49 protein-coding genes and 3 pseudogenes (2 of these 52 only partly in view) are annotated in these 56,141 nt (G+C 69.5%); 30 read left to right on the forward strand and 22 right to left on the reverse strand.

What is annotated here, in order from left to right; all coding sequences use genetic code 11:
• Positions 1–5 carry the beginning of a PHB depolymerase family esterase gene (locus ACIBEF_RS10385; RefSeq protein WP_396792900.1) on the reverse strand. 1,315 nt of this gene lie to the left of the window's left edge, so the window shows 5 of its 1,320 coding nt (coding positions 1–5); it begins with the start codon at positions 3–5; its stop codon lies beyond the left edge, outside the window.
• A gap of 250 nt (positions 6–255) precedes the next feature.
• Here ACIBEF_RS10385 and ACIBEF_RS10390 point away from each other — a divergent pair, with 250 nt between their 5' ends.
• The 3 genes and pseudogenes from ACIBEF_RS10390 to ACIBEF_RS10400 all read left to right on the forward strand — a co-directional run.
• Positions 256–1,263: a PaaX family transcriptional regulator C-terminal domain-containing protein gene (locus tag ACIBEF_RS10390; protein ID WP_396792901.1), complete on the forward strand. Its 1,008-nt coding sequence runs from the start codon at positions 256–258 to the stop codon at positions 1,261–1,263.
• A gap of 451 nt (positions 1,264–1,714) precedes the next feature.
• A complete protein-coding gene (locus tag ACIBEF_RS10395; RefSeq protein ID WP_396792903.1) occupies positions 1,715–3,181 on the forward strand; it encodes an endo-1,4-beta-xylanase in 1,467 nt (488 codons plus the stop codon).
• A gap of 187 nt (positions 3,182–3,368) precedes the next feature.
• Positions 3,369–3,599, forward strand: a pseudogene (locus ACIBEF_RS10400) (glycosyl hydrolase); the annotation flags it as partial.
• A gap of 79 nt (positions 3,600–3,678) precedes the next feature.
• On the opposite strand, the gene ACIBEF_RS10405 reads toward ACIBEF_RS10400, so the two are convergent.
• Positions 3,679–4,449 carry a FadR/GntR family transcriptional regulator gene (locus tag ACIBEF_RS10405; protein WP_396792904.1) on the reverse strand — a complete coding sequence of 257 codons (771 nt, stop codon included), beginning with the start codon at positions 4,447–4,449 and terminating at the stop codon, positions 3,679–3,681.
• A gap of 146 nt (positions 4,450–4,595) precedes the next feature.
• Here ACIBEF_RS10405 and ACIBEF_RS10410 point away from each other — a divergent pair, with 146 nt between their 5' ends.
• The 8 genes from ACIBEF_RS10410 to ACIBEF_RS10445 all read left to right on the forward strand — a co-directional run bounded on the left by ACIBEF_RS10410 (position 4,596) and on the right by ACIBEF_RS10445 (position 12,649).
• Positions 4,596–5,858: an ABC transporter substrate-binding protein gene (locus ACIBEF_RS10410; protein WP_396792905.1), complete on the forward strand. Its 1,263-nt coding sequence runs from the start codon at positions 4,596–4,598 to the stop codon at positions 5,856–5,858.
• Positions 5,859–5,862: 4 nt separating this feature from the next.
• A complete protein-coding gene (locus ACIBEF_RS10415) occupies positions 5,863–6,843 on the forward strand; it encodes a carbohydrate ABC transporter permease (RefSeq protein ID WP_396792906.1) in 981 nt (326 codons plus the stop codon).
• Positions 6,843–7,670, forward strand: a complete 828-nt coding sequence (locus ACIBEF_RS10420) for a carbohydrate ABC transporter permease (RefSeq protein WP_396792908.1) — start codon at positions 6,843–6,845, stop codon at positions 7,668–7,670. The genes ACIBEF_RS10415 and ACIBEF_RS10420 overlap by 1 nt, the downstream gene beginning before the upstream one ends.
• A 1-nt stretch (position 7,671) precedes the next feature.
• Positions 7,672–8,895, forward strand: coding sequence for a mandelate racemase/muconate lactonizing enzyme family protein (locus tag ACIBEF_RS10425; RefSeq protein ID WP_396792910.1), 1,224 nt, complete (start codon positions 7,672–7,674; stop codon positions 8,893–8,895).
• A 106-nt stretch (positions 8,896–9,001) separates the two neighbouring features.
• Positions 9,002–10,027 (forward strand): zinc-binding dehydrogenase, encoded by a 1,026-nt coding sequence (locus tag ACIBEF_RS10430; RefSeq protein ID WP_396792911.1) that lies wholly within the window; start codon positions 9,002–9,004, stop codon positions 10,025–10,027.
• Positions 10,024–10,785: an SDR family NAD(P)-dependent oxidoreductase gene (locus tag ACIBEF_RS10435; protein ID WP_396792913.1), complete on the forward strand. Its 762-nt coding sequence runs from the start codon at positions 10,024–10,026 to the stop codon at positions 10,783–10,785. The genes ACIBEF_RS10430 and ACIBEF_RS10435 overlap by 4 nt, the downstream gene beginning before the upstream one ends.
• Positions 10,782–11,660 (forward strand): amidohydrolase family protein, encoded by an 879-nt coding sequence (locus ACIBEF_RS10440; RefSeq protein ID WP_396792916.1) that lies wholly within the window; start codon positions 10,782–10,784, stop codon positions 11,658–11,660. Before ACIBEF_RS10435 ends, ACIBEF_RS10440 begins: the two co-directional genes overlap by 4 nt.
• The gene (locus ACIBEF_RS10445) at positions 11,660–12,649 is read left to right on the forward strand and encodes an aldo/keto reductase (RefSeq protein WP_396792918.1); all 990 of its coding nucleotides are present in this window, start codon (positions 11,660–11,662) and stop codon (positions 12,647–12,649) included. Before ACIBEF_RS10440 ends, ACIBEF_RS10445 begins: the two co-directional genes overlap by 1 nt.
• An 89-nt stretch (positions 12,650–12,738) precedes the next feature.
• On the opposite strand, the gene ACIBEF_RS10450 is transcribed toward ACIBEF_RS10445, so the two are convergent.
• A complete protein-coding gene (locus tag ACIBEF_RS10450; RefSeq protein ID WP_396793115.1) occupies positions 12,739–14,196 on the reverse strand; it encodes an RICIN domain-containing protein in 1,458 nt (485 codons plus the stop codon).
• Positions 14,121–16,286, reverse strand: coding sequence for a ThuA domain-containing protein (locus tag ACIBEF_RS10455; protein WP_396792920.1), 2,166 nt, complete (start codon positions 16,284–16,286; stop codon positions 14,121–14,123). Before ACIBEF_RS10455 ends, ACIBEF_RS10450 begins: the two co-directional genes overlap by 76 nt.
• Before the next feature lie 521 nt (positions 16,287–16,807).
• Between ACIBEF_RS10455 and ACIBEF_RS10460 the strand changes: the two genes are divergently transcribed.
• From ACIBEF_RS10460 to ACIBEF_RS10485, 6 genes are all read left to right on the forward strand, one after another.
• Positions 16,808–18,319, forward strand: a complete 1,512-nt coding sequence (locus tag ACIBEF_RS10460) for a sugar ABC transporter ATP-binding protein (protein WP_396792922.1) — start codon at positions 16,808–16,810, stop codon at positions 18,317–18,319.
• Entirely contained in the window at positions 18,316–19,287 is a 972-nt protein-coding gene (locus ACIBEF_RS10465; protein ID WP_112585260.1) for an ABC transporter permease, read from the forward strand. The genes ACIBEF_RS10460 and ACIBEF_RS10465 overlap by 4 nt, the downstream gene beginning before the upstream one ends.
• 2 nt (positions 19,288–19,289) lie before the next feature.
• On the forward strand, positions 19,290–20,273 hold the full coding sequence (locus ACIBEF_RS10470) for an ABC transporter permease (protein WP_357222388.1): 984 nt from the start codon (positions 19,290–19,292) through the stop codon (positions 20,271–20,273).
• Between the two features lie 13 nt (positions 20,274–20,286).
• A complete protein-coding gene (locus ACIBEF_RS10475; RefSeq protein ID WP_396792925.1) occupies positions 20,287–21,471 on the forward strand; it encodes an ABC transporter substrate-binding protein in 1,185 nt (394 codons plus the stop codon).
• Positions 21,472–21,477: 6 nt separating this feature from the next.
• Positions 21,478–22,329, forward strand: coding sequence for a sugar phosphate isomerase/epimerase family protein (locus ACIBEF_RS10480; RefSeq protein WP_396792926.1), 852 nt, complete (start codon positions 21,478–21,480; stop codon positions 22,327–22,329).
• A gap of 79 nt (positions 22,330–22,408) precedes the next feature.
• Positions 22,409–24,802, forward strand: coding sequence for an RICIN domain-containing protein (locus tag ACIBEF_RS10485; RefSeq protein WP_396792928.1), 2,394 nt, complete (start codon positions 22,409–22,411; stop codon positions 24,800–24,802).
• Positions 24,803–24,865: 63 nt separating this feature from the next.
• On the opposite strand, the pseudogene ACIBEF_RS10490 reads toward ACIBEF_RS10485, so the two are convergent.
• A pseudogene (locus ACIBEF_RS10490) lies at positions 24,866–25,840 on the reverse strand (family 43 glycosylhydrolase); the annotation flags it as partial.
• A gap of 54 nt (positions 25,841–25,894) precedes the next feature.
• Positions 25,895–26,920, reverse strand: a complete 1,026-nt coding sequence (locus ACIBEF_RS10495; RefSeq protein ID WP_396792930.1) for a LacI family DNA-binding transcriptional regulator — start codon at positions 26,918–26,920, stop codon at positions 25,895–25,897.
• A 374-nt stretch (positions 26,921–27,294) separates the two neighbouring features.
• On the opposite strand from ACIBEF_RS10495, the gene ACIBEF_RS10500 reads away from it, so the two are divergent.
• Genes ACIBEF_RS10500 through ACIBEF_RS10515 form a run of 4 tightly spaced genes read left to right on the forward strand, consistent with a single transcriptional unit; the run spans position 27,295 to position 31,579 of the window.
• On the forward strand, positions 27,295–28,650 hold the full coding sequence (locus ACIBEF_RS10500; RefSeq protein WP_396792932.1) for an ABC transporter substrate-binding protein: 1,356 nt from the start codon (positions 27,295–27,297) through the stop codon (positions 28,648–28,650).
• On the forward strand, positions 28,647–29,600 hold the full coding sequence (locus ACIBEF_RS10505; protein WP_393221110.1) for a carbohydrate ABC transporter permease: 954 nt from the start codon (positions 28,647–28,649) through the stop codon (positions 29,598–29,600). Before ACIBEF_RS10500 ends, ACIBEF_RS10505 begins: the two co-directional genes overlap by 4 nt.
• A gap of 2 nt (positions 29,601–29,602) precedes the next feature.
• Positions 29,603–30,421 carry a carbohydrate ABC transporter permease gene (locus ACIBEF_RS10510; protein ID WP_396792934.1) on the forward strand — a complete coding sequence of 273 codons (819 nt, stop codon included), beginning with the start codon at positions 29,603–29,605 and terminating at the stop codon, positions 30,419–30,421.
• Between the two features lie 3 nt (positions 30,422–30,424).
• Positions 30,425–31,579, forward strand: coding sequence for a serine hydrolase domain-containing protein (locus tag ACIBEF_RS10515; protein ID WP_396792935.1), 1,155 nt, complete (start codon positions 30,425–30,427; stop codon positions 31,577–31,579).
• Positions 31,580–31,718: 139 nt separating this feature from the next.
• Here ACIBEF_RS10515 and ACIBEF_RS10520 read toward each other — a convergent pair whose 3' ends face one another.
• The 6 genes and pseudogenes from ACIBEF_RS10520 to ACIBEF_RS10545 all read right to left on the reverse strand — a co-directional run bounded on the left by ACIBEF_RS10520 (position 31,719) and on the right by ACIBEF_RS10545 (position 35,728).
• Entirely contained in the window at positions 31,719–31,988 is a 270-nt protein-coding gene (locus ACIBEF_RS10520) for a hypothetical protein (protein WP_396792937.1), read from the reverse strand.
• 76 nt (positions 31,989–32,064) lie between these two features.
• Complete coding sequence (locus tag ACIBEF_RS10525; RefSeq protein WP_396792939.1) at positions 32,065–32,991, reverse strand: radical SAM protein; 927 nt, start codon at positions 32,989–32,991, stop codon at positions 32,065–32,067.
• A gap of 447 nt (positions 32,992–33,438) precedes the next feature.
• Positions 33,439–33,843, reverse strand: coding sequence for a superoxide dismutase, Ni (sodN, locus tag ACIBEF_RS10530; RefSeq protein ID WP_396793116.1), 405 nt, complete (start codon positions 33,841–33,843; stop codon positions 33,439–33,441).
• A 99-nt stretch (positions 33,844–33,942) separates the two neighbouring features.
• A pseudogene (locus ACIBEF_RS10535) lies at positions 33,943–34,613 on the reverse strand (inositol monophosphatase family protein); the annotation flags it as partial.
• 32 nt (positions 34,614–34,645) lie between these two features.
• The gene (locus ACIBEF_RS10540) at positions 34,646–35,161 is read right to left on the reverse strand and encodes a hypothetical protein (RefSeq protein WP_396792941.1); all 516 of its coding nucleotides are present in this window, start codon (positions 35,159–35,161) and stop codon (positions 34,646–34,648) included.
• A gap of 117 nt (positions 35,162–35,278) precedes the next feature.
• Positions 35,279–35,728 (reverse strand): iron chaperone, encoded by a 450-nt coding sequence (locus ACIBEF_RS10545; protein WP_396792943.1) that lies wholly within the window; start codon positions 35,726–35,728, stop codon positions 35,279–35,281.
• 226 nt (positions 35,729–35,954) lie between these two features.
• Here ACIBEF_RS10545 and ACIBEF_RS10550 point away from each other — a divergent pair, with 226 nt between their 5' ends.
• The 3 genes from ACIBEF_RS10550 (at position 35,955) to ACIBEF_RS10560 (ending at position 40,061) form a co-directional block, all read left to right on the forward strand.
• Positions 35,955–36,716: a GNAT family N-acetyltransferase gene (locus tag ACIBEF_RS10550; RefSeq protein ID WP_396792945.1), complete on the forward strand. Its 762-nt coding sequence runs from the start codon at positions 35,955–35,957 to the stop codon at positions 36,714–36,716.
• A 31-nt stretch (positions 36,717–36,747) separates the two neighbouring features.
• A complete protein-coding gene (locus ACIBEF_RS10555) occupies positions 36,748–37,470 on the forward strand; it encodes a tetratricopeptide repeat protein (RefSeq protein WP_396792947.1) in 723 nt (240 codons plus the stop codon).
• 104 nt (positions 37,471–37,574) lie between these two features.
• Entirely contained in the window at positions 37,575–40,061 is a 2,487-nt protein-coding gene (locus ACIBEF_RS10560; RefSeq protein ID WP_396792949.1) for an ATP-binding protein, read from the forward strand.
• Here ACIBEF_RS10560 and ACIBEF_RS10565 read toward each other — a convergent pair.
• The 3 genes from ACIBEF_RS10565 to ACIBEF_RS10575 are packed head-to-tail and all read right to left on the reverse strand — an operon-like array spanning position 40,058 to position 42,873.
• Complete coding sequence (locus tag ACIBEF_RS10565) at positions 40,058–40,774, reverse strand: NADPH-dependent F420 reductase (protein ID WP_396792951.1); 717 nt, start codon at positions 40,772–40,774, stop codon at positions 40,058–40,060. The genes ACIBEF_RS10560 and ACIBEF_RS10565 overlap by 4 nt on opposite strands.
• 27 nt (positions 40,775–40,801) lie before the next feature.
• Positions 40,802–41,830, reverse strand: coding sequence for an LLM class flavin-dependent oxidoreductase (locus ACIBEF_RS10570; RefSeq protein ID WP_238686411.1), 1,029 nt, complete (start codon positions 41,828–41,830; stop codon positions 40,802–40,804).
• A 44-nt stretch (positions 41,831–41,874) separates the two neighbouring features.
• Positions 41,875–42,873 (reverse strand): LLM class flavin-dependent oxidoreductase, encoded by a 999-nt coding sequence (locus tag ACIBEF_RS10575; RefSeq protein ID WP_396792953.1) that lies wholly within the window; start codon positions 42,871–42,873, stop codon positions 41,875–41,877.
• Positions 42,874–42,982: 109 nt separating this feature from the next.
• Here ACIBEF_RS10575 and ACIBEF_RS10580 point away from each other — a divergent pair, with 109 nt between their 5' ends.
• A complete protein-coding gene (locus ACIBEF_RS10580; protein ID WP_396792955.1) occupies positions 42,983–43,474 on the forward strand; it encodes a MarR family winged helix-turn-helix transcriptional regulator in 492 nt (163 codons plus the stop codon).
• A gap of 16 nt (positions 43,475–43,490) precedes the next feature.
• Here ACIBEF_RS10580 and ACIBEF_RS10585 read toward each other — a convergent pair whose 3' ends face one another.
• Both ACIBEF_RS10585 and ACIBEF_RS10590 read right to left on the reverse strand, forming a co-directional pair.
• Positions 43,491–45,923, reverse strand: coding sequence for a DUF4132 domain-containing protein (locus tag ACIBEF_RS10585; RefSeq protein WP_396792956.1), 2,433 nt, complete (start codon positions 45,921–45,923; stop codon positions 43,491–43,493).
• Position 45,924: 1 nt separating this feature from the next.
• A complete protein-coding gene (locus ACIBEF_RS10590) occupies positions 45,925–46,317 on the reverse strand; it encodes a hypothetical protein (protein WP_396792957.1) in 393 nt (130 codons plus the stop codon).
• 305 nt (positions 46,318–46,622) lie between these two features.
• Between ACIBEF_RS10590 and ACIBEF_RS10595 the strand changes: the two genes are divergently transcribed.
• The 3 genes from ACIBEF_RS10595 to ACIBEF_RS10605 are packed head-to-tail and all read left to right on the forward strand — an operon-like array spanning position 46,623 to position 50,340.
• Positions 46,623–48,494: an ABC transporter ATP-binding protein gene (locus ACIBEF_RS10595; protein WP_396793118.1), complete on the forward strand. Its 1,872-nt coding sequence runs from the start codon at positions 46,623–46,625 to the stop codon at positions 48,492–48,494.
• A 53-nt stretch (positions 48,495–48,547) separates the two neighbouring features.
• On the forward strand, positions 48,548–49,681 hold the full coding sequence (locus ACIBEF_RS10600; RefSeq protein ID WP_396792959.1) for a sensor histidine kinase: 1,134 nt from the start codon (positions 48,548–48,550) through the stop codon (positions 49,679–49,681).
• Entirely contained in the window at positions 49,678–50,340 is a 663-nt protein-coding gene (locus tag ACIBEF_RS10605) for a response regulator (RefSeq protein WP_396792960.1), read from the forward strand. Before ACIBEF_RS10600 ends, ACIBEF_RS10605 begins: the two co-directional genes overlap by 4 nt.
• Before the next feature lie 81 nt (positions 50,341–50,421).
• Here the strand turns inward: ACIBEF_RS10605 and ACIBEF_RS10610 are convergent, their stop codons facing one another.
• Positions 50,422–50,847 (reverse strand): DUF6223 family protein, encoded by a 426-nt coding sequence (locus ACIBEF_RS10610; protein ID WP_396792962.1) that lies wholly within the window; start codon positions 50,845–50,847, stop codon positions 50,422–50,424.
• A gap of 349 nt (positions 50,848–51,196) precedes the next feature.
• On the opposite strand from ACIBEF_RS10610, the gene ACIBEF_RS10615 reads away from it, so the two are divergent.
• On the forward strand, positions 51,197–51,580 hold the full coding sequence (locus tag ACIBEF_RS10615; protein ID WP_396792963.1) for a hypothetical protein: 384 nt from the start codon (positions 51,197–51,199) through the stop codon (positions 51,578–51,580).
• Here ACIBEF_RS10615 and ACIBEF_RS10620 read toward each other — a convergent pair.
• A complete protein-coding gene (locus ACIBEF_RS10620) occupies positions 51,559–52,068 on the reverse strand; it encodes a nitroreductase family deazaflavin-dependent oxidoreductase (protein WP_396792964.1) in 510 nt (169 codons plus the stop codon). The genes ACIBEF_RS10615 and ACIBEF_RS10620 overlap by 22 nt on opposite strands.
• Positions 52,069–52,244: 176 nt before the next feature.
• A complete protein-coding gene (locus ACIBEF_RS10625; protein WP_396792966.1) occupies positions 52,245–53,000 on the reverse strand; it encodes a hypothetical protein in 756 nt (251 codons plus the stop codon).
• Between the two features lie 346 nt (positions 53,001–53,346).
• Between ACIBEF_RS10625 and argS the strand changes: the two genes are divergently transcribed.
• On the forward strand, positions 53,347–55,065 hold the full coding sequence (gene argS / locus ACIBEF_RS10630; protein ID WP_396792967.1) for an arginine--tRNA ligase: 1,719 nt from the start codon (positions 53,347–53,349) through the stop codon (positions 55,063–55,065).
• Between the two features lie 13 nt (positions 55,066–55,078).
• On the opposite strand, the gene ACIBEF_RS10635 is transcribed toward argS, so the two are convergent.
• Both ACIBEF_RS10635 and ACIBEF_RS10640 read right to left on the reverse strand, forming a co-directional pair.
• On the reverse strand, positions 55,079–55,420 hold the full coding sequence (locus ACIBEF_RS10635) for a helix-turn-helix transcriptional regulator (RefSeq protein WP_238686609.1): 342 nt from the start codon (positions 55,418–55,420) through the stop codon (positions 55,079–55,081).
• 189 nt (positions 55,421–55,609) lie between these two features.
• Positions 55,610–56,141 carry the 3' portion of an endo-1,4-beta-xylanase gene (locus ACIBEF_RS10640; protein WP_396792969.1) on the reverse strand. It continues 662 nt past the right edge of the window, so the window shows 532 of its 1,194 coding nt (coding positions 663–1,194); the start codon falls outside the window, past its right edge — the gene reads right to left on this strand; its stop codon occupies positions 55,610–55,612.

Consider the following 56,141-nt stretch of genomic DNA (forward strand, 5'->3'; position numbering starts at 1 on the left):
TTCACCGCACGACTCCTTCGATTGCCTGTGCAGGCTGGATTGGTCGTGCGATCCCGTTGCGGGTCTGCCCGACTCCCGCGGTGATCGCACGTTGCCCGCTACCTGTGGCTCGCCCAGCCCGGCTTCGGATGGCATCGCGTGGCAATTAGTGTTCCCCTCGGACCAACAAGTGTCAATCGAGGGATCTCTATTTGCGACGGGTCGTGCCCGTCCGTCTACAGTCGTCCTACCGTCCCCGAGGAGCACGGAGCGCCTGTGGCAAGCCTCTTCGACATCGACGAGATCTATCCGGACGACGGCGACCACCCACTCCGGCTGCCCCGCCGGCAGGTCGGCAACTCACCCCAGGGTGTCGCGGTGACCCTGTTGGCCGACTACACGCTGCGGACCCGGGTCGCCCTCCCGTCCGCCGCCATCGTCGCGTTGCTCGCGGAGACCGGCGTGACGACGGCCGGAGCGCGGACCGCGATCAGCCGGTTGGCCCGCCGTGGCGTGTTGGAGGGCAGTCGACTGGGGCGACGCAGCTCCTACCGGCTCAGCCGCGCCGCCGCCGCGAATCTCTCCGCCGGGGGGCACTGGATTCTCGCCTCCACCACCTCGACGGGCCGGTGGGACGGTAGCTGGACGATCGTCGCCTTCTCGCTGCCGCAGGACCGCAGTACGCAGCGCCGGGCGCTGCGGGCGCAACTTCGGTGGCTCGGTTACGCGCCGCTGTACGACGGGCTGTGGATCTCGCCGCAGACGTTGACCCCCGCGGCTCGGGCCCAGCTCGACCAGCTCACCCTCGGCGCGGTCACGGTGTTTCGGGGGCGGCAGACCGCGCTCGCCTCGACCATTCACCGTGCGCCGATCGAGGCCTGGGACATCGAGGCGATCAGCCGGAGCTACGACGCGTTCCTGCGTCGTTGGACGCCACTGTTGCCCGCCGTGGCGTCCGGGCAGGTCGAGGGTGCCGCGGCGGTGCGGGCCCGGACCGAGGTCATGGACACCTTCCGACGTTTTCCGGTCCTCGACCCGCAGCTGCCGGTGGAACTCCTTCCACGGGAGTGGCTCAGGCAGCCGGCGCGGGAGCTGTTCGCGGCCGTCTACGACGGCCTCGCCGTACCCGCCGAACGGCACGTCCGGGCGGTCGTCGAGCGGTTCGCCGACGCCGCGCAGCCCGGCATCGAGGCGCACACCACCGCCGACCTCGTCGCCGGCATACGCGCCGATGCCGAACCGGCGCAGCCGTCCGCGAGTGGCACGGCCACCGGGTGTTCGTGAGCCGCTGGGCAGTTGCTGTCGGGTGACGACTGTGAGCGATAACAGGATTGCCCTCTGAAGCGGTCCCGGTGGCGCGGTGGTAAGACTCGTCCGCTGGTCGCGCGGCGGTTGAGCACTGTCGCCCTGGGCGTTTGGTACCGGGCGAAACGCGGCGTTCCGGGAGATCGGCGTGAACGGCCCGTTACGTCTTGACGAACGGCATGTTATCGCTCACTCTCGATATAGAGGACGATCGCTGTCTCGGCTCACCGGGCGAGCCGTACCGATCGGCCCACTGATCACGACGTCCGCAAGGGCATGCGGACGTCATCTCGGGACCCGGCAGGCGCCGGCGACAGCCCTCTCGGACTGTGCGTGCTGATGCCGGGCGGCCAGAAGGACCGCCCCGATCAGCTGTTCCGAGCGAAGTGGCACATCACCACCACCGATGCAACCACTGAAAAGGAACGCCATGAAACCCATGAGAACGATGCTGGCGGCGGCGACCATGGCCGTCGCCCTCACCACCGGTATGACGGTGGCGCTGACCCCCGCATCCGGTGCCGGCACGACCCTGAAGGCTGCCGCCGCCGAGAAGGGCCGCTACTTCGGCGCCGCTGTCGCCGTCGGCAAGCTGTCGACCAGCGCCTACACGACGATTTTGAACCGTGAGTTCAACAGTGTCGTGGCCGAGAACGAGATGAAGTGGAGCTCGACCGAGCCGCAGCAGGGCACCTTCACCTACTCCAGTGGTGACCGCCTGGTCAGTCACGCGCAGGCCAACGGCATGAGCGTGCGGGGTCACACCCTGTTGTGGCACGCGCAGCAGCCGGGCTGGGCGCAGGGTATGTCGGGCAGCGCGTTGCGCAACGCGATGATCAACCACGTCACCCAGGTCGCCACGCACTACCGGGGGAAGATCTACGCCTGGGACGTGGTGAACGAGGCCTTCGCCGACGGTGGTTCGGGTGGGCGGCGTGACTCGAACATGCAGCGCACCGGCAACGACTGGATCGAGGCGGCGTTCCGGGCCGCGCGGGCGGCGGATCCGGGTGCGAAGTTGTGTTACAACGACTACAACACCGACGGGGTCAACGCGAAGTCGACCGGGATCTACAACATGGTGCGGGACTTCAAGTCCCGTGGCGTGCCGATCGACTGCGTGGGTTTCCAGTCGCACCTGGGCACCTCGCTGGCCAGTGACTACCAGGCCAACCTGCAGCGCTTCGCCGACCTCGGCGTCGACGTCCAGATCACCGAGCTGGACGTGATGACCGGCGGCAACCAGGCCAACATCTACGGCGCCGTCACCCGCGCCTGCCTGGCCGTCTCCCGCTGCACCGGCATCACCACCTGGGGTGTGCGGGACTGTGACTCGTGGCGTGGCTCGGACAACGCGCTGCTGTTCGACTGCAACGGCAACAAGAAGGCCGCGTACACCGCCGTCCTGGACGCCCTCAACGGCGGCTCGACCCCGCCCACGACGCCCCCGCCGGGCTCCGGCGTGGACACCAGCGCCTGGTACGTGTTGTTGAACCGCAACAGCGGCAAGGCGCTGGACGTGTACGCCTCGGCCACGAACGACGGGGCGCGGATCAGCCAGTGGACGCGCAACAACGGCGTCAACCAGCAGTGGCAGTTCGTCGACTCGGGGAGTGGCTACTACCGGGTGAAGTCCCGCAACTCCAGCAAGGTGCTCGACGTCAGCGGCTTCTCCACCGCTGATGGCGGCGCGATCGTGCAGTGGTCCGACCTCAACGGCACGAACCAGCAGTTCCGACTCGCGAACTCGGCCGACGGCTACGTACGTCTGATCAACCGCAACAGCAACAAGGCGGTCGAGGTGCAGGGCGCGTCCACCGCCGACGGCGGAAACATCGTCCAGTACGCCGACTGGGGCGGCACCAACCAGCAGTGGCAACTGGTCCGGATCGGCTGACGACCGGCGCCATCGACCGGGGGAGCGGGAGCTGCCGGCTGCTCGGGATCCGGCCGGCGCCCGCCCCCGGCGAGGTGTGACGAGTGGCGGCCCGCCCCATCAGGGGCGGGCCGCCGTGACCGTCAGGTCGCCGCTTGGCGTGATCGGGCAGATCGATGGCGTCGTTTGACGCATGACGTATTACCCGCGCGCCACCGTCGTCCGCAACAACGGTTGCACCGCGCAGAGCCCGCGCGAGCCGGCCGGCGGCAGCCGCACCCACATCACCACGGTCTACTCCGGCTGCAGGTCCGGGTAGCCGGTGCAGTGGGCCGCGTACGACAACGGCCACATGCCCGGCCCAGTGGACGGCACCTACGCCGAGAGCGGCATCACGACCTGGACCAAGGGTGAGATCTGGAGGTTCTTCGCGCAGTTCTCGTGACTCTTGTCGGCCTCGGCTGGCGGCGCCTGCTCCCGTTGCTCGGGGGGCGGGCGACGTCCGTTACCCGTGGCGATCAGCGTTCGAGGCGGTCGGAAATCCCCGAGCCACTGCGGCGAACCAGCCAGGCCTCCGTGATGTGGGTGAACATCGCCTCGGCGGCGCCGTTCGAGTCGTGGGCGGCGATGCGCTCGTAGATGCGTCGGTGACCCTGGTTGGACGCGACGCACAGCGCCCGCTCGGTCCGGCCCATGTAGCGGGCGGTGTTGATGACCTGGCTTTCCAACGCCCGTACGACGCCCCGAGCGATGCGGTTGCCGGATGCCTGCATGATCGTGTCGTGGAAGGCCCGGTCGTGGTCGTGGTAGGTGACGTGGTCGTCGACGAGTTCGTCCATCCGGTCCACCATGGCCCGCAGCCGATCGACGGTCTCGGCGTCGGCGTGGCGGGCGGCGACGTTCGCCATGTCGGACTCCAGCACCCGCCGGGTGACGACCAGGTCGTCGAGGATGGCGAGGCTGTCGTCCACCGCGATGGTCGCCGCGAGGACCAGTTCGTCGAGCATGTCCCAGTGCGCCGGTGGGGTCACCATGGTGCCGGCGCCCTGGCGAACCTGCACCAGCCCCTTCTCCTGGAGGATCTTCACTGCTTCCCGGACGACGGTCCGGCTCACGCCGAAGGTCTCGCAGAGGATCGGCTCGGGGGGTAGGGACGACCCGGACGGGTGTGCGCCGCGGACAATGCGCTCCACCAGTTCGGCGGTGACCGCCCTGGCGAGGTTGGTCGGCCGACGCACCCATGCCGGGGTCCCCGGGCTGTTCAGGGCTGTTTCCTGCGGTGGCGTCATGTCCCCCTCCGATGGCTCGCCGTGGCACGACGTCCGGATCAGTGTACGGCCGACCGTTGACGTAACACGTCATACGAGTTACCTTCCGGTCAACATTTGGCTAGCGGGGCGCCCGCCGGCCACCCCCCATATAGAGGTGACAACTGATGAGACAGCGCGCGATGTGGTCGGCCGTCCTCGTTGTGGGCCTGGCCCTGGCCGGTTGTGGAAGTGCTAGCGATTCGGGCAAATCGACCAGCTCCGATGGCAAGCTGGTCGTGTGGGACTGGAAATCCGGCGAGCCATTCGCCAAATCCTATCTGGACAAGGCCAAGGCCGACTTCAAGAAGAAGCACGCCGACGTCGAGGTCGAGTTCGTCGCGCAGCCGTTCGACCAGTACTACACCCTGCTCGGCGCGGCAATTCAGTCCGGCAAAGGCCCCGACGTCATGATGTTCAACGGCGGTGGACAGATCCGCGACCGGGTGGACGCGTTGGTGCCGATCACCGACTACGTGGCCGAGGACAAGCAGCGGCTGGCCGGATGGGACGCCTTCACCAAGGACGGCAAGGTCTACGGCAGCCCGGTGACGCTGCAGGGCTACCCGATCTACTACAACAAGGAGATCTACCGGAAGGCCGGCCTCGACCCGGCCAGCCCGGCCACCACCTGGGACAAGTTCGTCGCGGACTGCGCCGCCATCGCCAAGGCCAACTCCAAGTGCTTCGCCCTCGGCAACAAGGAAGGCGTCGGCATCCAGTTCTGGCTCTCCAGCATGGGGTCGGTGACCCTCACCGCCGCGGAGTACGACGCCTGGATCACCGGCAAGCGCGACTGGACCTCACCCAACGTGAAGCGGATCTTCGAGCTGTGGAAGGAGACCGGAGTCAAGAAGATGAACACGGACGGGGCCAACTCGACCGCGATGTTCAACGACTCCTTCGCAGCCTTCCAGTCCGGCAAGGCCGCCCACGTCATGGGCCTCATGTCCGACGTCGGGCACTGGAAGGCCTTCAACGAGTTCCTCACCGCGGAGAAGCTCGGCGTCATGAAGGCCCCGGTCGTCACCGCCGGCACCACCCCGAGCCTGCCGTACGACGGTGGCATCGGCTACGCCGTGGCCAAGTGGACGAAAGACCCGAAGGTAGCCGCCGACCTGGTGCGCTCCCTGACCGCGGCCGACGCGTTGAAGGCGTTCTACGCCGACGCCGGCGCGATCGCCGCCGACATCACGATCGACGTCTCGCAGGCCGGCCCGGCCGCCTCCACGATCGTCGCCGAGCTGAAGACCGGCAAGCCGGCTCTGCACGTCGCGCTCTCCTCGAAGACGATCGACCTGATGGGGCGCCTCTCCCAGCAGCTGCTCAGCGGTTCGATCACCGTCGACGAGGTGGTGAAGCAGTTGGCCGCTTCCGACCAGGCGGGCTGACCTCGTGCCGATCGGAAACACGCAACCGTCGGTCCGCCTGGCTTCGGCCGGGCGGGCCGGCGGCCCGGCGGCCACCTCCCCCGCGCACCGCGATGGCATCCGTCCCCGTCGCACCGGTGGCGGCCTGGGGGCCGAGCGGTACGCCCCCTACATACTGGTCGCCCCGGCCGTCCTGATCATCGTGGCGCTGCGGCTCTACCCGCTGATCCTCGGGGTCAACTTCTCCTTCACCGGCGACGGTGACCGGAACGGAGAAGCGGTCGGGTTCGGCAACTACCAGGAACTGTTCGCTGATCCGCTGTTCCGCACCGCGCTGGGCAACGTCGGCCTGCTGGTGTTGCTGCTTCCGGTGGCGGTGGCGATCCCCGGTCTCCTCGCCACGTTCATCTTCCTCCGCGTGCCGGGCCACCGCTTCTACCGCAGCGTCTACTTCTTTCCGGCGGTGCTCTCGCCGGTCATCGTCGGAGCGATCTTCAACCTGCTGCTCGCCTTCGACGGCCCCCTCAACGCCGTGCTCGGGTCGATCGGTGTCGGTCCGGTGGACTGGCTCGGGGACCCGGACGTCGCGATGTTCATGGTGGTGGGCGTGCACATCTGGGCCACCTTCGGGATGGCGCTGGTGGTGTTCCTCGCCGGCTTCGCCACGCTGGACGCCGCGCTGCTGGACGCCGCCCGGGTGGACGGCGCGTCGCTGCGACAGGTCGTCTGGCACGTGATCATCCCGAGCCTCGCCCGGACCATCCAGTTCGTCTTCGTGACCACGATGATCGGGATGCTCACCTCGATGTTCGGGCTGCTCTTCGTGATGACCAGCGGCGGCCCGGAGGGCTCGACGTACCTGCCGGAGTACTACATCTGGATCCAGCAGGGCCAGATGAACCGCCCGGCTCTCGCGTCCGCCGCGTCCACGATCCTCTTCGCGATCATGCTCGTGGTGGGAATGTTGCAGATCAAACTGCTCGAACGATCGGGAAAGGTGGACTGATGTCCCGCGTCCGACTGGGACGGTGGATGATCGCCATCCCGATGTCACTGCTCGCGGTGGCGACGATCTACCCCCTGCTCTTCACCGCGAACGTCGCGTTCAAGACCCGCCGGGACTACATCCTGGACCGGTTCGGCCTGTCCAGCACTCTGCAATGGGAGAACATCAGCACGGCGTGGACCAGCGTCGGAATGGGCCGCTACTTCGTCAACTCGCTGGTCGTGGTGACGTCGTCGGTGCTGCTGCTGCTCCTGCTCGGGTCGATGGCAGGCTTCGCGCTGAGCCAGTTGCGGTTCCGTGGCTCGTCGGCGTTGTTCCTGGGCTGCCTCGCGGGGCTCTTCATCCCGTTCCAGGTCATCATGGTGCCGCTCGCCCGGATCATGGCCGACACCGCGCTGATCGACACGTACCCGGGTCTGATCCTCGTCTACGTGGCCCAGTTCCTGCCCTTCACCGTCTTCCTGATGACGAGTTACTACAAGGGCATCCCACCGGAGATCGTCGATGCCGCCCGGATCGACGGCAACACCGTGTACGGCGTGTATCGCCGGATCATGCTGCCACTGGGCACCCCGGCGCTGCTGTCGGTCGGCATCCTCAACGCCCTGTTCTGCTGGAACGACGTCCTCATGGCGTTGGTGATGATGCCCTCGGCCGAGAACCGGACGCTCATGATCGGGGTGACCTCGTTGCGAGGGCAGTACAGCGACAACATCCCCACCTTCGCGTCCGGGGTGCTGATCGCCGCGATACCCGTCCTGTTGGTCTACCTGTTCCTCCAGCGCCAAATTGCCGACGGCGTGGCCGCCGGTTCCACGAAGGGTTGACATGCGGATCACGGGATATCGGACGCTCTCCACGGTCCAGGAATGGGGCCGACCAGTCGGCGACGCCAACGGCGTGTTCGCCGACGGGGTGGTCCCGGTCTCGATCGTCCTCGTCGACACTGACGAGGGCATCACGGGCGTCGGCCTCGGGCCGCACGTCGAGATCGAGCGGATCTTCCCAGCCATCGAGGGCGAAGACCCGCGGGCCGTGACGTCCCTGTACGACCGCATGTTGCGGCACACCTTCAAGGCCGGCCACGCCGGCCCGGTGTTCGGCACCATCGGCGCTCTGGACACCGCGCTGTGGGACATCAAGGCGCAGGCCGCCGGCGAGCCGCTGTGGCGACTGTTGGGCGGACGGGACCGGCGGGTCACCGCCTACGCCTCCGGCCTGGACATCGGGCTCACCGACGACGAACTCGTGGCCGAGTACGAGGTCTACGCGAGCCACGGCCTCCGGGCGGCAAAGCTCAAGGGCGGCCTCGACATCGAGCGCGATCGGCACCGCCTCAGCCTGGTCAGAGAGGTTCTGACCGAGGCCGGGCACGGTCGGCGGCCCGGCCTGATGCTCGACGTCAACGAGGCGTGGACCCGCAAGCAGGCCGTCCGACACGTCTGCGAGCTGGAACGCACCCTGGACCTCATCTGGATCGAGGAGCCGGTCCGGCGCTGGGACGCCGAAGGCCTCGCCGCGGTCAGCCGAGGCGTCTCCGCGTCGGTCGCCACCGGTGAGAACCTGACCGGGCTCGAACAGTACCGTCCGCTGATCGCCGCGGGTGCTGTCGACATCGTCCAGATGGCGGCCGTCTGGGGGGTCACCCACTTCCTGCGGGCGTCCGCCCTGGCCCATGCCCACGACCTGCCGGTCAGCCCGATCGGCAACAGCCCCGTCGGGCTGCTGCACGCCGCGACCTCGGTGCCGAACCACCTGACCAGCGAGTTGCAGGACCTGCACACACCCGTTGGTGTCTCCATCGACCTGCACGTCGAGGATGGCGCCTACATCCTCGGCGACGCACCCGGGCTCGGGGTCCGGGTGGACGAGGAGCGGATCCGGGCGGTCAACCGCGGCCCGCAGGCGCCGACGGCCGACAGCCCCAACGTCCGGCCGGAGCGGGCCGGACGACGGCTGCTGGCCGGAGTCGACGGGGTGATCCCCGCCCGCCAGGTGCCCGTCGTGTCGCTGAACTCCCGCAACGAGGTGTCGCCGACCGTACGGCACTGAACTGAGCACCAGGGAAGGAAGGGCGTGGGTGCATCGCGACGGCGATGCACCCACGACCATGCCCGGTCGGCACGACCGACGTACCGACCGTCGAGACGGAGGAACGATGAAGGCAGTCGTCTACCGGGGAGCGCGACACCTCGGGATCGAGAACCGCGACCCGGAGCCACCAGGCCCCGGCCAGGTACGGATCGAGGTGGCCTACACCGGCATCTGCGGTACGGATCTGCACATCTACCACGGGGACATGGACGCCCGGGTTGGTGACTCGGCGATCATCGGGCACGAGATGTCCGGCCGGATCGCGGCCGTCGGCGACGGCGTGACCGGCTGGGACATCGGGCAGGCCGTCACCGTGATGCCGACCAGGCCCTGCGGACGCTGCGCCGCCTGCCAGCGGGGCAACTCACACGTCTGCCACGCGATGAACTTCCTCGGCATCGACTCACCGGGTGCCATGCAGTCCTCCTGGACGGTGCCGGCGGAACTGGTCCTGCCGCTTCCCGAGGAGTTGCCCCTCGACCACGCGGCGCTCGTCGAGCCGGTGGCGGTCGCCGTGCACGACGTACGCCGGGGGAGCGTGACCGCCGACGACCAGGTCGTCGTGGTCGGTGGTGGGCCGGTCGGCGTCCTCATCGCCACCGTCGCGCGGGGCCGTGGTGCGCGGGTGCTCCTCGTCGAGCCGGACCCGTTCCGGCGCGAGGTGGCGGAGGGCGTCGGAATCGAGGCCGTCGACCCGCGAGCGACCGACGTCGTGGCGCTGGTCAACGACCGTACCGATGGCGCGGGCGCCGACATCGCCTTCGAGGTGTCCGGCGCACCGGCCGGCGTCACCACTGCCGTCGACGTCCTCACCACCCGTGGGCGGCTGGTCATGGTGGCGATCCATCCTCAGCCCCGCGAGGTCAACCTGCACCGGTTCTTCTGGCGTGAGCTGGAGCTCCTGGGTGCCCGGCTGTATCAGCGCGACGACATGGTGGAGGCGATCCGGTTGGTCGCCTCGGGTGCCATCCCGGCACAGCGGCTGATCTCCCGGGTCGAGCCGGTCGAGGCGGCCAGCGCGGCCTTCGAGGCGCTGGAGGGTGGCGGCGTCATGAAGGTGCTGCTCGATGTGCGGGAGGGGAACCAGTGACGGCGTTGTTCGACCTGTCCGGTCAGACCGCCGTCGTGACCGGGGCGCGGCGCGGTATCGGCCTCGCCATGGCCGAGGCGCTGGCCCTGGCCGGCGCCGACATCGTGGGGGTCTCCGCCCAGCTCGAAGCGGCGGGCAGCGAGGTCGAACGCCGGGTGCGCGCCACCGGCCGCCGGTTCACCGGGCTGCGGGCGGACCTCGGCGACCGGGCGGCCGTGCATCGTTTGGCGAGCGACATCACCGCGCTCGGGCCGGTCGACATCCTGGTGAACAACGGTGGCACGATCGCCCGGACCCCGGCGGCCGAGCACCCGGACGAGATGTGGGACCAGGTGATCGAGGTCAACCTCAGCAGCCAGTTCATCCTCAGCCGGGAGATCGGCCGGACGATGATCGAGCGCGGCCGAGGAAAGATCATCTTCACCGCGTCGCTGTTGAGTTTCCAGGGCGGCATCACCGTCCCCGGTTACGCCGCGTCGAAGTCGGGCGTGGCTGGCCTCACCAAGGCGCTGGCGAACGAGTGGGCTGCTCACGGGGTGAACGTCAACGCCATCGCGCCCGGCTACATCGCCACCGACAACACCCAGGCGCTGCGTGACGACCCCGACCGCAACCAGGCGATCCTCGGCCGGATCCCGGCCGGGCGGTGGGGTCGGGCCGACGATCTCGGCGGTGCCACAGTGTTCCTGGCGTCGACAGCCTCGGACTACGTCAACGGCGTGGTGCTGCCCGTCGACGGCGGCTGGTTGGGCCGATGACGGGCGCGCAGGAGCACGGGCGGGCCGGGATCGTCGACGCACACCACCACCTCTGGGTCCGGGCACGGCACCCGCAGCCGTGGATCGATCCGGTGACCATGGCGGCCATCGACGCCGACTTCGAACCCGCCGATCTCGCGCCGCCGGCCCGGGCGGCCGGGGTCACAGCGACAGTGGTGGTGCAGTCCATCGCCTCCGACACGGAGACGGTCGACCTGCTGGGAGTCGCCGCCGAGGACACAGTGGTCCGTGGGGTCGTCGGCTGGGTGGACCTGACCGCCGCCGACGTCGCGGAGCACCTCGACGGTCTGCGGGCAGCCCGAGGCGGGGAACGCCTCGTCGGCATCCGCCACCTCGTGCAGTCCGAGACCGACCCGGCCTACCTGGACCGTCCCGACGTCCGTCGGGGGATCGCGGCGGTGGGCGCCGCCGGCCTCGTCTTCGACCTGCTGGTACGCCAGCACCAACTCCCCATGGCCGCGCGTCTCACGCGCGACCTGCCCGAGGTCAGCTTCGTCCTCGACCACCTGGGCAAGCCCGCGCTCGGCAGTCCGGAGATGGCCGAGTGGAGTCGGGACCTGCGGTCGTTGGCGGCCTCGCCCAACACGACGGCGAAGCTCTCCGGGCTGGTGACCGAGGTGCCGCACTCGCACTGGACGCCGGCTGACCTTCGACCCGCGGTCGAGGACGCCCTCGACGCGTTCGGGCCGGAGCGACTGATGTTCGGCTCGGACTGGCCGGTCTGCCTGCTCGCCAGTTCGTACCAGCGGTGGGTCGATACCCTGGCCGAGTTGCTGGAGGGCCGGGACGGGGCCGACCAGGCGTCGGTCTGGGGCGGGACGGCACGCCGCGTCTACGGGTTGGAGGCGTCATGATGGCCCGCTCACTGCCGCGCCGCCCGCAGCTTCGGCTCAGCGAGCTGGGCTTCGGCGCGGCCCAGGGGGGCAACCTCTATCGGACGACGACGGACGAGGAGTTCGCCTCGGCGGTCGACGCCGCGTGGGAGGCGGGCGTCCGGTACTTCGACACCGCGCCGCACTACGGTCTCGGGCTGTCCGAACGCCGCCTCGGCGTCGCGTTGCGCCAACGGCCGCGCGACGAGTACGTGGTGTCGACGAAGGTCGGGCGACTTCTGGTGCCGTCGCCCGAGGATGCGCACCTGCGGGACTCCGACGGGTTCGACGTGCCCGCCACCCACCGGCGGGTGTGGGACTTCAGCCGCGACGGCGTGCTGCGCTCCATTGAGGCCAGCCTGGACCGGACCGGGCTGGACCGGATCGACGTCGTCTACCTGCACGACCCGGACGACCACTGGGAGCAGGCCGCGCACGAGGCCGTACCCGCCCTGATCGACCTGCGCGACCAGGGCGTCGTGGGCGCGATCGGCGCCGGGATGAACCAGTCGGCGATGCTGGCCCGGTTCGTCCGGGAGACCGACGTCGACGTGATGATGTGCGCCGGGCGGTACACCCTGCTCGAACAGGGCGCCGCCGCCGACCTGCTGCCGGCCGCCGAGAGCCGGGGGGTGGGCGTCGTCATCGCCGGTGTCTACAACTCGGGCCTGCTCTCGCGGGACCGGCCGCCGGCTGACGCCGTCTACAACTACGAGCAGGCCCCGGCGGAGGTGATCGAGCGGGCGCGGCGGATCGCCACTGTCTGCGAGACGTACGGGGTGACCCTGCCGCAGGCGGCGCTCGCCTTCGTCCGCCAGCACCCGGCCGTGGTGTCGACGGTGGTCGGCGTCCGCACCGAGGCGCAGGTGACCGAGACGGTACGACGCTTCGATGTCGCCGTACCCGAGGAGCTGTGGGGCGCCCTGGCGGCGGCCGGGCTGCTCGCCGTGACGCCCGGTCTGCCTGCCTGATCGACAACGACGTCCCGGCCGGGACCGGCTCCGACTCTCGGATACCGGTCCCGACCGGGACGTCATCTGTTACCGCGACAGCCGCAGGGTCAGAGCGCGGTGAAGCGCCACTGCTGGTTCGTCGCGTTGCTGCAGGTCCACTGCAACACCCGGGCGCCGTCGGCCGTGGAAGCGCCGTTGACGTCCAGGCAGAGCCCGCTCAGCACACTCTTCACCGCGTAAACGCCGGAGGTTCCGGTCGCGGTGGCGGTGAACTTCTGCTGGTTGCCGTTGTTGCAGGTGGCCTGCTGGAGGAAGGCACCCGCCGCGGTGGAACTGCCGGTCACCTCGACGCACTTGCCGCTGTGCACCGCCTTGAGGTAGAGCGCGCCGTTTCCGGCGTCGACGGCCTGCCACCTCTGGTTGTTGCCACCGGTGGACGCCCACTGGGTGATCTGGGCGCCGTCGGCGGTGGAGACACCGCTGACGTCCAGCAGCTTGTTGCTGTGCTGTGCCGTGACCGTGTAGGTCTTGCCCGCCAGACCGCCGCCGGTGCCGGTGCCGGGTGTCCCGACGCCGTTTCCGCCGAAGGTGTGCGAGTCCAGATCGAACGAGTTGTTGCTGTTCTTGAACACCATGTAGAGCGTGTGCGTACCGCCGAGGGCGGCGACGCTCACCGGTGTCGTGGACTGGTAGTTGTCCCAGCCACCCGTGCTGGGCACCGTGGTGGTGGCCAGCAGCGTGCCGGTCGGCGAGTCGGCCCGCAGCTCGATCGAGCCGCCGCCGGACGGCGACGACAGCCGGTAGCTGACCGTCGAGATCCCCGACAGGTTCATCGGGTTGAACGAGATCCAGTCGTTGCTGGAGATGTCACCGATGCGCTTGGTGCTCTCCGCGGCCGCCTGGTCGATCACCCGGATGCCGGACTGGCTGCTGAAGTACTCGGACTGCTTGTGCTTCGGTTGCAGGATCGCCTGTGCGGTGCCGGTGAGCGGGGACCCGCCGCCCGAGCCGCCATTGTCGGTGTACCGCGCGTTCAGCACGTAGAACAGGTTGGCCCCATCGGGGTGCCCACCGAGAAGGTCGGTGGAGATGGTGCCCGAGCAGCCCGGGTACTCGGTGGTCTCGTGGGCGTGGTCGTCGTGACCCAACGCCGGGTTGAGGAACACCTTCGAGCAGTCGACGGTGCCGCCGTCCGGATCGGTCACGGTGATCTGGTACGACACCTTGTCACCGAAGGTCAGCATGCCACCGTTGCCCGGTGTGGTGATGGTGACCACCGGGGCGCTGTTGCCGACGGTGATCGGGACGTTGGCGAAGCCGGTCTTGCCGGCGCTGTTGGTGACCTTCAACTGGGCGGTGTAGTTGCCGTTGGAGGTGTACACCTTCGACGGGTTGGCCGCCGTCGAGGTGGTGCCGTCGCCGAACGTCCACAGGTAGCTCAGCGTGTTGCCGTCCGGGTCGGACGTGCCAGCGCTGCTGAACTGGACGGTCAGCGGTGCGCTGCCGCTGGTGGGCGTGCCGGTGGCCTTGACGATCGGTGACCGGCCGCCCTGGTTGTAGTCGATCCGGTAGAGCCCGGAGTCGCTGTTGCCGCCGCCGAAGTTGGTGCCCCACTCCAGCAGGTAGAGCGAGCCGTCCTTGCCGAACTCCATGTCCATCGGCTTGTTGAACCGCACGTTGGGCAGGAACGGGTTGGTGCGGGTGACCGCCGAGGAGGAGTCGAAGTGCACCTCCTTGACGTAGTTGCGCGCCCACTCGTAGAAGAAGTGCACCCCGTCGTAGTAGGGCGGGAACTTCGTCGCGGAGGGTTCGACGCGTCGTACCGGTAGACCGGGCCACCCATCGGCGCCGAGCCGCCGGAGCCCAGCTCCGTGAAGGTCGGCGAGGTGCCGTAGCCGTACCAGATATTGGGTGCGACGACCGGCTTCAGGCTGGTCAGACCGGTGTTGTTCGGCGAGTTGTTGACCGGCGAGCTGCAGTTGAACTTGGAGCCGACGACGCCGGTGTCCGGGTTGAACGGCGCGTACGGCTGGTTGTCGCCGTGGCAGAACGGCCAGCCGTAGTTGCCGGCCTGCTTGATGACGTTCAGCTCGACCAGGCCCTCGGGCCCGCGGTTGGTGGTGGGCGGGTTCCGGTCCGGTCCGTAGTCGGCCAGGTAGACCCAGCCGTTGGCCGGGTCGATGGAGAAGCGGAACGGGTTGCGGAAGCCCATCGCGTAGACCTCGGGCTTGGTCTGCGCGGTGCCCTGGGGGTAGAGGTTGCCCGACGGGATGGTGTAGCCACCGCTGGCCGAGGGCCGGATGCGCAGCAGCTTGCCGCGCAGGTCATTGGTGTTGCCGGCGCTGCGGGCCGCATCCAGGTTGGACTTGCCCGACCGCCAGTCCAGCGGGGCGTAGCCCTGCCAGTTCGGGTCCAGGTTCGGCGGTGTGTCGTCGCCGGTGCCGATGAACAGGTTGCCGTCCGGGCCGAACTTGATGTACCCGCCGGTGTGGCCGGGCTCGGGGAACGTGCGGTCCCGGTACGCCGGGATGTCGATGATCGTCACGCCGCTGGACGTGTTCAGCGTGTCACCGCTGACCGTGAAGCGGGAGACCCGGTTGACGTCGGTGCTGCTGCTGGCCGGCGAGTGGTACAGGTAGATGTAGCCGTTGGTGGCGAAGTTGGGGTCCAGCGCCATGCCGGTCAGGCCGTCCTCGCCGCCGGTGTAGACGCTGAGCGTGCCGGCGGTGACGGTGCTGTTGGTGGAGGGCTTGAAGATCTTCACCTGGCCGCCGCGCTGGACGTAGAAGACCCGGCCGTCCGGTGCCACACCCAGCGCCATCGGGTCGACGGTGTTGTCGTCGAGGGTGCGCTTCTCGAAGTTGCCCCAGACGGTGCCGCCGCAGTCACCGGCGGCGTTACCGGCCGCCCACTTGATGCCACCGAGCACGTGATTCTGGAAGTTCGCCTCGCTGTAGGAGCCGATCGCGTGGCCCATCGCGGTGGCCCACACCCGCCCGCCACTGGTGTTGCGGCACCACGAGATCGGATGATCCGGGCCCATCGCCCGGGATCCCGGGTTGTACGTGCGCTCGTCGGCGGTCACCAGCACGTGCACGTTGCCGCGCGGGTTGGCGTCGAAGTTGTACCACTCTTCGCTGCGGGTCCACCGATCCGGCAGGCTGGCCGTCGACGGGTGCTTCTTGTCGGCGACGATGGCGGTGCCCTGGAGCACGCCGGGGGAGTGCTCGGGCATGTGGGCGCCACCGTTGATGGTCTGGTCCCACCACGGGTATTCGCTCTCGATGCCCATGTCGGTGGCATTGTGGATGGCGACGATGCCCTTGCCGCTGGCGAGGTAGCCCTCCACCGCCTGGCGTTGCGCCGTCGAGGTCCAGACCATGCCGGAGGTCTGGAGCATGACGATCACGTCGAAGGTGGCCAGGCTGCTGGCGGTGAAGACGCTTGAGTCCTCGGTGGCCACCACCTCGAAGTTGTTCGCCGCCGCCTGCTGCTGGATCATGCTGATCCCGGCGGGGAGCGAGTCGTGGCGGTAGCCGGTGGTCTTGCTGAACACCAGGGCGCGGAAGGCCGGGGCCGCCGACGCGGGTGGGGCGAGTCCGAGCGCCAGTAACAGGCCGGCGATCACCGAGATGAGCAATGTGTTACGACGCATGCCGTCTCCTAGGTTGGGCGGGCGTAGGGATTGCGACCACGGGCCCTCCGACGCGTCAGGTTGACCCTGGACACGTGAGGGGACGCGGGCGCCCTTGTCTGCCTCATGCCGTTCGCCGCAACGGCAGTCAGACCTGCGAGACGTCACACAGCGTGATCGTGGCTGTGGTTCTCGTCCCGGGGTCCACGAGGTCAGGATGAGCTAGAGATTGATGACTGTCAATCCACAAAGTAACGTCCGACGTCCTGCCCGGTGGACGGCGTTCGTGCCCGGCTTCCTCGCTACGGCACCGCCTGTCGATCCCGGCCCGACCTGGCAGTCAGTCTTGATCGAGGATTGCGGACCCGCATCCAAACATCTATCTTCATACGTGTGATGTTTCGTCGGTGTCAAGGGAATGTTTGCACCGCAAGAACGTAAGTCGTGGTTGTTGCCACGAAAGCTTGTTGTTCAGTGCCTCAAAGCCGCCGTAGTGTGGCATCTAAACGTGTCTATGACTACTGTCTGTGAGGGCCTTCGGGATGTCAGATCCGCCGCCGACGCCGCTTCTCACCCTCCGGGGCATCGGCAAGTCCTTCCTCGGAGTCCGCGTTCTCGACGGTGTCGACCTCGATGTCGCGCCGGGCGAGGTGCACGCCGTGGTCGGTGAGAACGGTGCCGGGAAGTCGACCCTCATGAAAATCGTCTCGGGCGGGCACGCCCCGGACGGAGGCACTGTCGAGTTCGCCGGCGCGACGCGTACGTTCCGTGGCCCGCGCGACGCGCAGCGGGCCGGCATCGGCATCATCCACCAGGAATTCAACCTGCTCCCGGAGCGCACCGTCGCGGAGAACGTCTACCTGGGGCACGAGCCGGTCCGACGCGGGCTCGTCGACCGTCGGGGGATGATCGACCGCACCGCGCGGCTGCTCACCTCGATCGGTGAGACCACGTTGCCGGCCGACGCCCGGGTGGGGCAGCTGGGCGTCGCGCAGCAGCAGGTCGTCGAGATCGCCAAGGCGCTCGCCCTGGACGCGCGGCTGCTCATCATGGACGAGCCGACCGCCGCGCTGGCCGACCACGAGGTCGAGCTGCTCTACGGGCTGGTGCGCCGACTCCAGGAGCGGGGCATCGGGCTGCTGTACGTCTCGCACCGGCTCGCCGAGGTCTTCGACCTGTCCGGGCGGATCACAGTGCTCAAGGACGGTCGTCGCGTCACCACAGTGGACACCGCTGACACCACTGCCGACGAGTTGGTACGGCACATGGTCGGCCGGGAACTGTCCAGCTACTACCCGGACCGGGCCGTCCCCGAGGACCGGGGCGCGGTGCGGCTCAACCTTCGCGACGCGGGCAACCGGAAGCTGCGGGACATCAACCTCCAGTTGCGCGCCGGCGAGGTGCTCGGCATCGGGGGCCTGCAGGGTTCCGGGCGCTCGGCGCTGGCCCGCGCGATCTTCGGGGTGTCGCCGTTCACGACCGGCGACATCACACTCGACGACCGGCCGGTCCGACTGCGCTCACCCCGCACGGCCATGCGGGCCGGCATCGCCTACGTCACCGAGGACCGCAAGGGCGAGGGGATCGTCCCCCGGCAGTCGGTGCTGGACAACGCGCTGCTCGCCAGCCGGGCCGTCTTCGCCGCCCGGTCCGGCCGGGCGGCGAGGGCCGCCCGGGTACGCGAGTTGCTGGCCGCCGTGGAGATCCGTGGCGCCGGCGACGACCAGGAGATCCGTTTCCTGTCCGGGGGCAACCAGCAAAAGGTCGTGCTGGCCCGGTGGCTCGCGCTCAGCCCGCGGATCCTGCTCTTCGACGAGCCGACCCGGGGCATCGACGTGGGCGCGAAGTCAGCCATCCACGATCTCGTCCGCCGCCTCGCCCGGGATGGCGCGGCCGTGCTGATGATCTCGTCCGATCTGCCGGAGCTGCTGGGAATGAGTGACCGGATCGTCGTCATGCGAGACGGCCGCGTCGCGGGTGAGCTGCCCGCCGGCGCGACCGAGGAGGAGGTCGTCGCGCTGGCGGTCGGCACGGCACGTGAGGTTGCCGCATGAGCGCTCTGTCGCTGCTGCCGGCCCGGCGTTCCGTACCGGGCGTGTTCGTGGCCCTGACCCTGACCCTGACGATCGGCTGGCTGGTCGTCCTGCTCGACGGTGGTCAGCTCTTCAACCAGTCCACGACCGTGAGTCTGCTGCATGTCGCGGCCGGCCTCGGGCTGGTCGCGGTGGGCCAGACCCTCGTCATCCTGGGGGGCTCGCTGGACCTCTCGGTGGCGTACGTGATCAGTCTCAGCACCCTCGTCGCGGCCGAGACGATGAACGGCAGCGACGGCGCGGTGCTGCCGGCGATCGGCCTGGTGCTCGTCGTCAGCGCCGGTGTCGGGTTGCTCAACGGGCTCCTCGTCACCAGGTTCCGGGTCAACGCGTTCATCGCGACCCTGGGCGTCGGGTTGCTGCTCAAGGGTTACCTCGACAACGGCTACGACGGCCCGGCCGGCACCACAGCACCCTCGCTCGTGCAGGCGCTCGGCTATCAACGGGTCGGGCCGGTGCCGGTGTCGTTCCTGCTGTTGATAGCGGTCACCGCGGCGGCCTGGTTCGCGTTGTCGCGGACCCGTTTCGGCCACCACCTGGTCGCCGTCGGCGGGGACCCGGAGGTGGCCCGGCTCTCCGGCGTCCGCAACGACCGGGTCCTCGTCACCGCCCACGTCCTGTGCTCGATGTGCGCGGGGCTCGCCGGCATCTACCTCGCCAGTCGGCTCGGCTCGGGCGCCCCCCGGGTCGGCACCGAGGGCCTTTACGACCTGGAGTCGATCGCCGCGGTGGTGATCGGCGGAACCGCCCTCGCCGGTGGGCGCGGCGGCGTCATCGGCACGGTCGGCGGGGTGCTGCTGCTGGCCAGCATCGACGCCATCTTCAATCAGCTCGAGGTCGACGCCTTCTTCAAGCAGGTGATCCGGGGCGTCATCATCATCGCCGCGGTCGCCGTCTACGCCCGCCGGGCCATGCGAAAGGCGGCCTAGCCATGCAGACCGTCCAGCCCCGTTCCCTGCCACTGCGTCTGCCGCGGGTGCGTCCCGGTGGCGTCCTGCCGATCCTCGCGATCCTCGCGGTGCTGCTGGTGCTCGTCGGCATCCGTCAGCCCGACTTCCTGGCCCCGCAGTCGCTGATGTCCTTCCTCGGCCGTTCGGCCCCGATCATCCTGCTCGCCGCCGGCCAGTACTTCGTGATCGTGTCCGGCGAGTTCGACCTGTCGGTCGGTTCCCTGGTCACCGCCCAGGTGGTGGTGGCCGCCCGGCTGATCGACAGCGACCCGGCGCGTACCTGGCCGGTGGTGCTGCTCCTGCTCGCCTTCGGCGCACTGGTCGGGCTGGTCAACGGCCTGATCACGACACGGCTGCGGGTGCCGTCGTTCATCACCACCCTCGGCATGTTCCTGATCCTCGTCGGCGCTGTCTACCTGTGGTCCGACGGCGCACCGAAAGGTGGGCTCTCCGAGGAGTTCCGGCGGTTCGGCCGGCGGGCCTTCGAGGACGTGCCGGTGCTGGGCCGCGTGCCGTACGCGCTGGTGGTCCTGGTGGTCCTGGCGGTGGCGGCCGTGCTGCTGATGCGCTCGGACTTCGGCCGGACGCTGGTCGCCGTCGGCGACAACCCGCGCACCGCCGAGCTCAGCGGCGTACGCGTCTGGCGTACCCGGACCTTCGCCTTCATCCTCAGCGGGCTCGCGGCGGCGGTGGCGGCCATCCTCCTGGGCGGCTACAGCGGCGTGTCGTTCCAGGCCGGCGCGGGCCTGGAGTTCGGTGCGATCACCGCTGTCGTCCTTGGTGGGGTGGCGCTCGGCGGAGGTCGCGGAGCGGTCGTCGGGGCGATGCTCGGCGCGCTGACCCTCGAACTGCTGTTCGCCCTCATGAATTTCTACGGCGTCTCCGGCGCCCTCAGGTCGACCGTCCAGGGCGCGATCATTCTGCTCGCCGTGGCGGTCTCGGCAACCCGTTCTTCGTCGAGATAAAGGGGAAACCATAGTGCGACGTTCCATGGCGGCCATTGCCGCTGTCACCCTGCTGTCCCTTGCCGCCTGTGCCACCGACGAGCCGGCCGCGAGCCCGTCGGGAAGCGCGTCCGCCGCCACTGGTTCCGGCACCGGAGACCAGTCGAAGTTCTTCGTGCAGGCCGACTACGACGCCGAGTTGGCGCTGCTCGACGCGGCACCGACAGGCCCGGCCGACAAGCCGTGGGAGCAGGTGCTCAACCCCACGTTGGTCGACACCGCCAAGTTCAAGAAGAACGGCCCACACAAGATCTGCTTCTCGAACGCGGCGCTGAACAACCCCTGGCGGCAGGTCGGGTTCAAGACCATGCAGGCCGAGGTCGAGGCGCAGAAGAGCCGCATCAAGGAGTTCGTGCACGTCGACGCCGAGGGCAAGGACCAGAAGCAGATCGCGGACATCAACGACCTGCTCGGCAAGGGCTGCGACGCGCTGATCGTCTCGCCGAACACCACCGCCACGCTCACCCCGGCCGTCGAGGCCGCCTGCAAGGCGGGGCTGCCGGTCGTCGTCTTCGACCGCGGTGTCAACACGAAGTGCCCGGTGACGTTCATCAACCCCATCGGCGGCTACGGGTTCGGTCACGTCGGGGCCGAGTTCGTCAGTCAGAAGATGAAGCCCGGCGGCAAGGTCCTCGCCCTGCGGATCCTGCCGGGCGTGGACGTCCTGGAGACCCGCTGGTCGGCGGCGAAGGTGGCGTTCGACAAGGCGAAGGTCGACGTCGTGGGCGTCGAGTTCACCGACGGTGACCCGGCCAAGACCAAGAAGATCGTCGACGACTACATCCAGCGGTACGGCACGATCGACGGGGTCTGGATGGACGCCGGAGCGACGGCCGTCGCGGCGGTCGAGGCGTTCCAGGACGCGGGCAAGCCCGTTCCGCCGATGAACGGCGAGGACCAGCTCGACTTCCTGAAGATCTGGAAGGACAAGAACCTCACCGCGATCGCACCGACCTACCCGACCTACCAGTGGCGGACGCCGATCCTGGCGGTGCTGCAGATCCTCGACGGCAAGCAGGTGTCCAGCCCGTGGAAGCTGCCACAGCCGACCGTCACGCAGGACAACCTCGACAAGTACCTCGACCCGAGCATGCCGCCGCTGCACTACGCGATGTGCGGCTGCACCGACCTGCCCGGCTACCCGCAGCGCTGGAAGTAGGAACCGATGTACGCCATCGGCGTCAACCCGTGGGTGTGGGCCTCTCCGGTCGACGACAAGGCCCTGGCCGAGCTGATCCCGCGGATCGCGTCGTTCGGCTTCGACGCGGTCGAGTTGCCGATCGAGCAGCCCGGCGACTGGGACCCGGTCCGCACCCGGGACCTGCTGGCCGAGCACGGCCTCGTCGCCGCCGGCGTCTGCGCGGTCACCCCGCCCGGACGGGACCTGGTGGACGCCGCGCCAGCGGTCGTCGAGTCGACGGTGGCGTACCTGATGAATTGTGTGGAGAACGCGGCGGCCGTCGGCGCTGGATGCGTCGGCGGCCCCGTGTACGCCTCGGTCGGCCGCACCTGGCGAATGTCGCCAACGGCCCGCGCGGCCTGCTACGCGGATTTCCGGCGTGCCCTGGCGCCGGTGGCCGAGCAGGCCGGTGAGTTGGGCGTGAGCATCGGTGTCGAGGCGTTGAACCGCTACGAGACGAGCGTCGTCAACACGATCGAGCAGACGATCGAATTGATCGACGGGCTACCGCCGAACGTCGGCATCATGATCGACACCTACCACATGAACATCGAGGAGGCCGACCCCTACGCGGCCCTCGCCGTCGCCGGCCGGCACATCAAGCACGTCCAGGTCAGCGGCACCAACCGGGGCGCTCCGGGTGCCGACCACTTCGACTGGCCCCGGTTCTTCACCGTCCTGCGGGACACCGGTTACCAGGGCTCGATTTGCATCGAGTCGTTCACCGCGGAGAACGAGACCATCGCCACCGCCGCGGCGATCTGGCGTCCGTTGGCCCCCTCGCAGGACCGTCTCGCCACGGACGGCCTGCGCTATCTCCGGGAGATCCTCGGATAACTGCCCGACCCGTCACCCCCGCGCTGGTCGAGGCCGCTCCGCCACCCCCACCCCGTTCTCATGTCAGGAGCACCGTCCCGTGTCCTCGTCTCTCTCGTCGCTGCGCCGACTGTTGGCCGGCGCCGCCGCGACAGCGGTGACCGCGCTGGTCGCGGTAACCGCCTCGGCGTCCCCGGCCTCCGCGGCCACCACCATCCTCTACGCGTCACCCTCCGGCACCGGCACCGCGTGTTCCGCCAGCCAACCGTGTTCGCTGACCGCCGCCCAGACCGCGGTACGGGCGATCAACAGCGCGATGTCCGGTGACATCGTCGTGGAGTTGGCCAGCGGCGCGTACCGGCTCTCGTCGCCGCTGCGGTTCACTGCGGCCGACTCGGGCAACAACGGCTATCAGGTGATCTGGCGGGCGGCCTCCGGCGCGCGTCCGACGATCACCGGTGCCCGGGCGGTCACCGGCTGGTCGCTCGTCGATTCCGGAAAGAACATCTGGCGGGCAAACGTCGGCACCGGCCTCGACTCCCGTCAGCTCTATGTCAACGGGGTCGTCGCCACCCGGGCACGCACCGCCGTGAACCGCTCCGACTTCACCTTCACCACGTCCGGCATGCGGTTCACCAACAGTGCGCTGAACTACCTGAACAACCTCGGCAACCAGAACCGGGTCGAGGTGGAGAGCGTCGGCTCGTTCACCGACCGGTACTCGCCGGTGCAGAGCATCAGCGGAAACTTCCTGACGATGCAGCAGCCCGCGTGGAACAACAACACCTTCGGCTTCGACACGCTGTCCCGTCCCCACCGCGCGGGCCCGTTCTACCTGGCCAACGCGTACGAGTTCCTGGACTCGGCGGGGGAGTGGTACCTCAACCCGAGCAACGGCCAGCTCCATTACATCCCGCTCAGCGGACAGAACATGAGCTCGGTCAGCGTGGAGCTGCCGCAGTTGCAGTCCCTGGTGAACGTCGGCGGCACCTACGACGCGCCCGCGCACCACATCTCGTTCAGCGGGATCACCTTCACCGGCACCAGCTGGCTCGGTCCGAGCAGCAGCAACGGCTTCGCCGACCAGCAGACCGGCGCGCACATCGTCGGTTCCTGGGCCCGCCCGTCGGACGCGCTGACCTCCTGCCAGGAGGGTTGCCCGCTGTTCGAGGCTACCCGCCCGAGCTGGGCGCAGATGCCGGCCGCGGTGCAGGTCTCCGCCGCCAACACCATCAGCTTCAGTGACTCCCAGTTCGTCAACCTCGGGCAGACGGCCATCGGCATCGGCAACGACGCCAACGCCCACGCCAGCGGTGTCGGCCTGGGGGCCAACAACATCACCGTCACCCGCTCCGAGATCGCCCGTAACTCCGCCGGCGGCGTCGTGGTGGGCGGCGTACGCGCCGACGCCCACCACCCCAGCGACCAGCGGATGGTCAACCGTAACGTCACCGTCAGCAACAACAAGGTGCACGATCTCGGTCTGGAGTACCGGGGTGTCGTCTCGATCCTGACGACCTACGTGAACACCTCGCTGGTCTCGCACAACGAGGTCTACAACATGCCGTACACCGGTCTGTCGGTCGGCTATGGCTGGGGCGCCAACGACGCCGGTGGCAGCCAGCACTACGCGAACCGGGGCCTCTACAACTACCAGCCGCGGTACTCCACGGCGACCACCGCGGCCAACAACCAGGTCATCGGCAACTACGTGCACGACGTCATGCAGCAGATGACCGACGGCGGGTGCATCTACTCGCTGTCGGCGAACCCAGGCGGGTTGATCGCCGAGAACTACTGCCTGCGCACCAACGGCTGGTTCGGGCTCTACTTCGACGAGGGCTCGCGCTACTACACCGCCCGCAACAACGTGTTCTCCTCCACCGGCACCTGGGCCACCGCCAACTACTACTACGCCGAGAACATGGGCAACTTCACGGTCACCAACAACTGGTCGACCAGCAGCGGCACGAACGTGACAAACGGTGACCGCGGCAACGTCGTCAACGGCAACGTCACGGTCAGCAACGGCAACTGGCCGTCGGGCGCGCAGACCGTGATCAACACGGCCGGTGTGCAGAGCGGTGGCAGCACCAACCCGACGAACGTGCAGATCGTGGGCGCCCAGTCGGGCCGCTGTGCCGAGATCGGCAACTCCAGCACGACCAACGGCACGCAGGCTCAGATCTGGGACTGCATCAGTAACGTCGCCAACCAGCGGTGGACCCACACCGCGAGCCGGCAGCTCATGGTGTACGGCACCAAGTGCCTGGACGCCTCCGGCCAGGGCACCGTCAACGGCACGAAGGTGGTGATCTGGGACTGCAACGGTGGTGCCAACCAGCAGTGGAACATCAACTCCAACGGCACGATCACCGGTGTGCAGTCGGGTCTCTGCCTCGACGCCAACGCCGCCGCGACGGCGAACGGCACGAAGCTGATCCTCTGGGCTTGCTCCGGCGGCACCAACCAGCAGTGGCAGCTGCGTAGCTGATCCAGTAGCACGGACACCGACAGGTCCGGGCCGGGGAGACGCCTCGGCCCGGACTTGTCTGCTCTACCGCGCCACGTTCGCCCTCGCCGGGTCCACCGTCAACCCGGTCGCGGCCTGGTAGCGGACCGGGATGGGATCGGTGAGTTCCCCGACGAATGTTCCGTCGACGTGGTCGAGGAAACCGATGAGGGACCAGTCGTCGGCGGGTCCGGGAACCAGCCGTGGTGCGTACAGGTGCGGGTGGGTGAACGGCTGGGCGGACGCGATGTCCCACGGCCCGAGGCTGGTCTCGCCGGGTGCCACCCAGATCCGGTGGTCGTCGCGCCGGGCGCTGCCGGTGGCGTCGGTGGAGAAGAGCAGCAGCGGCTGCCCGTCGAGCACCGCGACCTGGGGCACCTCCAGGTGACCGAAGCCGGCCGGAGTCGACAGCGGCGGCGCGACGGTCCAGGTGACGAGGTCGGTGGAGGTGGCGTGGCCGACGACGCCACGGGTGTTCGCCGGACCGGTGTTGGCGCGGGCGGTGATCAGCATGTGCCAACCCTCGCCGTCGGGGTCGGGGAAGACCCAGGGGTCACGCCACGCCTGTTCGTACCACAGCTCCTTGTCCAGCAGCTCGTACCAGGTGGGGTCGGCCTGGACGATCGGCTCGGTGCCGTGCCGGTGCCAGGTCATGAGGTCGTCGGAGACGGCCAGTCCGATGCGTTGGACGAGCCCGTCATCGGCGCGACCGACGCCGGTGTAGAACAGGTACCACCGTCCGTCCGGTCCGCGGACCGTGCAGCCCGTCCAGGTCGCCAGGTCGTCCCAGCCGGGTGCGTCGGAGGGGACCACGGCGTCGGCGACCAGGCGCCACGAGCGCAGGTCCGCCGAGACGGCGTGGCCGATGGTGGCCCGGCGGTGGCGGCGGTGCGGGTCGTGCAGGGCGCGGGACGCGCGCAGGAAGAACACGTGCCAGAGGCCGTTGTCGTCCCGCGCGTACCAGCTGTCCCACACCCAGTGGTCGGGTAGACGAAGCATGGTCGGAAACCTAGCACTAAACCGTTTTAGCGTCGGCCAAGGCCAGTTCGTTGGTACGGATCGGAGGGCCGTTGCTCAGCCGGCCGGAGGCGCGAGGGACCGGCGTCGACGCAGGGGCATCGGCACCAGTGAGGGCTCGACGGCGCTCCCGTCCAGGAGCAGTTCGACCGCTCGACGTCCCATCTGTTCGTGCGGCAGCGCCGTGGTGGCCAGGCTCGGACGCAACCAGGCGGCGATCGGGTCGTCGTCGAACGAGATGACCGAGATGTCCTCCGGGACGGTCAGCCCCGCCTCGCCGAGTGCCTGGTACGCGCCGAAGGCCAGCCGGTCGTTCATGCAGATGATCGCGCTGGGTCGCTCCGGCTTGCTGAGCAGGCTACGCGTGGCCGCGTACCCGTGCTCGGGCAGCCACTCGGTGCAGAAACACTCGGCCAGGAGACTGACCTTCGCCTCGTCCAGTGTCTGCCGGATGCCGTGCAGGCGGGCGCGGGCGGCGAGCGAGACCTCCGGGTCGTCCTCCTTGAGCCGGTTGCGGCCGATGAGCGCGATCGAGTCGCGGTGGCCGAGCTCCAGCAGGGCGGTGGCGACGGAGCGCCCGGCCCCTTCGTCGTCGGGGACAACGCTGGGCAGGCCGTCGGGGCTGGTGGCGTTGAGCAGCACCACCGGGCCGCCCAGGATGGCGGCGGGCACCGTCAGCCGTCTGGTCGCCATCGCCGCGTAGATCACCCCGTCGACCTGCCGGTCCAGGACGGCCTCGATGGCGTACTGCTCGAAGGTGGCGTCGCCCTGCGTCTCGGTGATGAGCAGGACGTGGTCCCGTTCGCGGGCCGCGTCGAGGGCGCCGCGGATGAGGTCGCCGGCGAACCGGGTGGTCGCCACGATGTCGGAGACGAACGCGATGGTGGCCGTCTTGCGGGTGCGCAGGCTGCGCGCGGCCAGGTTGGGTCGGTAGCCGAGTTCCTCGGCGGCGGCGAACACCCGCTGGTGCGCTTCGGCCGAGAGCCGGGTGCCCTCCCTGCCGTTGAGCACCATCGACGCGGCGGTCTTGGACAGCCCGGCCTTCCGCGCGACGTCGGCGAGTGTTGCTCTGTTGCGGCCCATCAGTCCTCCGAATCAGGCGCGGTGCCACGGGCGCCGCTCCTGCCCATCATGATGCGTCACCGTCCGGGATCGAGCGCCGGTCACGTCGGGTGTGGTGTGAACCCGACGTTTCCGCACCGTTGCCAAGTTGTCCTTGACAGCTTCCCGTGCCGCGCGCATGCTCTGCTAAATCAGTTTAGCGACCACTTCTGGTGCATCCAGAGGCGCCTTCGGTGGCCGTGCCGGTTCCTTTTTGTGCTGACGGTACGGGTGCCGCGCCCGCGCGACAGGTCACGACGTACGTGTCGTGGCCTCCGCCGGGTCGCGGTGGTCCCGGTGGAGCCGTCGCGTGGCCATGGGTCGCGCGACGCGTGGAGATGTCGAGGAGTCATGAAATGGCAAAATTGCTGACAAAGTTTCCGCGACGGAGAACTGTGCTCCTCGCCTCGCTGCTGGCCGTCGGGATGACCGCGACGGCCTGCAGCGCGCCGGGCGAGGACCGGTCGTCGACCCAGAAGTCCGACGCCGCCGTCAAGACGGAGCTGGGCACCGACCCGATCACCCTGGAGATGTACGCGGAGACCGGCTTCCCGCTGGCCAAGGCGTTGGCCGACGAGTTCTCCAAGCAGCACTCGAACGTCAAGTTCAACGTCCGCGAGGACCAGTTCACGGTGATCGTGGAGAACGCGCCCCGGGTGATGGCGTCGGACAACTCGCCCGACATCATCCGGCTCCCGACCATGGTCGACCTGGTCAAGGACGACCTGCTCAAGAACCTCGACCCGTACTTCACCGCGTACGGCTGGGACAAGTTCCCCGCCTCGCAGCTCATGCAGCTGCGCGTCGGCGAGAACACCCGGGGCACCGGCTCGCTGTACGGGATGGGACTCGGCTACAGCGTCACCGGCGTCTTCTACAACAAGAAGCTGGCCACTCAGATCGGCATGACCCAGCCGCCGGCCACCGTCGCCGAGTTCGAGGAACTGCTGGCCAAGGCGAAGACCGGCGGGGTCCAGCCGATCATGCAGTTCAACAAGAACACCGCGGGCATCAATTTCCCGCACCAGGCGCTGCAGAACCAGTTCGGCGACCCGACCCAGGTCGCCGACTGGATCTTCCAGAAGCCGGGGGCCACGTTCGACACCCCGGCCGCCCTGAAGGCCACCCAGACCATTCAGAAGTGGGCCCAGGCCGGCTACTTCACCAAGGACGCCAACGCCCTGGACTATGCCGGCATGGTGGGGGAGTTCCAGAAGGGCAACGGCCTGTTCATGTTCAACGGCGACTGGGAGTCGGCCAACCTCGACAAGTCGATGCCCGGCAACGTGGGCTTCTTCCTCTTCCCCACCGAGTCCGCCGGCGGAAAGCACGTGGCGATGTCCGCCCCCAACACCTTCGGTGTCTCCGCCAAGGCCAAGAACCCGGACGCCGCCGCGTACTTCCTGAACTGGGTGCACACCAACGCCAAGGCCCGCGAGATCTCGGTGACCGTCGGCGGCTCCAGCCCTGGCGGCCCGAGTGACCTGCCGGTGCCGAGCGCGGCCCCGAACACCGTGCCGGCCGAGACTCTGAAGGCGTCACAGCAGCTCGGCGCCGAGAACGGCGCTGTGGACTTCACCGCGAACGCGACCGGCGGCATCTTCGCCGCCGCGATCACGCCGGAGATGCAGAAGCTGATCGCCGGTCAGCAGACGCCCGAGGGGTACGTGAAGGCGGTCCAGGCCGAGTACCAGAAGGAACTGTCCCGATGACGTCTGCCCTCGGCAGCGCACCAACCGGGCGCGACGATCGTCGCGCCCGCCCCACCCCCACGCGGGCCCACCGATTCCGGTGGGCCCGCGCGGCCGGGACCGGCTGGTTGTACGTCCTGCCCGCCCTGGTGATGTACGCGGTGTTCGTCCTGCGCCCGCTCGTCCTGACGCTCCAGTACTCGCTCTACGACTGGAACGGCATCGGGGTGGCCCGCTGGGTGGGCCTGGACAACTACCTCACCGTGTTCACCGACAGCGACCTGCTGAAAATCATCGGCAACGCGATCGTCCTGATCGTCTTCTTCAGCTTCATCCCCGTCGCGCTGGGGCTGTTGGTGGCGAGCATGGTCCGCCGGATCACCACCGGCGTGTTCGGCACCGTCGTGCGGACCATCCTGTTCCTGCCGCAGGTCATCCCCCTGGTGGCGGCGGGCATCGCGTGGAGCTGGCTGCTCTCGTCGAACGGTCTGGTCAACCAGGCGCTGCGCGCGGTCGGACTGGGTGGCGTCGCCCGCGCCTGGCTCGGCGACTTCGACACGGCGCTGCCAGCCGTCGGCGTCATCGGGGCCTGGGTCCTGCTCGGCCTCTGCACGATCCTGCTGGTCACCGGCATGAGCAAGATCGACCCGGCGCTGTACGAGGCCGCCCGCCTCGACGGTGCCGGTCCGGTCCGTGAGTTCCTCGCCGTGACCCTGCCCAGCCTGCGCCAGGAGATCGGCGTCTGCCTCACCGTGACGATCATCGCGGCGCTGGCGAGCTTCGACATCGTCTACATCTCCACCAGCGGCGGCCCCGGCCTCCAGACCACGGTGCCGGGCCTGGAGATCTACCGGCTGGCCTTCTCGCAGCGGCAGGTGGGGCTCGCCTCGGCGCTCGCTGTCGTACTCATGCTGCTCGTGCTGGTGTGTGTGCTGCCGATCCAGCGCCTGAGCCGAGGGGACAAGCAGTGAACGTGAGCCGTCGCGAACAGTGGACCGGCCGGGTCTTCCTGATCGCCCTGATCGTCGTCACCCTGCTGCCGTTCGTGAGCATGCTCTCGGCGGCGTTGCAGCCCCGGGGCACCGTGCCCAGCGGGCTGGAGTGGCCGTCCGACCCGCAGTGGGGCAACTTCGCCGACGCCTTCACCGCCGCGAACATGGGCGCCCTGCTCCGCTCCAGCCTGCTCATCGTGGCCGGTGTCGTACCGGTGTCGGTGCTCATCGCGACCATGGCCGGCTTCGGGCTCGGTCAGTTGCGCGTCCCCGGTGGCCGGCTCGTGTTCGGTCTCTTCCTGCTGGGTCTGACCCTGCCGTTCGAGGCCGTGGTCACGCCGCTCTACTACCAGATGCAGGACCTCGGCCTGCTCAACACCCGCTGGGCCATCATCCTGCCGCTGATCGGGCTCTACATGCCGTTCGCGGTGTTCTGGATGCGGGCACACTTCACCAACGTGCCGGTCGAGTTGTCCGAGGCGGCCCGGGTGGACGGCAGCAGCACCTGGCAGTTGTTCTGGCGGGTCCAGGTGCCGCTCGCCCGGCCGGCGATCGCCTCGCTGACCATCCTGATGTTCCTCTGGACGTGGAACCAGTTCCTGCTCGCCATCGTCCTCGTGGACGACGCGACCAAACGCACCATGGCCGGGGCGCTCGGAGCGTTCCAGGGCCAGTGGGGCACCGACCTGGTGCTGCTGTGCGCCGGGTCGCTGCTGATCCTCACCCCGACCCTCATCGTGTTCCTGATCTTCCAGCGACAGTTCATCAAGGCCCTGATCCAAGGGTCAGTGAAGGGGTAGGCAGTGGTCACACAGCCGCAGATCCACGGCGACGTCGACGAGCGCTTCGGGCGCGTCGCCGACGTCTTCCGCGACAACTTCACCTCCCGGGGAGAGGTCGGCGCCGCGGTCACCGTCTACGTTCGGGGCCGCAAGGTCGTCGACCTGTACGGCGGGGTGGCCGACACCCGTACCGGGCGGCAGTGGGACGCGCACACGCCGGTCGTCGTCTTCTCCTGCACCAAGGGGATCCTGGCGATCTGCGCCTACCTGCTCGCCCAGCAGGGCCGGCTCGACCTCGGCGCTCCCGTGACGCGTTACTGGCCGGAGTTCGGACAGCACGGCAAGGCGGACATCCCGGTGCGCTGGCTGCTCACGCACCAGGCAGGTCTGCCCGCGGTGGACCGACCGCTGACCCTCGACGAGGTGCTGGCGTGGGATCCGGTCATCAAGGCGATCGAGGCGCAGGCCCCGCTGTGGGAGCCGGGCACGGCGCACGGGTACCACTCGATGACCTACGGCTGGCTGGTCGGAGAGGTGATCCACCGCATCACCGGCCAACTACCCGGCGCGTTCTTCGCCGACACCGTCGCGGGCCCGCTCGGCCTGCGTACCTGGCTGGGGCTTCCGGCCGCCGAGAGCGACACCGTCGCCTGGGGCGTGGCACCGCCCCCGGACCCTGACCCGTTCGTGGACCCGGTCGCCGAACGGGGCATCACCATGGGCGGTGCTTTCGCCTTCCCCGCCGATGCCGACGGCCTGGTGAGCTTCAACGACGACGCCATCCGGGCGGCCGGTGTTCCCGGCGCGGGTGCGGTGAGCACCGCCGAGGGCCTCGCGCGCCTCTACGCCGCCTGTGTCTCGGAACTCCGGGGTGGGCCGCTGCTCACGGCGGCGTCGGTGGACGACGCGGTGGTGGTTCGCTCGCGTGGTCAGCAGCGGCACGGCCCGCCGGACACCGGGCAGCGCTGGGGCACCGGCTTCCTGCTGCACTCGCCACCGGCGCGGCCCCTGCTGGGTGAGCGCAGCTTCGGCCACGATGGCGCGGGCGGCAACCTGGCCTTCGCCGACGCCGAGCATCAGGTGGGCTTCGGCTACGTGGTCAACCAGATGCGCGGGATGGGCGACGAGCGCGCCAATCTGCTCACCGCCGCCCTCCGAACCTGCCTCCAGGACTGACCCCCCGGGCCCGCCCCCTGGGGGCGCCTCGGTCGATCATGAAGTTGTTGCCCCGACACGCCGTGGACGGTGGCAACAACTTCATGATCACCGGGGTGGGGCCGCCGGATCGCGGCGAGGACGTCGCCCGGCCTCAGCCTCAGGGCTTGGACTGGCCCAGCAGCCAGCGCAGGATGCTGGCGTCCTCGTAGGTCGGCCCGAACGCGGCGTGGTAGTCCGGTACCGAGAACGCGGCGTCGGCGTACTCGGTGTAGCGCACCAGATCGGCGGTCTGCTCGGGCGTCTTGCCCCGGGCGGCGTACGCCTGCCGCAGCAGGGCGCTGGAGTTGCGCGCGCCCGAGACGTTAAGCAGGTGGTCGTCGCCGTCGGTTACCTCCGTCGGGGGCGGATGCGGTTCGGAGCGGTACACCTCAGGGGTGTGGATACGCCTCTGAGGTGTACCGCCTCTCGGCGGATCGACGTGGGCGAGCCGGCCGAGCGCGCCGTCACGAATCCGTGGACGGCAGAGTGTCCATGAAGGAGCTGACCGAGAAGACCGCTCGCCCGGGCCCGGCCGGGCCGTACCCGGGCGGGCTGGACAGGCCGTGGGCGTCCATCGTCGCCCGGTAGGCCTCCAGCAGGCGGACGTGGTATTCGAGCGGCGCGCCCTGCGGGTTCGTCCGGCCCAGCGGTGTGGTGGGCTCCGGGCACCAGGTGGTGAAGCGGGGCGTGATCCCCCGGGACATGAAGTAGTCGAGCCCCTCGGTGGTGGAGGCGATCGCCTCGTCGACGCTGGTGAAGCCGTGCGGGGCGGCCATCTCGACGCCCGCCACGAAGTTCGGGATCACGTTGCGCGGGCCGAACACCTCGGCCGAGTCGAGGATGCGCCGGTGCCACTCCTCCCGACCGACGTACCGCTCCTTGCCCGGGCAGTACAACTCGAACAGCCGCTTGTCCCACACCTCGTAGTTGGGGTGGTAGATGCGGATCCCGTAGTCGTGGAACCGCTGCACGTCGGCTCGGGGGAGCGCCTGGGCCACCACCTTGCCGATCCACCGTCCCGGAAACCGCTCCTCGATCGCCTGCGCGTACTGGCCGTAGAAGTCGGCCTCGGCCAGCCCGTTGACCTGCGAGGTGATGCTGCCACCGGTCAGCGTGTACGCCTGCGACGCGCGATCGACGTCGTGCCGGTTGATGATCTCCAGGGCCTCGAGGACCTCGTCGACGGGCTTGACCCCGGTGTAGGGCCGGCCGGCCTGCTTGTGCTGCCGCCAGTTGTGGTTGATGTCGCAGTACTGGCACTCCTCCTTGGCGCCGAAGTACTGGCAGACCCGGAACGCGGTCAGGTAGATGAGATAGCCCCACTGGATCGTCGGGGCGACCTCCATCACCGACTTGCCGTTGGCGAGCGTGTGACGGTAGTACGCCGGCATGGGGGGGCAGCCCCACATCGGCGATCGGCCGCCCGTCCAGGAACAGGCGCAGTCGACCGTCGCTGTCGGTGCCGACGCGGTACGGCGAACTGGGGTTGGTGCGGACCGAGACGACGGTACGGCGCAGCTCGTACGGACCCCCCGGTGAGCACGATCTCCTCCGGTGGCCGGCGCAGCGCCGCCGTCCCCAACTCGGGCAGCGTCCGGTGATCGAAGGAGAAGATGAAGTACGACTTCGGCTTCACGTCGCCGTGTTCGTTGTCGGTCAGTGCCGCGTCGTCGAAGGCGAGCCCGCCCCGCAGCAGGTCCTCCTTGAGGACCGCCTCCCGCGGCACGTGTGGAAAACGACTCATCAGATCTTCGACGAGGTCGGTGCGCGACGTCATGCGGTTCCTCCCGAACGCGGTACGCCGCACCGGGTGGCCGCTGCCACCCGGTGCCGGCTGATCAGCTCTGCTTGGTCTCCCAGAAGATCTTCGAGATCTCCTCGATCTTGCCGAGGAGCTGCTCGGCGACCGCCGGGTCCGCGGCGCCCTTCGCGCCGCCGGCACCTGCCAGCTTCGTCGCCTCGTTGAAGAGGCCGTGCAGGTGGGGGTACCTCTCGAAGTGCGGCTGCTTGAAGTAGTCGGTCCACAGCACCCAGAGGTGGTGCTTCACCAGCTCGGCGCGCTGCTCCTTGATGAGCAGCGCGCGGGTGCGAAACTCCGGGTCGTCGCTGGCCTGGTACTTCTCGGAGATCGCCTTGATGGACTCGGCCTCAATGCGGGCCTGCGCCGGGTCGTAGACGCCGCAGGGGAGGTCGCAGTGCGCGCTCGCGACGGTGCCTGGGCGGAGAAGGCGGGACAGGAACATCGGAATCCCTTCGACGGTGGCGTTCGGCCGACGTACGTCCGGGCGCGGCGGCCCAGACGTGATCATCCAGGGACGCTAGAACCTCAACCGCACTTCATGTCAAGACCGGGTCGATGGCGGGCCCTGTTTCCGGATGAGCCTCAGCAGGGCGGCGTGCGTCCGCTCGTCCGCGGCCACCACGAGGCCGTCCCCACCGGTGTGCAGGGGCTGGCCGTCGAGCCCGGTGACCACGCAGCCGGCCGCCTCGCAGAGCGCGATTCCGGCCGCGAAGTGGACGCTGTTGCGCAGGTCGTGGCGGTCGGTCACATAGGCGGCGCGGCGGCCGGCGGCGACCCAGGCCACGGCCAGGCTGGTGGAGACCACCCGGGGCCGGAACTGTTCGACGAAGCCCTCGTCGGCGAGCAGGCGGGCGGCCAGGAAGACGTCCCGATTGGGAAACGGCGGGTCGAGGTTCAGGTCGACAAGCGTCGACTCGGCCGACGGGACGAGTCGCTCGTCCGTCCCCGCAACCCCCGGACGTACGCGGCGGCGCCGTCGGTCCAGAACACCTCATCGGCGAACGGGTCCACCGACGCCGCCACCGTGACGTCCGGCCCGACCCGCAGGGCGACGTTGACCGAGGCCAGCATGGTCCGCGCGGCGAAGTTCAACGTCCCACACAGCGGGTCGACCAGCCAGGTGCGCCCGTTGTCGCCGGCACCCGTGCGCCCGCTCTCCTCGGCCACCACGGCGTCGTCCGGACGCGCCGCGCGCAGGACGTCGATGATGGCGTGCGCACCCGGGCCGTGGGTCACCGGGCAGGTCAGTCCGACAGTTCGATGATCGGTAGTTGACTGACGGCGGCTGTCATGATCATGGGAGCGTCGCCGTCACACTGGTTGACCGAGACCGCGACCCACCGCCCCTCGGTCACCGTCGGCCCCCACACGGTCAGGTCGCCGTAGCAGTCCAGGTCACAGAGCGACTGGAACAGCACCGGCATGGGTTCACCGGCCTGATCCCGAAACAGCGGCACCCGCATGGACACAGTGCGGTGCGCGCCCCACCTCTGGGTCAACTCCGCTACGACGAGGGCCAGGTTCGCCTCGGCGGCCTCCTCTGCCTGGTTCCATTCGGCGCCGTACACACCCGTCAGGGCGTCGCTCTCCCAGAGCGGGGCGATCCGAAAACCCTCGCCCCGGGTGCCGGTCCACTCACCGGTGACCGGGTCCCCCTCTCTGACCGGCACGCCGCCCGTGGGCAGCTCCGCGGCGAGCAGCGACTCGATGTCGGACACCGTCCGACCCGCGTCGAACACCTCGCCGGCCCGGCCGGTCATCGGGGGACTCGTCGTACCGCAGTCGGCCTGCACCTCAGCATGCGCACCACCTGTCTCCGTCGGCTCCGGCCCTCGATCATCGCACCGTGAGCGAGCCGACGAGGGGGCAGGCGTCGGTCAGGAGACCGCCGTCCGCACCAGCTCGGTGAGCTTCTTCTCCACGGTCGGGCTCCACTGCTGCAACGCGTACGCCACCGGCCAGAAATCCCCGTCGTCGAGGTTGGCCGGGTCCTGGAAGCCCACCGTCGAGTACCGGTAGTTGAACTTGCCGGAGTCCTGGAAGAAGACGACGATCTTGCCGTCCTCGTTCGCGTAGGCGGGCATCCCGTACCAGGTCTTCGGCGTCAGCCCCGGGGCGGCGGCGGTCACCGTCACGTGGACGCGCTCGGCGAGCGCGCGGTCCTCCGGCTCCATCTGCGCGATCCGGTCGAGGACCGCTTGCAGCCCGTCGGCCTTCTTGGCACCCTTCCTGCCCTCGGCGCGCAGCTCGTCGGCGCGCTCCTTCATCGCGGCCCGCTCCTCGGCGCTGAAGCCGTCGGACCCGGTCGTGGTGGTCTTCGCGGACATTCTCGGGCTTCCTCTCGTCGTCTGGCCCGGCGCGCTGCCGACTGCCTGGGAAAAGGCTAGGCCGGGCGGTGCTCGCGAGCTTCTCGATTCCTGATCGTTCGACGACCGTCCGCCTGCCAGCGAGGTGCCGCTGCGGGTGACCTCGGCCTCTCGACGGTGCTCACCGCCCCGACCGGTGGCTAGGTTGCTGGGCGAGGGCGAGCGAGCGTTCCGGGGGGAACCAGACATGAGCATCACCGCCGACCAGATGGCGACCGCGTACTTCGACGCGATCCAACTCCTCTGCCAGGTGACGCCGAAGGGCTGGTACGCCGAGCGGGGCACCGCTCGTGCGGGGCTCACCCACGCCAGCGTTGCGACGCTCAACGGGGTCCTCGAGACGGCCACCGAGCCGGATCTCGCGGCCATCGACGAGTTGGCGACCGAGATCAGCCGGCAGACACCGCACTGGTCGATCATCATTCGCGGTGCGGCGAGCGACGAGGTCGCCGACCTGGCGGCCCGGCACGGGCTGCGCGGACGCAGCGACCTCCCCCTGATGGCCTGCGCCACCGACGACATCGTGTTCCGGGCCGGCTCGACCCCGCAGGCGCTGGTCCGCCGGGTCGGAGCCGTCGAGAGCGACAGGTACACCGACGCACTCACCCGGAGCTTCGAGGCGCCCGACGGCGTCTTCGGCCCGCTGATGGGCGGCGCTGTGCTCGACAGCGACGCCATCACCGGGTATCTGGCCGAGGAGTCCGGCAGCCCGGTCGGCACCGGGCTCGGAATTCACACCTCCGGCGTGATCGGGGTGTTCAACATCGCCGTCGTACCGTCCGCCCGGGGTCGTGGCCTGGGCCGGGCGCTCACCGAGGCGGCGGTGCGCGACGGCGTCGCCGCCGGCGCGGACGCCGCGTACCTGCACGCCAGCCCGATGGGTCGACCGCTCTACGAGGCGATGGGCTTCGCGCTCGTCGAGACCTGGACCGTGTTCCAGGCGGCCTGACGAGCGAGACCGGTCAGAAGGAGGAAGGCCTGTGACCTTCAGCGAGAACGTCCGCTCGGCCTTCCGCCGCGGCGACACCGACGCCGTGGTGCGGATGAGCGAGGCCGAGATCGAGCGGGCCCAGGCGGCCGGTGACCTGGCGGGCGAGGTGGAGGCGCGCTACAGCCTCGCCCGGGTCGCCATTCGCGGCGGTGACCTGCCCGGTGGCGAGGCACGCGCCCGGGAAGCTCTCACGGTGGCGCTGCGCTCCGGCGACCGGGCACTGGAGGAACGACCGAGGCACGTGCTGGCCGCCGTCGTGAGGATGTCCGGTGACCTGCTCCGCGCCCGGAACCTGTACCGGGAGAGCATCGCGCTCAACGAGGCGCTCGGCCAACCCAGGACGGTCAACTCCGAATTCCACAACCTCGCGTTCTGCGAGCTGGGGCTGGGCAACCTGGACCTGGCCCGGACGCTGTTCGCCGAGAACCGCGAGCGGGTGTTCCACAACGGCTGGGCCGACTTCGTGCCGTACGTCTGCGTCGCGGGCGCCGCGCTCGCGACCGCCGAGGGAGACCACTCCCGCGCGGCCAGGATGATCGGTGTCGCCGATGCCGCGTTCGCGGCACTCGGCCAGGTGCCGGACCCGGACGACGCCGCGGATCTCGCCAGGATGCGCGCCGCCGCCACCGAGGTGCTCGGCGCCGCAGCCTTCGACCAGGAGTACGCGGTTGGCCAGCGCCTCGAACCGAAGGCGGCTTTCGGCACCGCCTGACCCGCCACCCCGCTGCCCTCGGCGCGGCCAACTACGCCAGCATCACCGGCACCCGAAGCCGAACCACGATCGGGTGGTACATCGAGCCAGATACACTCGTCGCTGTGCCAGATCGAGCACCCGTACCCAGCACGGCAACCACCCCAGAGGAATATGTGGCAGCGCTCCGCCAGCTGAAAGCCTGGTCGGGGCGCTCCTTCCGGGATCTGGCCCGTCTGTCCCGGGACCGAGGGCGGATCCTGCCCGCGAGCACCCTGGGCTCGGCGCTCACCCGATCGACACTGCCGTCGATGGACATCGTCATCGCCATCACGGAGGCGTGTGAGCTGCCGCCCGACGAGGTGGCCGAATGGGTACGCCTGCGTCGTCAACTGGCTCAGCTGGAGGCCGACGGGGATGCGCCCGCCGGCGTTGCCGCACCCCTCAAGGTGGACGTGGTCACACCGTACCTACTGCCGAGTGGGCCGACCTCGTTCGTCGGGCGCGGGGCGGAACTGACCCGAGCCGGCCAGATCCTCACCACCGACGGGCAGAGCGCACGTACGGTGCTGATCACCGGCCCGGCCGGGGTGGGGAAGACAACCCTCGCGGTCCGGCTGGCGCAACTGGCCGTCGAGCACTTCCCGGACGGACAACTGTTCGCCGATCTGCGCGGCCCGCACCCCCAGTCGGGCGTCTCCTGGCACGTTCTCGGTGTCTTCCTGCGCACACTCGGCGTCAGCAGCCACTCCGTGCCCGCGGCGCTCGAGGACCGCATCAACCTCTACCGCAGCCTGCTCGCACAGCGAAGCGTCCTCGTCGTTCTCGACAACGCCGCCGCGGGCCGGGACGTCCGGGGGCTCATCGCCTCGGGGCCAAGGACCGCCACCATCGTCACCAGCCGGAGCGTCCTTCCTGGGCTGGACGGCTCTCGGGTTCCGCTGAGACTGCTCAGCGAGCCGGAGGCGTTGGAGATGGTGAAACGGATGATCGGTGAGGAGCGGGTCTCCCGGGAGCAACCCTCCGCGTTCCAGATCGTCAATCGGTGTGCCCGGCTTCCGCTGGCCGTGTGGATAGCCGGGGCGCGGCTGGCAGCTCGTCCGGACATGCCCCTGGGCGCTCTCGCCAGGGCCCTCGCCGACGAGCATCGCAAGCTCGACGAGCTGACGGTGGGCGATGTGGCGGTACGTGCCAGCATCGAGTTGACGTACGCGGCACTGTCCAGGGGCCAGCAGGAGGCGCTGTCCTATCTCGCGCAGATCAACACCCTCGACTTCGCCCCGTGGGCACTCGCGGCCCTGATGGACAGCTCGCCCGCGGACGCGACCAAGCTTCTCGACGACCTGGTGGAGCTGCACCTGCTGATGGTGCACTACACCGACAACGCGGCGCCGCGATACCAGATGCATGATCTGGTCGCGGCATTCTCGCGGGACAAGGCCGCGCAGATCCTGACGCCGGCGCAGAGGGAGCGGGCGAGACTACGGATGCTCGGCGGCGCGCTGGGTCTCGCCTGTGCCGCCGGCATCCGGATCAACACCGACTTTGACGAGGTGCCGTTCGCCGCGCCGCCCTGGTCGTTCAGTGTCCACACGCGTGACGCGGTCCTGGACGATCCGCTCGCCTGGTTCAAGGACGAGTACGGCTTCCTCAAGACGCTCGCCGAGGACATGCTCTCGTCCGTGCCGCTTCCCGCGGCTGGCCTGATCGTGGCCCTCGCGCCCTTCATGCAACTGTCCGGCTACTTCGACGACTGGCTGCACCTGCACACCCGCGCCATGGGTTCGGTGGCCAGTGGCCCGATCGGCGCCAGCCTGAGGCGGAACCTCGGTGAACTGTCGACGATCGTGGACGACTACCCGGCGGCCGAACGCCATTACCGAGCGGCGATCGCGATGCTCGACCCCGCCGACGAGGCGCGCATCGCCAGTACCTCGGCCGGTCTGGCGTACCTGTGCCGCCTGCAGAGCAGATACGCCGAAGCGGAGGAGCTCTTCGGCAGGGCCATCGACCTCGCGGCCGCTGCCGGCAACGACAACTGCCTGATCTACGCGACGACCGGTCTCGGTGTCACGCTGATGGAGCAGGGGCGCAGCGTTGAAGCGGCGGCGGTGTTCGACGAGAGCCTGCTGCGCAGCGAGGCCATCGATTACCTGCCGGGGCAGGCGCAGGCGTGGCGCTGCCTCGGGCAGATCAGCCGGCTGCGCGGCGACTACGCCACGGCCGAGCAGCAGTACCGGAATGCCGAGCGGATCAGCCTGTCGCTGGGCGACCAGTTGACCGCGACCCACGCCCGGTGCTGGCTTGGTGATGTGGTCGTCAAGCAGGGCCGGGAGTTCGAGGGCCGGCGCGTTCTGGCCGAGAGTCTCTGGGTCTATCGCGCCGCGGCGAACCGGTGGGGAGAGGCGGCCGCCCTGTACTGCCTGGCCGAAGCTCAGTTGTCGGCCGGAAAACCAGGTCTCGCCCAGCGCCGAGCCGAGGTGGCGGTCGCCATCTGGACCGAGGTCCATTCGCCGTACTGGCTGGCCATGGCCACCGCCACCCTCGGCAGGGCGCGGGAGCGGCTGAACCACCCTGACCCGGTGAGTGGTCCAGCCGAATCCGCGCCCTAGGCATCCTCGGGTGAGGTCGTGGCCCGGGCCGCCGTGATGGTCCGTCCCCGTTCCGACTCTCCGAAGCGGTCGAGCATGGCGCGTACCTCGTCGGCGCTCACGTTGGCGCCGAACAGCTCGCTGCCCGGTTCGAGTCGTACCCCCTCGGCCAGCGGGCCGGCGACGACCGGGTCGAAGCCGAGCGCGTCCACCAGGGCCGCGACCTCGGTGAGGCCGGCGTCCTCGTCGCCGGCGATCGCGATGGCCTTGCGGCCGGTCGCCCCCGCCGGCCGGGCCTCGTCCTCCAGGTCGTGATAGCCCATGTGGTTGAACGCCTTGACGACGCGTGAGCCGGACAGGAACGCCTGGACGGTCTCGCTCGACGAGGTCCGCGGGTTGGTGAGGTCGTCGCGGATGCCGTCGATCTCCCACCAGTAGTTCATGGCATCGACGACGAGCTTTCCGCGTAACGCCTCGGCGGGAACGCTGCGGTACTTGCCCAGGGGCAGGGCGAGGATGACGATGTCGGCGTCGGCCGCCGCGTCGACCGCCGTGGTGGCCTCTGCCCCCGGGGCGAGGACCTCGACGGTGAGGGCGATCTTCGCCGGGTCACCGGAGCCGGCCACCCGTACCCGGTAGCCGGCGGCGACGGCGAGCCGGGCGAGCACCGTGCCCACCTTGCCGGCCCCGAGAATGCCGAGGGTCGCAGGCCGGCTCCGGTCGTTGTCGTTCATGTCGTCCTCTCGCTTGGGATGTGCTGATCAGGCCAGCAGCTCGCGGACCATGGGGATCACCTTCGAGCCGTAGAGTTCCACCGCGCGCATCCGGGCGCTGGCCGGTTGCGCTCCGGCCGAGTAGATGAGGTCGAACCGCCCGACGCCGAGGCTGCGGATGGCACGGGCCATCCGGCGGGCCACCGTCTCCGGTGAGCCGATGTAGAGGGAGCCGTTCTCCACCTCGGAGTCGAACTCCTGACGGCGGATCGGGGGCCAGCCCCGCAGTTTGCCGATCCGGTCCCGCATGATCCGGTAGTGCGGCCAGTAGATTTCCTTGGCCTGCTCGTCGGTGTCGGCGATGAAGCCCGGCGAGTGCATGCCGACCGGGTGCGCTGTGGTGCCGAGCTGATCGGCGGCACGGCGGTACAGGTCGATGTAGGGCGCGAAGCGCTCGGGGGCGCCGCCGATGATGGCGAGCATGAGCGGCAGCCCGTACTGGGCGGTGCGGACGACCGACTGCGGCGAGCCGCCCACACCGACCCAGGTGTCCAGGTGACCCGACTCGGTCTTCGGGAACACGTCGGCGTTCTCGAGCGGGGCACGCAGGGTGCCGCTCCAGGTGACCGGCTTCTCGTCGAGCAACTTCACGAACAGTTCGATCTTCTCCTCGAACAGCGTGTCGTAGTCGCGGAGGTCGTAGCCGAAGAGCGGGAACGACTCGGTGAACGAGCCGCGACCGAGGATGACCTCGGCTCGGCCGTTCGACAGCGCGTCCACTGTGGCGAAGCGCTGGAACACCCGTACCGGGTCGTCCGAACTCAGCACTGTCACGCCAGAGGCCAACCGGATCCGCGAGGTGCGGGTGGCGATTCCGGCCAGCACCGTCTCCGGTGTGGAGACCGAGTACTCGGGCCGGTGGTGCTCGCCCAGGGCGATGACGTCGACCCCGAGTTGGTCGGCGAGCACGGCCTCGTCGACGACCTGCCGGATCGCCGCCGCGTGGGAGACGAGTTTGCCGTTGTCGTCCTCCGGTACGTCGCCGAACGTGTCCAGGCCGAACAGCAGATCAGACATGGTTGGGCTCCTTAGCCAGCAGCTCCCGGACCCGCGGCGCGACCTCACTGCCCAGCAGTTGGATGGTGCGCGCCCGTGCCTCGCGGGGCAGGTGCATGATGTCGTACTTCAGGTCGAACGCGGCTCAGTCGCAGGTCGCGAGCGACAGTGGCGATCTTCTGCGCCACCGTCTCGGGCGAACCGACGAAGAGCGCCCCGTGGTCGATTTCCGCCTCGTAGCGCGCGCGGTCCGGTTTGTAGAAGCCGCGTTCGGCGGCGAGGGCTGCCACCACCGGCTGCCAGTACCGCCACCACGTCTCCACCGCCTCCTCGTCGGTGTCTGCGACAAGGCCGAGTGAGTGCTGCCCGATTGGCTGCAGGGTATGCCCGAATTGTTCGAGCGCTCTGGTGTAGAGGTCGACGTGACCGGCGAAGCGCTGGGGACGCCCGCCGATGATGGCGAGCATGAGCGGCAGTCCGTGCCGCGCGGCACGGATCACCGAGTTCGGGCTTCCCCCGACACCGATCCAGGTTGGGATGCCGCCCGGCTGCATCCGTGGGTGCAGCCGCTGTGCGGCCAGTGGGCTTCGTACCGTGCCGGACCAGGTGACCGGTTCGTCCTGTTGGAGCCGCAGGAAGAGTTCCAGCTTCTCCTCGAACAGCCGCTCGTAGTCGGCCAGGTCGTACCCGAACAGCGGAAACGACTCGGTTGCGGATGCCCGCCCGAGGACGATCTGGGCGCGGCCGTCGGAGACGGCGTCCAGCGTGGAGAACTCGTGGTAGAGCCGTACCGGGTCGTTGGTGCTGAGCACGGTGACCGAGGTGCCGAGGCGAATTCGCTCGGTCGCCGTCGCGACCGCGGCCAGCAGCACCGGTGTCGCCGAGTCGTTGTGGCCCTCGCGGTAGTGCTCACCGACGCTGAACACGTCGAGTCCGGCCGACTCGGCGAGCCGTGCCTCGTCCACGAGCAGCCGTACGGTCTCGGCGTCGCTCAGGACCCGGTCGCCGTCGGTGGCCACCTCCCCGAACGAGTTGAGCCCCAGCTCGAAGTCCGCAGCTGCCATCGTCTCCTCCTCGGTGCATTCCGCCGGCGACCCACGGGAGCGGACCTACCGGTTGACGTGTCAATGATGCTAACTTGGCGATTGACACGTCAATTCCCGGGAGAGTGAGATGACGGAGGCCACACCAGGCCGGCGGGGCGGACGCCAGCTCCCGACCGCCGACGAGCTGCGAATCTGGCGGGACTTCATCGAGACGACGGCGGCGCTCGGCTCCCGGCTCGAGTCCCGCCTACAGGGCGACTCCTCGCTCTCGACCGGGGACTACGCAGTGCTCCTCGCCCTCAGCGAGGCGGAGGGCGAGGCGATGCGGTCGTCCGAACTCGCCTCGCACATCGGGTGGGAGCGGAGCCGGCTCTCCCACCACCTCGGGCGGATGGAGCGGCGCGGCCTCATCCGCCGCCAGGAGTGCGCCACGGTTCCCCGCGGGGCGGAGGTGCTGCTCACGACGGCCGGCGCCGAGGCGTTCAGGGAAGCCACCTTTCCCCACCTGCGCGCCATCCGGGAGCTGTTCGTCGACGCCCTCACGCCGGAGCAGATCGTCGCGGCGGGCGAGATCGCCACGGCGCTGCGAGCGCAGCTCGACGTCCTGGGCAAGGACTGATCACCGGGCTTCCCGGTCATCTGGCGAGCTGCCCGAGCACCGTGGTGTCGGTGATGGTGTCGTCGGCGGCCAGCATGAACGCCTTGGACAGGATCGTCGACAACATGGGGTCGTCGTCGAAGGGCAGGTGCAGCCGGCCCGTACGGTCGCGCGCCGCGACGATGCAGAGATAGGCTTCGTCGGGCTCCATCATGATGTTGCCGGACCCGAGGTGGATCCGGTAACTGCGGATGGTGCCGCGGACGTGTAGGTACCGCTCGGAGAGGCGCACCCGATCGGCGATGTTCGTGCGGGGCAGCAGCCGGGCCAATGCGTCCTTACGCACCTGCGCCGACGGGGTCAGCTCCGCGATGGCAGTGCTGTGCCAGTAGGCGTGGAAGCGATCCTCGCCGCGATCGGCCCACTGCGGGTCACTGGCGATCGAGGTGACGCCGACGAACAGGTCCACATCCCGCATGGCCTCGCTGAACACCAGCGGTGGCACGTCGACGACCGGCGTCGGTTGCCAGGTCGCTCCGTCGCGTCGGGCGAAACGGACCTGGTCGGTGGAGCAGAAGTCGACGTCGTAGCGGCGTTCATCCGTGTTGGCGACAAGTTGGTGGTGGAACGACGCCCGCCACATACCACCGCCGAAGGGCTTGGTGGCTTCGCTCTCGTAGCCGCCGTCCCAGGTGCCGAGGTATCCGGCCTGCCAGCCCCGGGCGCGGATCAGCGCGTTCGCCTGCCGGTAGCGCAGGATGTGGGCGGCGAACCGGTTGGAATAGGTGTGCGTCCGCTCCTCGGCGGGCGTGAGCAGGTAGACCTCTCGGAAGGCCTGCTTGAACGGCTGCGTCAGACCGGCGGCGAGGACGTGCTCCCGCCAGGCGAGGACCTCGTCCGTCGTCGCGCGGACGGGATGCCAGAGCCGGACCGTGTCGCCGGGGACGGCTCGACCCTCCAGGTCGGCGATCGTCCAACCGCCGCTGTCGCGTCGGGGCAGGCCCGCCGTCCACCGGTGGCCGTCGGTGCTGGTCTCCCACACCAACCGCCGCCCGTAGGTCGCGGTGATCGGGTGTTCGAGGTATCGGACCGACCAGTCCGAGTACGACCAGGTGCGCTCCTCGGACAGCAGCCCCTCCACCCGCTGACGCTCGCCGCTCAGCGTCGCGCCAACGCGTTTGGCCAGGTCACGTAGTTGCTGGAGTTCCGAGCCGTACGCCTGCTTCACCGCTGCCGGAACGCCCTTGAGCGGGACGGCGTCACGAGCGAAGGTCAGGCGCGCCTTCTCGCCGATCACCTCGACCGCCGCCTCGTACGGCCCGACCCGTGTGCACGCTCGACCGTCGACGCCGAGCCCGTGGTCGTCGACGGCAAGCTCCATCACCTCGTTGAGCGACCACCCGCGCAGCGCCCCGAGGTTGGCCAGTGCGGTCTGGACGCGGCTCTGCACCGCCTTGTTCCGGACCGTTACCGCCAGCCTCGCCAGCGTGCGTACCGGCGCCTCGCCGTCGCGTCCCGCGAGCAGCTGAACGGCCGCCACCGCCGTCCTCTGCGCATGGGGGAAGCCCGGCGCCTGTCGCGGCGCCGCCGCCGCTGCAGCGGTGACCCGCGCCAACAGGTCCGTCGCCCGTTCGTCCGGCTGGCGTGACAACGCCCAGACCAGGCCGCGGAGGAGGCGGTCGGTGTCTTCGTGCAGGGCCAGACCGTGGGAGGCGAATGCTTCCAGGATCGATTGCACGGCCGCGGTGCCGCCCGGTGTGCTGGCGAGGAGGTCGTCGACGCGGCGCTGCCACTTCGCTGGAGCTGTCGGCTTCTCCAGTGAGGCGCAGTGCGCCAGCAACTCCGGTACGCCCGGCGCGGCGAGGACGTCACCCAGCTCGGCGCGGGCGAGCGGCCCGAACCCGTCTCCGTCGTGAAGCAGCCAGGACGGCACGGCCCGGCCGGTGGCGCGATCGAGGCACGCACCGATCAGGTGGAAGGCGCGTCGTCGAGGCTCCGCTGCGACGAAGTGGTCACCGACCAGTTCGCTGACGAGGGCGTCGAGGGCCGGCACCAGGTCGGCCACCTCGGCCGGCGAGAGACGCGCGGCGATCACTGCCGGTAACTCCAGGTGCGCCCCGTTGTCGTAGGACTCTCCGCGCGCGCAGACCTCCAGGCACCAGACGAGATCCTCCCGCGTCCACTGCAGGTCGCCGTCGGCGAGGCTCCGCACCACATCGTTGAGCGCGGTGGGAGTCGAACTGGTCGCCGACTCCAGGTGCATGGCCAGGGCGGCGCTCCGGCGTACCTCGACGGGCCACGTCTCGACCGTGCTCCACTCCGGCACGTTGGTCACCGAGAACCGCCAGTGGTACGAGCTGGCGGCGTGCAGAACAGCCCTGATGCGAGCGTCGGCCTCGGCGAGACCGAGCTCCACCCGACGTCGGTCCACAGTGGTCAGAGCGGGAAGAAGCGCTGCCCAGTCAGCCATGTCAGCCACCCACCAGCGGAACGAGCCGTACGAAGGCCACGTCCGGGTCGGCGAGCAGGTCGATCTCCTCGTCGAGGTCCTCGATCTGGCGGTGCCCGACCAGCAGCAGGAAGCCGTTGCGGGCGAATGCCTTACAGGCGGCGTCCGCCTGCTGCTCCCAGTCGAGTCGCCGGCCCGAGGTGACCCGGTAGCCGTTCAGGGTGGTCTCCGTGTCGGTTGGCTGAACCAACCCCCGGAAGTGCTCGGGCTGCTGGGCGTTGAACCGGGCGACCTCCTCGCGGACCCGCAACCGGACCAGCTCCCGGGCGGAGATGCGCTCCGGTAGCCCGGTCAACGGCCAGTGGTCGATGGCTTTCCCTGTCGCTGTCTCGTCCCGGACGATCGCCGTGGCCATGCCGCCATGCTCCTTGCTGTGAGGTGAGCGCGATCATGGCACGGGCGTCCGACGCGATGGAGTAGCGCCACATCCGCCACCGGGTCATCCATGACAGTCGGTGATCGGTCAATTGCTAAGGGCCACGTTCGGGTGGTCCAATCCTCCAGGAACCCGCCAGTCCGCCTGCCCTGGCTGAGACGGCGACGGCTGCCGCCCCGGGAGGTACGAGCATGATCGAGACCGCCACCGCAGAGGCTCACCGCGTTCGACCGGGTCATCCCGGCCCCGGGCGTACGGAGTCGGTGCTGCCGGAGCTGCGGGAGATGTGGTGGGAGACGGGGGTGCGGGCACGGGCGGAGGCCGGCCTCTTCGCCGTCTTCGCGGAGCTGCCCAGGCTGGTCCGGACGGCCCTCGGCATCAGTTGGCGCGCGGATCGTCTCCGTACCGGTGTGGTGGCCGCGGCGACTGTCGGCGCGGGGGTGATGGCCGCCTTCGGCCTGTTGGCCACGCAACGGGTGTTGGTGGAACTGTTCGCCGGCGGACCGACAGCGGACAAGGTACGGGCGGCGCTGCCCGCACTGGCCGTGCTGGCGGCGACCGTCGCGCTCCGCGCCGGGATGGGCATCGCCACCGGCTACGCGCAGAACGGCTTGACGCCCCGGGTGAGCCGTGAGGTGGAGCGGGGCCTGTTCGAGGTGTCCACGGCGGTCCGGTTGGAGGCGTTCGACGCGGACGCGTTCGCCGATGACATGGAACGCGCCTCGCGCGGCACCGAGTCGACGATCGCGCTGGTGCAGGCGTCGATGAACCTGCTCGCCGGGCTGGCCGGGCTGCTCGCCGTGGCGGCTGCCGTCATCGTCATCCATCCGCTGCTGCTGCTGGCGCTGCTGGTCGCCACGGTGCCCAACGCGTGGGCGTCGCTGCGGGCCGGTCACCTGCGCTACCAGACGTACAACGCCGGGTCGGTGCGTCGGCGTCGACTGTGGTTGTTGCACAAGCTGATGGCCGAACGTGCCTCGGCCCCGGAGTTGCGCTCCTATGGGCTGCGCCGGTTCCTGCTCGACCAGTACGACCGGGTGATGCAGGTGGAGACCGACATCCAGCTCGCCCTCGCCCGGCGGGTCACCACCACCACCACCACTGTCGGAGCAATCGTCGGCGGTCTCGCGACCGGCACCGTCTACGCCCTGCTCGGCTTGCTGCTCCTCGACGGGCAGATCCCGCTCGCCGCCGCGGCGACCTGCGTGATCGCGGTGCAGTCCGCGCAGCGGTCCCTGGCCATCGCCACCTTCCAGGTCGACCACGTCTACACCCAGGGGCAGCACTTCGGCGACTACACCGGTTTCATGACCCGCGCCGACGCCTACCTACCGACCAGCACCGGACCCGTCGCCGCGGCCGATCCTGGTCGGCTGCGGGAGTTGACAGTCAACGAGGTGAGCCTGCGCTACCCCGATCGGGACGACGCCGCCGTCGACGGCGTCACGTTGACGATCACCGCCGGGCAGACCGTCGCGTTCGTCGGGGAGAACGGCTCGGGCAAGACGACCCTCGCCGCGATGATCGCCGGCCTTCGCGCCCCCACCGAGGGCGGTATCGAGTGGAACGGCCGCCCGTTGTCGGACTGGAACGTCGACGGGCTGCGCGCCCGGATCGCTGTGGTGACGCAGGAATACCACAAGTGGCCGTTCACCGCCGCCACGAACATCGCCATCGGCGACGTCGACAGCGACGCCCGGCAGGATCGCATCGAGGCCGCCGCCGGCCGCGCCATCGCCCACGACATGATCAACGAACTTCCGCACGGGTACGAGACGCTGCTCGACCGGACCTTCGCGCGAGGCCAGGACCTCTCCGGTGGGCAGTGGCAGCGCATCACCGCGGCTCGTGGGTTCCTGCGCGACGCCGAACTGCTGATCATGGATGAGCCGTCCTCCGCGCTCGACCCCCGCGCCGAGGACGCCCTGTTCCAGACCATCCGGGACCGGAGAGGTAGTGCCACCACGATCCTCATCACGCACCGGCTCGCGAACGTCCGGCACGCCGACCGGATCTTCGTCCTGCACCACGGCCGGCTCGTCGAGGCCGGCACACACGCCGACCTCGTCGCCACCGGCGGCCGGTACGCCGAACTGTTCGCCCTCCAGGCCGCCGGCTACGACGCGAACCTGGCCGAGGGCAACCAGCACGCCTGAGCCGTCCAGTTGGACCTTCTCCCGCTGGATCGCGGGCGGCTAGGCTTCGGCCCATGTCAGGGTGGCGAGGCCGAACGGCGGACGTGGCCCTGGTGCCCGCCGTGGGTCTGGTCGCCGTCGTGGGCCTGGTGGTCCAGTCGCGCGGCATCGACACCGCCGCCGAATGGGCGGCGCTGCTGGCGGTGCTGCTCTCCACCGGCGCGCTGTACGCCCGCCGGCGTCATCCGGTGCCGGTGGGCGTCGTGGCGCTGGCTGCCATTGGCGCGTACGGGGCGTTGCTGCACCGGCCCGGTCCGATCATGTTGGTGTTCGTCGTGGCGCTCTACACCGTCGTCGACGAGGGCCACCTCGCGGTCGCCATCGGGCTCGGTCTCGCCTCGGTGATCGCCTTCGCCGTGGCAGACAGCTACAACCGGTCCCCGAACACCATGAACGGGGCGACGCTGCTGCACGCCGGTTGGCTCGTCGCGGTCATCGTCGGCGTGACCCGTAACCGCCGCGCCTACCTCGCCGAGGCGCAGGCCCGAGCGGTCGTCGCCGAGCAGCGGATGGAGGAGGAGGCCCGGCGACGGGCCACCGAGGAGCGGCTTCGCATTGCCCGGGAGTTGCACGACGTGCTCGGCCACCACCTGTCGTTGATCAACGTGCAGGCCAGCGCCGCGTTGCACCGACCCGACCCGGTCCGGTCCGAGCAGGCCCTCACCGCGATCAAGCAGACCAGCAAGGAGACGTTGAGTGAGTTGCGCGCGACGCTTGGCGCACTGCGGCAGGCCCCGGCGGTCGCGCCCGCACCCGGTCTGAACCGCCTCGGTGATCTGATCAGGACGGCCGCCCGGCCGGAGTTGAAGATCCGCACCGAGCTGGCCCAGACGCGGCCGCTACCGCCGGAGGTCGATCTGGCGGTGTATCGGATCGTCCAGGAGGCGCTCACCAACGTGTCGCGTCACGCGCGTGCCACCACCGCTGTGGTCCGGGTCCGGCCCGATCACGACGACGTGCTCGTCGAGGTCGAGGACGACGGGACCGGCGAGCCGGGTCCGCCGGGTAGCGGGATCCTCGGGATGCGTGAGCGGGTGTGGGCACTCGGCGGTTCGCTGACCACCGGCGCGCAGCCGGACGGGGGCTTCCGGGTGAGTGCCCGTCTGCCGATGCGACCCGACCCGGCGCCGGTGGGGGAGCAGATGTGATCCGGCTGCTCCTCGTTGACGACCAGAACCTCGTACGCGCCGGCTTCCGGTCCATTCTCGACGGTGAGGACGGCCTCGAGGTCGTCGGCGAGGCTGCCGACGGAATCGAGGCGGTGCGGCTGGCCCGGCAACTGCGACCCGATGTCGTCCTGATGGACATCCGGATGCCAGGGCTCGACGGCCTGGCCGCCACTGGTGAGATCGTCGCGAACTCCGATGCTCGCGTCATCATTCTGACCACGTTCGACCTGGACGATTACGTCTACGGAGCGCTGCGCGCCGGTGCCAGCGGCTTCCTGGTGAAGGACACCGAACCAGCGGAGTTGATCCACGGAGTGCGGGTGGTGGCCCGGGGCGACGCGCTGATCGCGCCGTCGATCACCCGGCGGTTGATCGCCGAGTTCGCGGCCCGGGCCAGACATCCCGACCCCGGGCCGCGACTGAGCGTGCTCACCGAGCGGGAGCGTGAGGTGCTGACGCTGGTCGCTGCCGGCCTCTCCAACGACGAGATCGCGGCCCGGTTGGTGCTGAGCCCGGCAACCGCCAAGACACATGTCAGCCGGATCATGACCAAGGCCCACGCCCGGGACCGAGCCCAGTTGGTGATCCTCGCCTACGAGTCCGGCCTGACCGTGCCGGGTTGGCTCGCTCGCTCCTGACCATCGCCATCGGCTGGAGCGGGGCAGCCGTCGGATGGAGCGAGATCAGCCAGGCCGAGCCCACGCCGGAACCGGTCAGGGTCAGCCGGCCAGGCGGCCGGTGCGGCGCGCGCGAAGCAGGGCCAGCCCGCCGAGCACCACGCCGGCCAGTCCGACCGCCAGCGCCACATAGGCCCCGCCTCGCCCGTTGCCAGTGCCGATGCCACTGTCGGAGGTGGCCACCACCAGACCGCCGAGCGCCATGCCGATCAACCCTGTCGCCAGGGCCAGGACGGCCCCGAGGCTTCCCGAGCCGGTACCGAGCCGACCGGCAGGGCGGGCCAGGGCCAGTCCTCCGATGATGGTGCCGACCACCCCCAATAGGACGGCCGCGCTGGCGCCGAATCGCCCGGAACTCATGGAGAGAGCATCAGCAGCGGTCGGCTGGGCCAGAACGTGCGCGGCTGCCGGTGCGGCCAGTCCGGTTCCTCCCAGCGGGGCTGCGGCGAGCAGGTGACGGATGGACATCGTGGATCCCCTCGGTCGCATGACGGGTACGGGTGGCAGCCTAGGAAGCAAACCGCCGGTGAGTCGTCATGCCGGAGTTGCCGATTGGCCTACCACGCGGGATGTACGCGCTCGGGATGGCGTACCGCCGCGGTTGCCTCTCCGGGCTTTTCCAGGCCACCGTCCGGCGTCTGTTACTCACGTGCGTGCTGGCCACGAAAACGTCTCTGACCTGCGTTTTTGTCGGATCCAAGCAGTGGTGTTCGGGCCCTGGGAGTGGTACGACTGATACATCGGACCGGTGGTGCGGGGTCAGTAGGAGGTGGCGGATGCGTCTGACGAGCACCCCGCCCAGGCGGACGGATCCGCGATGACAAGCCCGGAGAACACCGAGGAAAAGGCGGCGGCCTACGCGCGCGGTCTCGATGCGGGCCGGATCGAGCAGCGTCTACAGGGGCACGATGAGCACCTGCGAAAGATCAACGGCTCGATCGACTCGATGGCCCAGGCGCTCCGGTCTCTCACCGATGAACTCCGCGGCAACGTCACTCTGTTCAGCGCCAATGTGACAGCGGACCGCCGCGACGCCAGTGAGCGGGACAGGATCGCGGCGGTGCGATTGGAGGAGGCGGGCGTCGTCGAGTCCCAGCGGACGGTCCGGTGGACGGCATGGCAGCGCGGGTTCGCCGTCGTCGGCGCGATCGTCCTGGTCGTGAACTTCGGCCTGGGTCTCTACCTCGCGTTCGGCCGTTGACCTGACGGTGGGGAGTCGCCATCCGATCTGGGCTCCAGCACCACCACCGCGGTCTCGGAGAGCCGCCGTGCCGCGTGGGCGTCGAAGTTCTTGTCGGCCGCGCGCCACCGTGGCCACAGCTGCGACCGTTCGTCGTCGGTGGCGACGCGACCGCGCACCAGCCGACGCCCGTCGGCCAGCTCGACGGACGCGTCCGGATGGGCCTGGAGGTTGAGCCACCAGGCGGGGGCACCCTCGCCCCACCCGTTCATCGCCACCCCGACCAGGTTCGGGCCATCCTCGAAGTACGCGATGATGACGCTGCGCTGCTGGCCGGTGCGGCGACCGGTCGTGGTCAGGCGCAACGTGCCCCACCGGTGCTCGCGCGGTCGCCACAGCCCGACCCGGCTGCCGCTGACGCGGTACAGGCCCCGGTGCACCGACCAGGCCAGCCGGATGAACCACCGCGGCGGAAGCCATGGCGCCTTCGTCACCTGACCGTCCGACATGACGACCTCCTCCACCGACCAACGCTGATGGCCCGGGTGGCTGCCTCACACGGTCGCGACCGCCACTGTGGACCGGGATCCTCAAGTCTTCCGCCGTGAGCGCGACTCGCGTCGGGGTGTCCATGATTCGACCGAGGATCGAACCGATCGGTGAAGCCCCGCGTCGGGGCGGGCGGTTACCGCTGCCAGGCGTCGATGGCGCGTACGCCGTCGCGGACGACCCGGTCCAGGATGGCGGTGTTGCCGCTGGTGCCCTCCCACCCCTGGTCGTCGAAGACCGTCACCGTGCTGTCGACGCGGGCCACCGCGATCTGGCTGGACGCGGTGTCTCCGGTACGTTCGCCGTTCAGGCTCGTCTCGGGCCACGTCCGGGTCAGCAGCAACGCCTCGTCGCCGACCCCGGGCAGCGCCTTACTCTTGACGGTGACGCGGTTTCCGGACTGGTCGTACGAGGGGCACGCCTGGACGGCGGCGCGGAGCCGGCTCAGGTAACCCGGGGCGCCGTCGCCGTCGAAGGTGAAGATGGTCTGATGGATCATCCCCTGCGGCACGTTGCTGGAGGGCTCGCCGGCCTTCTGGTAGGTGACCGTCATCGCGGCGCTCGCGGTGACCTGCCGGCCGCCGGTGCCGAACTCGTTGCCGCACAACTTCGGCAACGCCTCCTCGACGGGCGTCGTCCGTCGCGGGGACTTCCGTAGTTCGGCGGGCAGCTCGACGAAGGCCGAGGTCGGGATCGTCACCTGGGTGCTCGCGCTCGGCGATGGCGGACCTGTCGGGGGCACTGACGTCGACGCGGTGGCCGGTGCCGTGGTCGCCGGGGCAGAGCCGGGCGGATCCTCGGTGGCGGTGCAGGCAGCGGCCAGTGCGACGGTGCCGAGCAGCGCCAGCACACGTCGCGTACGGGCCATTGGCAGTGGTGCGTGTCGGCTCATGATCACCCCTTGTCGTCCCGCAATGCAGTTCCCTACCCTGCATCGACCGAAACGACCAGGCAGCGCCTCGGACGTGGACCGGACAGCAGGAATTGATGTGCCCCGCGTCGGCCGGGCCGCTAGGCTGCCCCGCATGACCAGCGTGATCGCTCAGTGCACCGGACTGTCGTGTGACGTCCAGGTCGGTGCGGAGCGACGCCGGCGATCCGTCGCCCGCCCGCGCTGACCTGTTACCTGCGACCGGCGGATCGAGCCGCCGGTCGTTCGCTGGTCGTCCTCGGTCCGCCCGTATCTCCCCGTCAACGGCTCGCGTGGCAGCGCGGGTCCGAGCGAGATCGGCGTACTCATGGATCTTGAAAAGTTGTTGTCCGACCGGCTGGCACCGGCGTTCGCGGCGGTGGCCGGCGGCCCGGTCGACCCGCTCGTGCGGCGGTCTCCGCGTGCGGACTTCCAGTCCGACGCGGCGCTGGCGCTCGCCCGGCGGCTCGGCCGCCCGCCGCGCGACATCGCCGCGGCGGTGCTGGCCCACGCGGTGCTCGACGACGTCGGGGTGTCGGCGGAGGTCTCCGGGCCGGGCTTTCTCAACCTGACGGTTGCCGACCGGGCCCTGGCCGAGCTGGTCGCCGGGCTGGCCGGTGACGCCCGGCTCGGCGTGCCGTCGACGGCGACGCCGCAGACAGTGGTGGTCGACTACTCGGCGCCCAACGTGGCGAAGGAGATGCACGTCGGGCATCTCCGCTCCACGGTCATCGGCGACGCGGCGGTGCGGCTACTGGACTGGCTCGGGCACCGGGTGGTGCGGGTCAACCACCTGGGTGACTGGGGCACACCGTTCGGCATGCTGATCGAGCACCTGATCGACCTCGGCGAGGCCGAAGCCACGCAGAACCTGTCGATGGGGGACCTGGACACCTTCTACCGGTCCGCCCGGGTGAAGTTCGACGCCGACGAGGCGTTCCAGGAACGGTCGCGGCTGCGGGTGGTCGCGTTGCAGCGCGGCGACGAGCGGACCCGCCGGTTGTGGCGGCTGCTGGTGACGCAGTCGGAGCGGTACTTCCTGACCGTGTACGACCTGCTCGACGTGACGTTGTCCGGGGCCGACTTCCGAGGCGAGAGCGCCTACAACGACAGGCTCGCGGGCGTCGTCGACGACCTGGACCGGCTGGGGCTGCTGCTGCCCAGCGGTGGGGCCGAGTGCGTCTTCCCGCAGGGGTTCACCGGACGGGACGGCGAGCCGCTGCCGCTGATCGTGCGTAAGAGCGACGGTGGGTACGGCTACCCGGCCACCGACCTCGCCGCGCTGCGGCAGCGCGTCGGCGAGCTGGGCGCCACCCGGCTGCTGTACGTCGTCGGCCTACCGCAGCGGCAGCACTTCGCGATGGTGTTCGCCGTCGCCGAGGCGGCCGGCTGGCTCTGCCCGCCGGCCCGGGCCGAGCACCTCGGCTTCGGGTCCATCCTCGGCGCCGACGGGCGGATGCTGCGCAGCCGGGCCGGTGAGTCGGTGAAGCTGGTCGGGCTGTTGGAGGAGGCGGTCGCCCGCGCCACCGAGCTGGCCCGGAGCAGGAACCCGGATCTGGATGCCGGGACCGCCGCCGCTATCGGCCGCGCGGTGGGCATCGGCGCCATCAAATACGCCGACCTGTCCGTCGACCGGACCAAGGACTACGTGCTGGACTGGGAACGGATGTTGGCGATGGACGGCAACACCGCTCCCTACCTTCAGTACGCGTACGCCCGGATCCGGTCCGTGCTGCGGCGGGCCGGGACCGCCGTGCGGCCGGACGCGCCCATCGTGGTGGCGCAGCCGGCGGAGCGGGCGCTCGCGGTCGAGCTGCTCGGCTTCGCCGCTGTGGTCGGCGAGTTGGAGCGGAGTCTCGAGTTTCATCAGCTCGCCGGTTACCTGCACCGACTCGCGACGGCGTTCAACGCGTTCTACGAGCGCTGCCCGGTGTTGCGGGCCCCGGATGAGCTGCGGGAGAGCCGGCTGCTGCTGGCCGAGTTGACCGCCCGGGTCCTGCGGCAGGGGCTGCACCTGCTGGGCATCCGCACGGTGGAGCGGATGTGACGCGCCGGACGGGTCAGCGGGCCCGCTTTGTCGCCCGCTTCCGGGGCGGCGTCAACAGGTCGGCGATCTGCGCGATCGCGGAGGGCACCAGGCGGTAGTACGCCCAGACCCCGCGCTTGTCGCGTTCGAGGAGGCCGGCCTCGGTGAGGATCCGAAGGTGATGACTCACCGTCGGCTGGGAGAGATTGAGCGCCGCGGTGAGGTCACTCACTGACGCCTCACCTTCCGGCGCGGACTGGATCAGGCTGAGCAACCGGAGTCGCGCCGGATCGGCGAAGGCCTTCAGCACCCCCGCTAGCCGCTCGGCATCGGCCCGCTTGATGGGATCGCCGGTGAGCGGCGAGATCGCAGGCATGGCAGTTTTCGCAGTTCCCACGCCTGCAATAGTGACACCAACACCATCAATAAACCGGCAGATCCGGCACCAGCCCTCCGATGGCGTCCGGATGGCGCGACGGAACCACCGAACGTGAGTCGAACGGCGACGTCCGTGGCGGCACACGGGCCGTGTGGAGCTTCGGGAAGCTCCACACGGCCCTGGGCGTCAGCGGCGGGGTTTGGGTGCGATGCGGGGCAGGACGTACGGCGGCCCTGCGAAGATCAGGTCGGACTTCAACTCCTGGTACGCCCGCTTGGGCTGGTAGTTCTCGTCGTAGATGGTGGCCAGCCCCTCCGGCGGGTCGTCGAACCAGCCAGGCACCCACGAATGGTTGTCACTGAAACCCCAGACCGTGTACGACAGGCAGCTCCGTACGGCGAGGCACGCCTTCATCAGCACGCTGAAGTTGGCGGCCGACGCCTGTAGCCGGGGGTTGATCTCCTCGGAGTTGCCCGCCTGGACGCCCTCCGTCAGCTGGCTGCGGACGTCGACCTCGGTGAACGCGGTCGCGACGCCGAGCCCGCTGAACTTCTTCAGCGCGGCGGTCACCTGGAGGGTGTCGAAGTTGCCGTACTGGGTGCCCAGGTGGCCCTGGGAGCCGACTCCGTCGATCGGGACGCCCTGAGCGCGCAGGCTCTTGGTCATGTCGTAGACGAACTGGGTCTTGTCGTCCGCCGGGTTGCCCGAGCCGAACGCC

The sequence above is a fragment of the Micromonospora sp. NPDC050795 genome, assembly GCF_044456785.1.
GTDB lineage: Bacteria > Actinomycetota > Actinomycetes > Mycobacteriales > Micromonosporaceae > Micromonospora.

What these genes read in the sequence shown, in the direction of transcription:
- ACIBEF_RS10395 (WP_396792903.1), top strand. Translation starts at nt 1,715, where the DNA reads ATGAAACCCATGAGAACGATGCTGGCGGCGGCGACCATGGCCGTCGCC.
- ACIBEF_RS10405 (WP_396792904.1), bottom strand. Translation starts at nt 4,449, where the DNA reads ATGACGCCACCGCAGGAAACAGCCCTGAACAGCCCGGGGACCCCGGCA.
- ACIBEF_RS10410 (WP_396792905.1), top strand. Translation starts at nt 4,596, where the DNA reads ATGAGACAGCGCGCGATGTGGTCGGCCGTCCTCGTTGTGGGCCTGGCC.
- ACIBEF_RS10420 (WP_396792908.1), top strand. Translation starts at nt 6,843, where the DNA reads ATGTCCCGCGTCCGACTGGGACGGTGGATGATCGCCATCCCGATGTCA.
- ACIBEF_RS10425 (WP_396792910.1), top strand. Translation starts at nt 7,672, where the DNA reads ATGCGGATCACGGGATATCGGACGCTCTCCACGGTCCAGGAATGGGGC.
- ACIBEF_RS10430 (WP_396792911.1), top strand. Translation starts at nt 9,002, where the DNA reads ATGAAGGCAGTCGTCTACCGGGGAGCGCGACACCTCGGGATCGAGAAC.
- ACIBEF_RS10440 (WP_396792916.1), top strand. Translation starts at nt 10,782, where the DNA reads ATGACGGGCGCGCAGGAGCACGGGCGGGCCGGGATCGTCGACGCACAC.
- ACIBEF_RS10445 (WP_396792918.1), top strand. Translation starts at nt 11,660, where the DNA reads ATGGCCCGCTCACTGCCGCGCCGCCCGCAGCTTCGGCTCAGCGAGCTG.
- ACIBEF_RS10455 (WP_396792920.1), bottom strand. Translation starts at nt 16,286, where the DNA reads ATGCGTCGTAACACATTGCTCATCTCGGTGATCGCCGGCCTGTTACTG.
- ACIBEF_RS10460 (WP_396792922.1), top strand. Translation starts at nt 16,808, where the DNA reads ATGTCAGATCCGCCGCCGACGCCGCTTCTCACCCTCCGGGGCATCGGC.
- ACIBEF_RS10465 (WP_112585260.1), top strand. Translation starts at nt 18,316, where the DNA reads ATGAGCGCTCTGTCGCTGCTGCCGGCCCGGCGTTCCGTACCGGGCGTG.
- ACIBEF_RS10470 (WP_357222388.1), top strand. Translation starts at nt 19,290, where the DNA reads ATGCAGACCGTCCAGCCCCGTTCCCTGCCACTGCGTCTGCCGCGGGTG.
- ACIBEF_RS10480 (WP_396792926.1), top strand. Translation starts at nt 21,478, where the DNA reads ATGTACGCCATCGGCGTCAACCCGTGGGTGTGGGCCTCTCCGGTCGAC.
- ACIBEF_RS10495 (WP_396792930.1), bottom strand. Translation starts at nt 26,920, where the DNA reads ATGGGCCGCAACAGAGCAACACTCGCCGACGTCGCGCGGAAGGCCGGG.
- ACIBEF_RS10500 (WP_396792932.1), top strand. Translation starts at nt 27,295, where the DNA reads ATGGCAAAATTGCTGACAAAGTTTCCGCGACGGAGAACTGTGCTCCTC.
- ACIBEF_RS10505 (WP_393221110.1), top strand. Translation starts at nt 28,647, where the DNA reads ATGACGTCTGCCCTCGGCAGCGCACCAACCGGGCGCGACGATCGTCGC.
- ACIBEF_RS10525 (WP_396792939.1), bottom strand. Translation starts at nt 32,991, where the DNA reads ATGCCGGCGTACTACCGTCACACGCTCGCCAACGGCAAGTCGGTGATG.
- sodN (WP_396793116.1), bottom strand. Translation starts at nt 33,843, where the DNA reads ATGTTCCTGTCCCGCCTTCTCCGCCCAGGCACCGTCGCGAGCGCGCAC.
- ACIBEF_RS10540 (WP_396792941.1), bottom strand. Translation starts at nt 35,161, where the DNA reads ATGACCGGCCGGGCCGGCGAGGTGTTCGACGCGGGTCGGACGGTGTCC.
- ACIBEF_RS10545 (WP_396792943.1), bottom strand. Translation starts at nt 35,728, where the DNA reads ATGTCCGCGAAGACCACCACGACCGGGTCCGACGGCTTCAGCGCCGAG.
- ACIBEF_RS10550 (WP_396792945.1), top strand. Translation starts at nt 35,955, where the DNA reads ATGAGCATCACCGCCGACCAGATGGCGACCGCGTACTTCGACGCGATC.
- ACIBEF_RS10565 (WP_396792951.1), bottom strand. Translation starts at nt 40,774, where the DNA reads ATGAACGACAACGACCGGAGCCGGCCTGCGACCCTCGGCATTCTCGGG.
- ACIBEF_RS10570 (WP_238686411.1), bottom strand. Translation starts at nt 41,830, where the DNA reads ATGTCTGATCTGCTGTTCGGCCTGGACACGTTCGGCGACGTACCGGAG.
- ACIBEF_RS10575 (WP_396792953.1), bottom strand. Translation starts at nt 42,873, where the DNA reads ATGGCAGCTGCGGACTTCGAGCTGGGGCTCAACTCGTTCGGGGAGGTG.
- ACIBEF_RS10580 (WP_396792955.1), top strand. Translation starts at nt 42,983, where the DNA reads ATGACGGAGGCCACACCAGGCCGGCGGGGCGGACGCCAGCTCCCGACC.
- ACIBEF_RS10585 (WP_396792956.1), bottom strand. Translation starts at nt 45,923, where the DNA reads ATGGCTGACTGGGCAGCGCTTCTTCCCGCTCTGACCACTGTGGACCGA.
- ACIBEF_RS10590 (WP_396792957.1), bottom strand. Translation starts at nt 46,317, where the DNA reads ATGGCCACGGCGATCGTCCGGGACGAGACAGCGACAGGGAAAGCCATC.
- ACIBEF_RS10595 (WP_396793118.1), top strand. Translation starts at nt 46,623, where the DNA reads ATGTGGTGGGAGACGGGGGTGCGGGCACGGGCGGAGGCCGGCCTCTTC.
- ACIBEF_RS10600 (WP_396792959.1), top strand. Translation starts at nt 48,548, where the DNA reads ATGTCAGGGTGGCGAGGCCGAACGGCGGACGTGGCCCTGGTGCCCGCC.
- ACIBEF_RS10610 (WP_396792962.1), bottom strand. Translation starts at nt 50,847, where the DNA reads ATGTCCATCCGTCACCTGCTCGCCGCAGCCCCGCTGGGAGGAACCGGA.
- ACIBEF_RS10615 (WP_396792963.1), top strand. Translation starts at nt 51,197, where the DNA reads ATGACAAGCCCGGAGAACACCGAGGAAAAGGCGGCGGCCTACGCGCGC.
- ACIBEF_RS10620 (WP_396792964.1), bottom strand. Translation starts at nt 52,068, where the DNA reads ATGTCGGACGGTCAGGTGACGAAGGCGCCATGGCTTCCGCCGCGGTGG.
- ACIBEF_RS10625 (WP_396792966.1), bottom strand. Translation starts at nt 53,000, where the DNA reads ATGAGCCGACACGCACCACTGCCAATGGCCCGTACGCGACGTGTGCTG.
- argS (WP_396792967.1), top strand. Translation starts at nt 53,347, where the DNA reads ATGGATCTTGAAAAGTTGTTGTCCGACCGGCTGGCACCGGCGTTCGCG.
- ACIBEF_RS10635 (WP_238686609.1), bottom strand. Translation starts at nt 55,420, where the DNA reads ATGCCTGCGATCTCGCCGCTCACCGGCGATCCCATCAAGCGGGCCGAT.